This window comes from Pseudomonas sp. LF-5, from assembly GCF_037626295.1.
Lineage (GTDB): Bacteria > Pseudomonadota > Gammaproteobacteria > Pseudomonadales > Pseudomonadaceae > Aquipseudomonas > Aquipseudomonas monsensis.
The window spans coordinates 735,266-792,715 of the sequence record NZ_JARKMT010000001.1; the positions used below are offsets into that span (position 1 = coordinate 735,266).

Genomic DNA, 57,450 nt, shown 5'->3' on the forward strand with positions numbered 1-57,450 from the left:
GAATGGCCGAACCGCGTGTAATACGCCGCGTTCCCGGGCCTCGAGGACCGGCGGCACCATCACGATGTCACCCAAGCCACCGACCGGTTGCTCCACGACGGTGCCAGCGAGCTGGGCTTTCCAGCGTTCGGTGGCGCGTTCGAACAGTACCCGGCCATCTACGTCATCGGCGAGAAATTGCGGCGGTTGCGGAGTGACCCAAGTGACGTCGGCCACCTTTGAGACTTCCGCGAGGATCTGTGCACCGGAGTTGCCACCGCCCACCACCAGGACTTTTTTCCCGGCAAACGGCTTGGCGTCGACGTAGTGGGCCGAATGCAACTGTTGGCCATTAAAGGTTTCGCTGCCGGGGTAATGCGGCAGGTAGGGATGGCGCCAGGTGCCGGTCGCGCTGACCACTGCGCGGGCTAGCCAGCTGCGGTCTTGGGCCTTTACATGAAGGCGATTACCCCGGTGCTCGATGGCATTCACCCAATAGGGACGTTCGATCGGGAATTGGTAGCGTTGCTCATACTGACGCAGATAATCCAGCACGTTGTCGCGGCTGGGGTAGCCGTCTGTGACCGGTGGCATCATCCAGCCGGCGATGGAACTCCACGTCGCGGGTGAAAACAGTCGTAGAGAATTCCAGCCATGTCGCCAGGCACCACCCGGTGCGTCTTCAGCGTCGATGATTACGAAGGAGCGCCCGGTTCGGCGCAGGAAGTAAGCCACCGCGAGTGCGGACTGGCCACCGCCAATAATCGCAACATCCACGTCAGTGCAGTTGGCAGGCATCGGGAATCCTCAGGTCAGCGAGCGTCAGGCTACATTACCCCATCCAAACCGAGTGTTTTCTGACGTTCCTCAAGCAGCTGCGATTTAAACCACTGCCCCGAACAACGCCCCCACCAGCGCCGTGATACCCATGGCCAACACACTGTTGCGCAACCTGATTGGTGTCACCGGCGCCAGGTTCGTTCGCTGACGCACGTTGAAGGGACAGGAATCAGGTCGGTTTATTCACGGAGGAGGGGGCTGACGTAGCACGTTGTTTTTTTCGCTCCAGCCATTCGAACAGCCCCATGCCGACCAGCATGGCGATGACAAAAACGGCGCCTTTGCCGATGCCCGAACCTAGCAGGACCAAGGCCGGGCCCGGACAGACGCCTGCAAGGCCCCAGCCGATCCCGAACAGAAGGCTGCCAACGACCAGTCGCCGGTCGATGTGTCGAGCGGTGGGCAGGTTCATCGGCAGGCCGAGCAGTGACCGGGTTCGGGTTCTGGCGAATTTGAAGCCTACCGCCGCCACCGCAATGGCACCGGCCATGACGAAGGCCAGCGACGGATCCCAGTGCCCGGCCAAATCGAGGAAGCCGATGACTTTGGCGGGATTGGTCATGCCGGAAATCAGCAGACCGATACCGAAAATCAGCCCGGCAAGCCACGCGTAGAAGAGCGCCATGGTCAAAGACCTCCCAGAAGGTGCTTAACGACAAAAACGGTAACGAAACCCGCCCCCATGAACACCAGTGTCGCTATCACAGAGCGCGTCGATAAGCGCGACAGTCCACACACTCCGTGGCCGCTGGTGCAGCCAGCGCCATAACGGGTGCCGACGCCGACCAGCAGGCCCGCGACAATCAATAGCGGATATCCGGCATCAATCTGTATCACGGGTAAAGAGGCGACCAGGCGAAAAGCCAATGGCGCCATTAGAAGGCCCAAAATGAAAGCCGCGCGCCACGCTACATCCCCGGTTATCGGGCGCAGCAGACCGCCGACAATGCCGCTAATGCCTGCGATGCGCCCGTTGAACAGTATCAACAGCACTGCCCCCGTGCCGATCAGCAAGCCTCCGATCAAAGCGCTAAACGGCGTGAAGTGGTTCATGTCGATCATGACGTTCTCCTTACTGGGGCGTGTGTAGTGAAGCTTGATCGCGATGCAACCTTGATCATCTGATGGCCGTCGCATTGACCGCAAGAGCGGTCAGCGCGAGGAACTCAACTGGCACTGTCGTTTCTGGCTGCTATTTAACCGCGTACACCTTGCGGACATAGCGTGTGCTTTTCCAGGCGCATTGCGCACCTCGCGCAACAAACACGCTGTCACCGGTGTTGACGGTCACGCTCGAGCCCTCAGGCGTCTGCAACGTTACGCTACCTTCGATCAGATACATCAACTCATTGAGCTTGTGCGGGCGCCCGTGACGCTCGTAGGGCGTCGAGTCCCACACGCCGACACGCAGATCGGTTGTGGCATCTTCGAAGGCATTGCGCGACCGGCATTGCGGTGTTGGACCGATCAGAATCTGTTGTTCCGGCGCTGCGGATGGAGACAGGTGCGCCAGCGGGTCGAGCGAGGTAAGGCCAGGCGTCGCGCCTTTGCTGGCCATGGCGCAAAACGCCCACCGGGTGCCGGTCTGTGCTTCGATTCGCAGGGCCGTGCCCCGGCCGATGACCGCGCTGGCGCCGACTGCCAGTTCCAGTGTCTGCTCCCGGGTTTTCAACGTCACGTGCCCCGCGTGGACCACGATCACCTCGATGTGTGGGAAGTCCTCGATATCTAGGATTTCGCCTGCTTCGACGAGGCCTGCAGACACGCCGTCAGCCCCTGACCAGGCGACCTGACGTCCAGTCGTGAAAGGGTCCGCAGCGTTCAAGGGTTGCTGTTTGAAAGATGTGTCGACGCGACTGCCATCGGCGCGAGCCAACAGCATGATGCAAGGTTCGAACATACGGGTGACGCTCCAGGTATTGAGGGGATTTGGGGGAGGCGACAAGCGCAAACCCGATGATCAGCCGATGGCTTGAGTGACCACGGCAAACTGCCGAACGCCATTGTTCGCTTGCGGAGCAGCACCGCGCGACATTTGTGCCACGGTGTCGACCTTTTTCAGGCCGGCTGCTTCCAGGCAATCGGCCAGACCACAATCGGCGGGAATATCAATGCGCACAAAGGCGTCCGGTATCTTGGCCAGCAATGTGGCGATCAGGTGTTGGGCCTGCTCAAGGTTTTCGGCGATCAGCGGGCCGATGCAACGACCGCGACCGAACGGACGCAGCAGGGCGAAGGCGCACAGTTGACCTTCGCGCACAATGCCCACCGAATGCTCGACGACGGTGAACAGCTCAGTGAGCACCGCTTGCCGATCCAGTCCGCTTCCGGCATTGGCCAGTTCCAGCACCCGCGCATGATCCGCTTCGCGCAGTGGGCGGCATTCTTCACCGTCTGCCAATGGCCCTGGCAGGGGGGCTTGCGCCTGGCCCTGGTGTTGCTGAATTCGGCCAAACTCGACAAAACCCTGGCTGGCGTACAGCGGTGCGCCAGCCAGGGTTGCATTCAATATCGCCGTGCTTGACTGGCAAGCCTCCAGCGCGTTCTCCATGAGTTTTCGCCCAATGCCCTGGCCCTGGTAATCGTTACTGACAATGACCAGGCCAATGGTCGTGAAATCACCTTGCGGGCAGGCGAACGCGGTGCCGATCAAACGCTCGCCATCGAATACTGCAAAGCCCTTGCTGACCCGTTGCAGCATGGCCCAGTCGTCGAGTCGATGGGGCCAATTCAATTGCACGGACAGTGCATGGGCCTTGGGCAGGTCGTCTGCAGTCATCGGCCGGTAGACGTAGGAAGGGAGCGGGGCGGACATGACGATTCTCCGATAAAGAGTGTGCGTTTACGCCGGGTTTTCCGGCGAAGTGACGCCTGTATCCCATCTGGATGAAAGCCTGACAAGGGGGCTGGGAATATTCGGCAGATTCCGTGAAGCACAGTCCCGAAGACCACACTTACTACTTAATTTTGGCCTTGTGCCGGCAGCAAATGCTTGGGCCTTTTTACCCTATAAAGGCTGATGCCGGGCCTCGTCGCTCAAGGCGCAGGATGAGCCTTCAATCGCTTCAATTCAGAACCGCACTGACGTGTGCCGCAGCAACTGACACCACTCCTGCGATGGGGCGCAGTTTCTGCGGGCAAAGTCGATATCCGAAATCCACATCGGTGGATAAAGGTCCATAAGAGCGCATAAACAGGGGCTTTGCCCAAGGCTGGAGCGTACCGCAAAGTCTGCTGAGCGACGTGACCAAAACGGTGATTTGTATCGAACGGAGGTCGCTTTTAACGCCATCTGCTGATTTCACGGTGTTGTAATGACGGTGTGCTGCAGCGTTGCATCGCTACTGCGCAAACCAGGCAAATGCTTGTCGTGCCATTGACCTCAACGAACTCCAGGAACGCACTCAATGAGCTTTCTTCGCCCCAAATTCATTACATTCGACTGCTACGGAACGCTGACCAATTTCCACATGGGCACGATGACCCGCGAACTCTTCGCCGATCGCGTACCCGCGGAGCAGATGGATCAGTTCGTCAAGGATTTCTCGGCCTATCGCCTGGATCAGGTCATGGGCGACTGGATGCCGTATGACGAGATTCTCAAGACCGCTCTGGCGCGTACCTGCAAGCGCTGGGGAGTCGAATACCGCGAAGAAGGCCAGCTGTATTACGACGCCGTTCCGACTTGGGGCCCGCACGCGGACGTACCGGCCGGCCTCTCGAAAATCGCCGACAAGATTCCCCTGGTGATTTTCTCCAACGCCAGCAATAGCCAGATCATGTCCAACGTCGAAAAACTCGGTGCACCTTTTCACAAAGTCTTCACTGCCGAACAGGCACAAGCCTACAAACCACGTCTGGCGGCGTTTGAGTACATGCTCGATAACCTCAACTGCGGCCCGGAAGACATCTTGCATGTGTCCTCCAGCTTCCGTTACGACCTGATGCCGGCCCACGACATGAAGATCAAGAACAAGGCCTTCGTCGCTCGTGGCCACGAAGTACCGGGCAATGCCTTCTACAGCTACCACCAGATCCCGGACATCGGCGGTCTGGCCGGGCTGGTCGGTCTGTAACGACATCTTCATTGGCAAAGGCGGGATTGAACATGGGCAGCGAATCCTACTGGCTCGATAGCGCACCGGCTTTCACCGGCGCACAGCTCGGCGGTTTGCCCGGGCAAGTCGATGTGGCCATCGTCGGTGGTGGTTTCACCGGGTTGGCGGCGGCCCGGGCCCTGGCGCTCAAGGGCGCCAGTGTAGTGGTGCTGGAAGCCGGGCGCGTGATCGGCGAGGCCTCGGGACGCAATGGTGGGCAATGCAACACGGGGGTGGCGCAGGATTACGCCAGCCTCAGCGCCAGTCTCGGTGCCGACCGGGCGAAAGCCTATTACCAGGCTTACGAAAGTGCCGTGCAAAGCGTTGTGTCGCTGGTTGAGCAGGAGCAGATCGCCTGTGACCTGTTGCGCAACGGCAAGCTGAAACTGGCGGCAAAACCGCTGCACTACGAAGGGCTGGCCCGTACCTGCGAGCTGATTCGCAAGGAAGTCGATGCCGATGTTCAATTGCTATCTGCCGAACAGACCCGCACCGAAGTCAACTCAGCGCAGTTCCATGGCGGCCTGCTGCAGCGCAATGGCGTGCAGATGCATGTCGGGCGTTTCGGCGTTGGTCTGGCGGAAGCGGCGGTGCGTCATGGCGCGCTGATCCATCAGGGCACCTCGGTGCTCGACTGGAAAGCCCGGGCCGGGGGTTATCAGGTCAACACCCGCAAGGGTTCGCTGCACGCCGGGCAAGTTCTGCTGGCGACCGGCGCCTGCCAGCACGGTGGTCTGGGCTGGTATCGGCGGCGGATCGTGCCGGTGGGCAGTTTCGTGATTGCCACCGAGGTCCTGCCGCAGGCGCTGATCGATCAGTTGCTGCCGGGACGCCGTGCGTATGTCACCAGCCGAATGATCGGTAACTACTTCCGCCTGACCCCGGACAACCGCTTGTTGTTTGGCGGGCGTGCGCGGTTTGCCATGTCTGACAGTGTCAACGATGCCAAAAGCGGCAAGGTACTGCAGGCGGCGATGATCCAGATGTTCCCGCAACTGGCCGGCGTCAAGATCGCTTACTGCTGGGGCGGCCTGGTAGACATGACCTCCGACCGCTTGCCGCGAGCCGGCCAGCATGGCGGGGTGTTCCACTCGATGGGCTACAGCGGCCACGGCGTGCAGATGTCGGTACACATGGGGCAGGTCATGGCTGACGTGATGGCCGGCAATGCCGACGCCAACCCCTGGCGTGAACTCGACTGGCCGGCGATCCCCGGGCATTTCGGTAAGCCGTGGTTCTTGCCTTTCGTGGGCGCCTACTACCGCTTTCAAGACTATTTGCATTGAGTTGATGTTGTGGCTTCACCGTCGTTTGCGTTTCCAGGACGTTCCGGCCAACCGGAACACTTGAGCCTTCTTAATTTCGACAGGTAGCACTGAAATGACTGATCACAAGAACGACTCACCGCTGATCTCAGGCGAAGAAAGCCTGCGGGTGTTCGAAGGCCTCAATCGCGGCATGTCACGCCGTCACGCGTTACAAATGCTCGGCGTGGCCGGCGTAGCGGCGGCCGGTGCCGGCAGCCTGTTCGGTGCCGCCGGCAAACTGTTGGCCGACGATACGGCGACGCCGGGCAAAGGTAAGCCGGGCGGGCGGATACGCGTCGCCGGCATGTCCAGCTCCACCGCCGACACCCTCGATCCGGCCAAAGGCGCGCTGTCCACCGACTATGTCCGGCACTACATGTTCTACAACGGCCTGACTCGTTTCGACGCGCACCTGGTGCCGCAACTGGAACTGGCCGAGCGCATCGACAACACCGACGCGACCCTGTGGACGATCACCCTGCGCAAGGACGTGACGTTCCACAACGGCAAAACCCTCAGCGCGGCCGACGTGGTGTTCTCGCTGTCACGACACAAGGATCCGCTGACCGGCTCCAAGGTCATGCCGCTGATGGAGCAGTTCGCCGAAATCAAGGCCACCGGCGCCAACGAAGTACAGATTCGCTTGACTGCACCGAACGCCGAATTGCCGTCGATTCTGGCCGTCTCGCATCTGCTGATCGTTCCCGAAGGCACCACCGACTTCAACCAGGGCATTGGCACCGGACCGTTCAAGGTCAAGGAGTTCAAACCGGGTGTACGTTCGGTTGCCGCACGCAACACTGGCTACTGGAAGCCTGGCCTGCCATACCTCGACGAAATCGAATTCATCGCCATTGGCGACGAGCCATCGCGGGTCAACGCGCTGCTGTCCGGCGACGTGCACATGATCAACGAGGTCAACCCGCGCTCCACCGACCGGATCAAGGCCAGCGCCAGGCACCGGGTCGTTGATGCGCCGTCGGGCAACTACACTGATTTGATCATCCGTCAGGATCAGATGCCCGGTCAGAACGCCGATTTCACCAACGCGATGAAGTACCTGCTGGATCGCGAACAGATCAAGTCGGCGGTGTTCCGCGGCTTTGCCGTGGTCGGCAACGACCATCCGATCGCGCCCGGCTCGCGTTACTACAACAGCGACCTGCCGCAAACGGTCTACGACCCGGAAAAAGCCAGATTCCTGCTGAAAAAAGCGGGCATGGAAAATATCGGTATGGAGCTGTTTGCGTCTCCTGCCGCAACGGGTTCCGTGGATATCGCGGTGCTGTTGCAGCAGTCGGCCAAGCAGGCCGGGCTCAAGCTCGACGTCAAGCGCCTGCCGAGCGACGGCTACTGGTCCAACCACTGGATGAAGCACCCGATCAGCTTCGGCAACATCAACCCACGGCCGAACGCCGACGTGATGTTCTCGCAGTTCTTCCAGTCGAAGGCGCCGTGGAACGAGTCCGGCTGGAAGAACGAGCAGTTCGATCAGTTGCTGATGCTCGCCCGCGGCGAAACCGACGATGCCAAGCGCGGCAAGATGTACGCGGACATGCAGACCCTGGTGCACGACCACTGTGGCATCGGCATACCGGTGTTCATCAGCAACATCGACGGCGTCGATCAACGGATCAAGGGCTACGGCAGCAACCCGCTCGGCGGTTTCATGGGTTACATGTTCGCCGAGCAGGTCTGGCTGGACGCTTGAACAGAGCCGTCGACATGAACGGCAAGCCAGGTGCAGGAGGGTAGACGATGAATAGCAACACACTGTGGTTGATCGGACGGCGGCTGAGCGCCGCGATCGTGACTTTGTTGATCGTATCGATGGTCGTGTTTGCGATAACGGCGGTACTACCGGGAGACGCGGCACAACAATCCCTTGGCCAGTTTGCCACCCCGGAACAGGTGGCGGCACTGCGTCTGAAACTGGGGCTCGATCAACCTGGTGTGGTGCGTTACCTGCACTGGTTGATGAGCCTGCTCAGTGGCGATATGGGCGTGTCGGTATCCAACGCGATGCCGGTCGGTGAGTTGATGGCCGGGCGCGTGCCCAACACCTTGATGCTGGCGGCCGCCACGGCGCTGGTGTCGGTGCCGGTGGCGCTGGTTCTCGGTATCGGCTCGGCGATGGGCCGGGGCGGGCGGATCGACAGTGTCCTCAGTTTCACCACCCTGGCCATGGTCGCGGTGCCGGAGTTTCTGGTGGCGACCCTTGCGGTGCTGATCTTTGCGGTGAACCTGGGCTGGTTGTCGGCGCTGTCCTATGCCAGCGACATCACTTCACCGTGGCAATTCATGCGTACCTACGCCTTGCCGGTGATGACACTGTGCTGCGTGATCGTTGCGCAAATGGCGCGGATGACGCGTGCGGCAGTGATCGACCAACTCGACAGCCCCTACGTGGAAATGGCCCGGCTCAAAGGTGTCAGTCCGATGCGCGTCGTGCTGTGCCACGCTTTGCCCAATGCCATCGGGCCGATTGCCAATGCGATTGCGCTGAGCCTGTCGTATCTGCTCGGCGGAGTGGTGATTGTCGAAACCATCTTCAACTATCCCGGCATCGCCAGCCTGATGGTCGATGCCGTGACCAACCGTGACATGGCCCTGGTGCAGGCCTGCACCATGTTGTTCTGTACGGCTTATCTGGGTCTGGTGCTGATTGCCGACCTGTGCGCGATTCTGTCCAATCCGAGGCTGAGAAACCAATGAACAATCTCATTGTGAAATCGACGCCTGCAACCCCCGATCTGTCAGCAGGCAAGGTGTCGCACGGCCCCGCGTGGCTGGGACTCATCGGCGCCGCCATGTGCGTTATGTGGTTGCTGGTTGCGTTATTCGGCCCGTGGTTGGCGCCGCATCCGGTCGGCGAGGTGGTCTCGGCCAACGTGTTCGACAACATCAGTGCAGTGTACCCGTTCGGCACTGATTATCTGGGCCGCGACATGCTCAGCCGGGTGCTCGTCGGCGCGCGCTTCACCGTGGGTCTGGCGTTGATTGCGGCGGTGCTGGCCAGTGCGCTGGGCACCGGCTGCGCGTTGCTGTCGGTGGTGTCGCCAAAGTGGCTGGACGAAGTGATCAGTCGCTTGATGGACGCTTTTATCTCGATCCCGAGCAAAATGCTCGCGTTGATCATGGTCTCGGCGTTCGGCTCTTCAGTGACCCTGTTGATCAGTACGGCGGTGTTGAGCTTTGCCCCGGGCGCGTTCCGTATCGCCCGCAGCATGGCGGTGAATATCGAAGCGCTGGAGTATGTGCAGGTCGCCCGAACCCGTGGCGAGCGGCGCTTGTATATCGCTTGCGTGGAAATCCTGCCGAACATGCTCAACCCGGTGCTCACTGACCTGGGTTTGCGGTTTGGTTTCATCGTACTGCTGCTCAGCGGTATGAGTTTTCTCGGACTGGGCGTGCAACCGCCGGATGCCGACCTCGGTTCGCTGGTGCGGGAAAACATCGGCGGCCTCAATCAGGGCGCCCCGGCCGTCGTCATCCCTGCGCTGGCCATCGGCACCCTGACCATCGGCGTGAATCTGTTTATCGACAGATTGTCGTCGCGACGTAGTCGCCGCACGGGAGGCCATTGAAATGACCCAATTGATTCGAGTTGAAGACCTGCGCGTGGTCGCTTGCGGCGAGCACGGTGAAACCGAGATCGTCAAAGGCGTGAGCTTTGCCCTGGAACAAGGCGAAGTGCTGGCGTTGATCGGCGAATCAGGCTCAGGCAAGACCACCATTGCCCTCGCTCTGCTGGGTTATGCCCGACGGGGCTGTCGGTTGTCCGGTGGCGTGGTACAGGTCGGTGAGCACAACATGCTTGCGCTCAGCGAGCAGCAATTGCAGGGCCTGCGCGGTAATCGGGTTTCGTATATCGCGCAGAGTGCTGCGGCGGCTTTCAACCCGGCGAAGAAACTGATCGACCAAGTGGTGGAGGGCGCCTTGATTCACGGCCTCGGCACCCGCGCCGCACTTGAGGCCAAGGCCGTTGAACTGTTTCGCGATCTGGCCCTGCCGGACCCTGATCGCCTCGGCCAGCGTTACCCGCACCAGGTGTCCGGTGGGCAACTGCAGCGGGTGATGGCGGCAATGGCGCTGATCAGTGATCCGTTGCTGGTGATCCTCGACGAACCGACCACGGCACTTGATGTGACGACGCAGATCGACGTCTTGCGGGCGTTCAAACGCGTGGTGCGTGACCGTGGCGCAACAGCGGTGTATGTGTCGCATGACTTGGCCGTGGTGGCGCAAATGGCCGATCAGATCGTCGTGCTCAATGGCGGCCAGATATTCGAACAAAGCGCCACGGCGGCGCTGCTCAAAGGCCCGGGTCATGAATACACCCGCAGTTTGCTGGCTGCCGCGCGGCCGGACACGACGATCCGCCCACCTGCCGGTATTGCCGAAGAAACCCCGCTGCTGACCATTCGAGGCCTGACCGCCGGTTACGGCAACAAGAACACGCAGGGCATGCCGGCCATTCGTGTACTGGAAGACATTGACCTGACCGTGCGCCGCGGCCAGGCGATTGGCGTGATCGGCGAATCGGGTTCGGGCAAGTCAACGCTGGCCCGTGTGGTGGCCGGATTGCTCACGCCAGCATTGGGCGGACTGACCTTTGACGGGCAACCGCTGGGTGGTTGCCTGTCCGAACGCAGCGACGAACGATTTCGGCGGATCCAGATGGTGTTCCAGAACGCCGACACGGCGCTCAACCCGATGCATAGCATCAGCACAATTCTGAGTCGGCCGCTGAAGATGTATTTCAACCTGAAAGGCGCGGCGTTGCGCGAACGTATCGGCGAGTTGCTGGATCTGGTGCGCCTGCCGCGAGCCCTGGCCGAGCGTCGTCCGAGCGAGTTGTCCGGCGGGCAGAAGCAGCGGGTGAACCTGGCGCGGGCACTGGCGGCCAAACCCGATCTGATCCTCTGCGATGAAGTCACCTCGGCGCTGGACACCGTGGTCGGTGCCGCGATCCTTGAATTGCTCCGCGATCTGCGTCAGCAGCTGGGAGTGTCCTACCTGTTCATCAGTCATGACATCTCCACCGTGCGCGCTCTGTGTGATGACGTTGTGGTGATGTACAGCGGCCACAAGGTTCAGGCCGGCAGCCGCCAGTCGTTTGCGCAGGCACCGTTCCATCCCTACACCGATCTATTGATTCACTCGGTGCCGGAGCTGCGCCAAGGCTGGCTGGAAACCTGCGGGACCACTTGCGGCGAACTGCCGCCCATCGGACCAAAAGCCAACGTCGCCGAGCTGTGCACCTTCCTCAATCGCTGCCCGGTGCGCGTCGATGGCCTGTGTAACCGTACGGCACCAAACCGTCGAATCATCGACGGTGGCAGTGAAATTCTCTGCCACCACGACAGCGTCGAACTGCTGAAAACCCAGCGGGATGTGACCACCTTGAATCAGGGAGCCTATGCATGAGCGCTCGTTTTGTGAGACTTGCCGAACAGGGCCGGGCGACCGTCGGGTTGACCGTGGATGGCGTGCCCATCAAGGCGTTGCAGGGCGACACATTGATGGTCGCATTGCTCACTCAGGGCAATGCGTTGCGCCAGTCGGAATTCGATTCAGGTCGACGTGCCGGGTTCTGTCTGATGGGCGCCTGCCAGGATTGCTGGGTGTGGACGCGCAGCGGCGAACGTCTGCGTGCGTGCTCCAGTGAAGTCCGTGAAGGACTGGATCTCGTCACCACACAACCGGAGGCGACATGGCCACTGCACGGGTAGTTATCGTCGGCGCCGGCCCTGCGGGGATTCGCTGCGCCGAAACGCTGGTGAAGGCCGGCCTCAAACCGATCCTGATCGATGAAAATCGCCGCGACGGCGGACAAATCTATCGGCGCCAACCCGAAGGTTTCACCCGTGACTACCGCGCGCTGTACGGCACTGAAGCGGCCAAGGCGCGCGACCTGCACGAGAGTTTCGAGCGCCTGCGCCAACACATCGATTACCGCCCCGATACGCTGGTGTGGAATCTGGTGCCCAGGCAATTGTGCTGTGTCAGTCAGGGGCAACATACGACGGTTGACTACGACGCGCTGATTCTCTGCACCGGCGCCACGGACCGTTTGATGCCCATTGAAGGCTGGCAGCTGGCGGGCACCTACAGCCTCGGCGGGGCGCAGATCGCACTCAAGTCGCAGGCGGTTTCCATCGGACATCGGGTGGTGTTCATGGGCAGCGGTCCGCTGCTGTATCTGGTGGCCAGCCAGTACGTGAAGGCCGGCGCCAACGTCGCTGCGGTGCTTGATACATCGCCACTGAGCAAACGCATCGTCGCGCTGCCGAAGATGCTTGCGCGGCCTGGGGTGTTGCTCACCGGAATGAAACTGTTGGCGCAGTTGTATCAGGCGAAAATTCCGCTGCATCTGGGGATCAAACCAGAGCAGGTATTGGGCGATGCCGCCAGCGGAGTCAGTGGCGTGCGCGTGCGCTCAGCCAAAGGCGAAACCCTGGAAATCAATTGCGATGCCGTGGCCCTGGGGTATCACTTGCGTCCGGAAACCCAATTGGCTGATCTGGCCGGGTGTCGCATGCGTTTTGATGAAGCGTCCGGCCAATGGTGGCTGGCGCTTGATGAGGAGGGCCGCACTTCAGTCAGCGGTGTGTATGCGGCCGGCGACGGCGCAAAGATTCGTGGTGCCGATGCGGCTGAACATGCCGGACGTCTGGTGGCGATGGCGCTTCTGGAGGATCAGCAAAAACCGGTGGATGCCGGGTTGCGCGCGGAGCAAAGGCGCGCATTGGCGGTAATGGATCAGTTCCGCCTCGGTCTGGCGCAGGCATTTCCCTGGCCCGCCGAACAGGCCGGGGCCTTGCCGGATTCAGCGATCGTCTGCCGCTGCGAGATGATCAGTGCGGGCGAATTGCGCCGTACGGTCAGTGAAAAGGGCGCGTGTGAAGTCAACCGGGCCAAGGCCTTTAGCCGGGTCGGCATGGGCCGTTGCCAAGGCCGCTACTGCTCGCAGGCTGGCGCCGAAGTGATTGCCGCTGCGGCAGGCGTCAGTGTGCAACAGGTCGGCCGCCAACGCGGTCAGGCCCCCGTCAAACCGTTGCCGATGGTTATCGTTGAGGAGCCGTCATGAACCCGCAGAAAAGTGATGTATTGATTATCGGCGGCGGCATCATGGGCGCGGCGGCAGCGTTTTTTCTACGCCAGCGCGGACACTCCGTGACCCTGCTTGAGCGCGACCAGATTGGCCAATACGCGAGCGGCGTCAACTTCGGCAACGTGCGGCGTCAAGGCCGTTATCTGGGCCAACTGGAGTTGGCCAACCGTTCCTTCGCATTGTGGAAACGCTTGCCGGAGCTGATTGACGATGATCTGGAGTTCATCGCCAGCGGCCATATGCGCGTGTGTTACCGCGAAGACGAAATTGCCGAGCTCGAGGCGTATGCCGCTGCGCCGGAAGCGGCGCAACTGGATCTGCAGATCTATCGCGGCGCTGAACTGCATCGGCGCTTTCCGTTTCTGGGGCCAGACGTGAAGGGCGGCTCCTACGCACCGCATGACGGTCACGCCAACCCGCGTCTGGCAGCGCCGGCATTTGCCCGGGCGGCGCGGCGGATCGGTGCGCGCATCGAAGAACAGACCGAAGTGGCTGAAGTACAGAAAACTGGCAGTGAGTTCAGCGTCACCACCACCGATGGCCGGCAATATCGCGCCGCACAACTGCTGATCACCGCCGGTGCCTGGGGAGAGAAACTGTCCGCGCAGTTTGGCGAACCGGTGCCGCTGGACACCCATGGCCCGCAGATGGCGGTGACGGAACCGGTGCCGTACGCCTTGCCGACGGTGATTGGCGTGTTCACCAAAATCCCTGAAGACGTGATCTATTTTCGGCAAATTCCGCGCGGCAACATCATCATTGGCGGCGGCTATCGCAGCAAACCGGACATGGTCAATCGCCGCGCTTATGTCGAGCCACGCAGCATCCTCAACCAGATCCGGCAAATGCGCCGACTGCTGCCGGGTGTCGGCAATCTGAACATCATTCGGGTCTGGAGCGGCATCGAAAGTTATCTTCCGGACTCGTTGCCGATCATGGGGCCAAGCGGTACGGTCGATGGTCTGTATTACGCGTTCGGCTTCTGTGGCCATGGGTTCCAGTTGGGGCCAGGCGTCGGTGACGTCATGGCTGAGTTGATCAGCACCGGCAGCACCTCCACGTTGATCGAACCCTTTTCGATACGCCGGTTCGCCCCCTTGGTCGAGCAACGGAGCAAAGCCTCATGAAACCCCGTGTACTGGAGATTCTCAAACGATTGCTTGCGTTCGATACCGTGTCGTCGGAATCGAACATGGCGTTGATTGAGTACGTTCGCGAGCTGCTGCTGAGCAAGGGCATCGAGTCGCTGATCGTCAAGGACGAAAGCGGCAAGAAGGCCAATCTGTTTGCCAGCACCGGCCCGAAAGGCCAACCGGGCATTCTGTTGTCCGGGCACACCGACGTAGTGCCGGCAGCGGGCCAGGCGTGGTCCGTTCCGCCGTTTCAACTGACGGAGCAGAACGGGCGGATTTACGGGCGCGGCAGTTGCGATATGAAAGGCTTTATCGCACTGGCCATCGACGCGATGCTTGATGCTGCCGAACACTCCCTAAGCCGGCCGCTGCAACTGGCGCTGTCTCACGACGAGGAAATCGGCTGCGTTGGCGTACGGCGTTTGCTCGATGTGCTGCATCTGGCGCCGGTACGGCCGTTCCTGTGCATGATCGGCGAACCGACCAACATGCAGTTTGTGCTGGGGCACAAGGGCAAGGGTTCGTACCGCACGTATTGTCGGGGGCTGGAGGCGCACTCTTCGCTGGCGCCGCGCTCGGTCAATGCGATCCATGTGGCATGCGATTTCATTGCAGCGTTGCGTGAATCTCAGCGACAACTGCAGGAGCAGGGCGCCCAGGATGCCGATTACGACGTGCCTTACACCACCGTGCACGTCGGCCAGATCAGCGGTGGCCGGGCGCTGAATATCGTGCCGAATCTGTGCACGGTGGATTTTGAAGTGCGCAATTTGCCGGCGGATGATCTGGAGCAGATTCTCGCGCAGATGCAGGAACGTGCCGAGTTGATCGTGCGCGAGGCGAAGAAGCTCTCGAGCGTGGCGGCCATCGAGATTGAAACGGTCAACGTCTATCCTGGCCTGGACACCCACCCGAGTGTCGAAGCGGTACGCTTTCTGAAAAATTTCGCGGCGCCAGATACCGCTACGTCAAAGGTTTCGTTCGGCACCGAAGGCGGGTTGTTCAGGCAGCGTCTGGACGTGCCGGTGGTTGTCTGTGGGCCTGGATCAATCGAACAGGCGCATAAGCCGGACGAGTTTATCGAGATCAGCCAGATGGAGGCGGGGGAGCGCTTTCTTGATGGTTTGCTCGGCTCCCTGAAACTGTAGAAAACAGCAGTGTGGAAGTGAGCTCGCTCGCGATTGGGGCAGTACATTCAGCAACGATTACGCCTGACACTGTGCCTTCGCGAGCAAAGCTGGTCCAACAGGAAATTGCGTTTAGCAGGCGAATACAAATCTGCTGTTCCACCGCCAATTTCAGCAGCCGACACTGTCCGCTGCGCGCTTTCAGCATCCTTGTTCGTTGAGTCTCCCTAGACTGGTATCTGTCTCGGATCAGGACTCGACCATGCTCAAAAAACGTTTGAAAGACCCCGGTCTTCTCGCAGAACTCGCTTATGTGAACGGCCAGTGGATCGGCGCTGATGACCGCGCAACACTGGATGTCGTCGACCCGGCCAGTGGCGAATTAATCGGTCGCGTGCCCGCCATGCAAGGCGTGGAAACCCGCCGCGCCATCGACGCCGCAGAACAGGCCTGGCCCGCCTGGCGGGCACGACCGGCCGCCGAACGTGGAGCCCTGTTGGAGCGTTGGTATCAGGCGATGATCGACAACCTCGACGATCTAGCGCTGATCATGACCTGCGAACAAGGCAAGCCGCTGAATGAAGCCAAAGGTGAAATCCGCTACGGCGCGGGTTTCGTCAAATGGTTCGCCGAAGAGGCTCGGCGGATTTACGGCGAAACCATGCCGACGCCCAGCGGCGACCGCCGACTGTTGACCCTCAAGCAACCGGTGGGTGTCTGCGCGGCGATCACGCCATGGAATTTCCCCAACGCAATGATCACCCGCAAGTGTGCACCGGCCCTGGCGGCGGGGTGCCCGATCATCGTCAAACCGTCGGATCTGACGCCGCTGTCAGCGCTCGCATTGGCGGTGTTGGCTGAACGCGTCGGCATTCCGGCCGGGGTGTTCAATGTGCTGACCGGCATGCCCGCCGGGATTGGTGAAGAGCTGACTGGCAACCCGACGGTGCGCAAAATTTCCTTCACCGGTTCCACTGCGGTGGGCCGCTTGCTGATGCGCCAGAGTGCCGAACACATCAAGCGATTGAGCCTGGAGCTCGGCGGCAACGCACCGTTCATTGTGTTTGACGACGCTGATCTTGAGCAGGCGGTTACCGGGATTATGCTGAGCAAGTTTCGCAACGCCGGGCAAACTTGCGTCTGTGCCAACCGGATTCTGGTGCAGGAGGGCATTTACCAGCGCTTTGCCCAGCGTCTGGTCGAGGAGGTCGGCAAACTCAAGGTCGGCAATGGCCTGCAAGATAATGTGGCCATCGGACCGCTGATCAACAAGGCTGCCGTGAGCAAGGTCGCTCGACACATTGATGACGCCCTGAGCCAGGGCGCGCAGTTGCTCTGCGGCGGCGTTCCGCAGGGCGACAGTCAATTTGTGCAACCGACGGTGCTCGGAGATGCCCATGCCGGCATGCTCCTGGCCAACGAAGAAACCTTCGGCCCGGTCGCGCCGCTGATGCGTTTTACCGACGAAGCCGAAGCCTTGGCGCTGGCCAACGCCACACCGTTTGGTCTCGGCGCCTATTACTTCACTCAAGACTTGCGTCGCTCATGGCGTTTCGGCGAGGCGCTGGAGTTCGGCATGGTCGGGCTCAACACCGGAATCATCTCCATGGAAGTCGCTCCATTCGGCGGCATCAAGCAATCGGGCCTGGGCCGGGAAGGCAGCAAATACGGTCTTGACGAATACCTTGAAGTCAAAGCCTTCCACATTGGCGGCTTGTAACTTCACAAAACGGGGAGCCACAACTGATGAGCAAGGTCTTCAGGATCGCCGCGATTGCCGGCGACGGGATTGGTAAGGAAGTGCTGCCCGAGGGGCTGCGAGTACTGGAGCAGGCGGCGAAGAAATGGCAGCTGGCCTTGAGCATCGAAGTGCTCGATTGGGCGCATTGCGATTATTACCTGGAGCACGGGCAGATGATGCCCGAGGACTGGTTCGAACAGATCAAGGGCTTTGACGCGATTTACTTCGGCGCGGTGGGCTGGCCGGAGAAAGTGCCGGACCATATTTCTCTGTGGGGGTCGCTGCTGAAATTTCGCCGCGACTTCGACCAGTACGTGAATATCCGCCCGGTGCGCTTGTTCCCCGGGGTGCCATGCCCGTTAGCTGGGCGCGAACCGGGGAGTATCGATTTCGTGGTGATTCGCGAGAACACCGAAGGCGAGTATTCATCGGTCGGCGGCAAAATGTTCGAAGGCACCGAGCATGAATTTGTGCTGCAAGAATCGGTCTTCACCCGCCGGGGTGTCGACCGGATTCTCAAGTTTGCCTTCGACTTGGCCCAGACCCGGCCACGCAAGCGCTTGACCGCAGCAACCAAGTCGAACGGCATTTCGATCAGCATGCCGTACTGGGACGAGCGCACCGCGCTGATGGCCGCGCAGTACCCGGAGGTGACGTGGGACAAGCAGCACATTGATATCTTGTGTGCCCGGTTTGTTCTGCAACCGGATCGGTTCGATGTGGTGGTGGCGTCGAACCTGTTCGGCGACATCCTCTCCGACCTGGGGCCGGCGTGTGCCGGAACCATCGGTATTGCGCCGTCGGCAAACCTTGATCCGGAGCGACGTTTTCCGTCGTTGTTCGAGCCGGTGCATGGTTCGGCGCCGGACATCTATGGGCAGAACATCGCCAACCCGATTGCGATGATCTGGTCCGGGGCGCTGATGCTCGATTTCCTGGGCAACGGTGACGAGCGTTATCGCGCAGCACACGACGGGATCTTGCAGGCGATCGAGCGGGTGATCGCCGAGGGACCGATCACTCCGGACCTGGGCGGGAAGGGCTCGACCCAGGATGTCGGCAGGGCCATCGCCGAGATCCTCTGACGCATCGTCATCCTCTCTAGGCTTGAGCCTGCTCGCGATAGCGGTGAGTCAGTCGACATCAATGCCGACTGACAGATTGCAATCGCGAGTAGGCTGGCTCGTGCAGAAGGTCTGAGTCAGTAGCCTTTGTTGCGGTCGATCTGACCGGTCATGGGCTCGCCGCGTTCGAAGCAGCGGATGTTTTCCAACAGGACTCCAAATGCACTTTCCGGCTGGGTCATCGCCGCGATATGCGGCGTCAGCAGAATCTGCGGATGGTCCCAGAAAGGATGATCCGCCGACGCCGGCTCTTTCTGCACAACATCAAGCACCGCGCCGCTGAGTTGCCCGCTGTCCAGCGCTTCGAGCAAGTCTTCTTCCACCAGATGCCCACCGCGCCCCATGTTGATCAGTGCCGCGCCACGCGGCAATTGGCGAAAAAGTTCACGGTCGAGAATGCCCCGGGTCTGCTCAGTCAGCGGCAATACGCACATCACAATATCGCACTGGCTTAGAAACGCCGGCAGTTGCTCGCGACCGGCAAAGCACTCGACGCCGGCAATCCGGTGCGCACTACGCGCCCACCCCTTGAGGGCAAAGCCCAGGGGCTGCAAGGTGGCAAGAATCTGCTGCGCCTGAGTACCGAGGCCCATCACCCCCACCCGACGCTTATGCGCCGGCTGCAACAAGTGCGCCTGCCAACACCGCGCTATCTGCTGCTGGCGATAGCGCAACATATCCCGGTGCAAACCGAGCACGGCAAAACTGGCGTACTCGCACATGCCTTGGGTGATCCCGGGATCAAGCAGGCGCACCACTGGAAGACTCGGCGGGATACGGCTCAGATCCAATTGATCGACTCCGGCCGACAATGCAAACAACACCTGCAGATTCGGCAGCAACGTCTGCAAATCTTCCGGCGCTTGCCACGCCGCCAAGTACTTGATGTCTGTGGGATCGCCGATGTCCGGCCAGGCGCGCCATTCGATATCCGGGGCATGTTCGGCGAACAGTGCTTTCCACTGTTCGCCGCGCACGGGGTCAGCTTTGTAGAGCAGGGCCATAGTCAATTCCTGCGTGGGTTGAAAGTGCTCCCATCATCGCCCAACGCCAGAGCAGGATCTGTTGAAAGCCGCGCTGCGAACACTTCGCGTCACGTCATATAGACACGCGGCCAGCAGATTCGGCGGCCTGAAGGAATCTGCCGTTTGGCAGGGTGAAAACAGTCGATCCGGATTTCTCAGGGGCCAAGTTCGGCGTAGTTCGTTTTGCGCAAGCCTTAATCTTAAGACCCTCTGCAACCACCTCCTGCATTCACTCCGGGCTGCCGGACTCACGAAGGGAAATGCCATGAACAGCCAAGTCGACCAAACGCCTCATTTACTCCGTCAGCGTGATCAGTTTGTGCCACGCGGACTGGTAACTGCTCACCCGCTGGTGATTGATCGCGCCCAGGGGGCTGAGTTGTGGGACGTGGACGGCCAGCGTTATCTGGATTTCGTCGGCGGCATCGGCGTGCTGAACATCGGCCATAACCATCCCAAAGTAGTTGCCGCGGTGCAGGCCCAGTTGCACAAAGTCTCGCACGCCTGCTTTCAGGTGGTGGCGTACAAGCCGTATCTGGATCTGGCCCAGCGTTTGTGCGAAATGATTGGTGGCAAAGAACACTATAAAGCGGCGTTCTTCACCTCCGGCGCCGAAGCCGTGGAGAACGCGGTGAAAATCGCTCGCGCTCACACGAACCGACCTGCGGTGATCTCCTTCCGCGGCGGATTTCACGGGCGCACCTTGCTCGGCACCACGCTGACCGGCATGAGCCAGCCATACAAACAGAACTTCGGGCCATTCGCACCGGAGGTATTTCACACGCCATATCCAAATGCCTATCGCGGCGTCACCAGCGAGATGGCGCTCAAGGCGCTGGACGAGTTGTTCGCCACTCAGGTTGCGCCGGAGCGGGTTGCGGCGATCATCATTGAACCCGTGCAGGGCGACGGCGGCTTCCTTGCGGCACCGGTACAATTCCTCCGGGCATTGCGCGAGTTGACCCACAAGCACGGCATCGTGCTGATCCTCGATGAAATCCAGACCGGGTTCGGCCGCACCGGCAAGTGGTTTGGTTTCCAACACGCCGGCATCCAGCCTGACCTGATCACCGTCGCTAAGAGTCTGGCCGGAGGGCTGCCGCTATCGGGCGTGGTCGGCAAAGCCGAAATCATGGATTCGCCATTGCCCGGGGGCCTCGGCGGCACCTACGGCGGCAATGCACTTTCCTGCGCCGCGGCCCTGGCGGTGATCGACGCATATGAAGAAGAGAAACTGCTCGAGCGTGGCGATGCGTTGGGCAAGCGCCTGCGTGAAGGCTTGCTGCAGTTGCAGCGCCGTCATCCGCAGATCGGTGACGTACGCGGTACCGGTTTCATGCTGGCCATCGAGCTGATCAAGAACGATGAGGCGCGCACCCCGGACGCTGATCTGAACCAACGTGTGATTGATGAAGCGCGCAAGGGTGGCTTGCTGGTGATCAAGTGCGGCATCTATCGCAACGTCCTGCGCTTCCTCGCGCCCCTGGTGACGACCGAAGCGCAGATCGATGAAGCGCTGCAGATTCTGCAGGCATCGTTGGCACGGGTATTGAACTGATGTCCGCCGTGTTCAGCGGAGCGGTCGCAGGCCAGCGTCGCTGAACCTTTTTGGCGCATGGATTGTTGAAACGCATCATCGGAGGCTGTGTACACCATGGGGCTTACTGATTATCGAGCACTACTCATCGATTGCGACGAAGTCCTGGTTGACCGTGATTCGGGTGTCTGGACAGCGCTGCAGCCGTTGCTCGACAGCCGGGGAGGGCGCCCGGACAAGGAACAGGTGCTGGGCGAATTTCGCGAGGTGGTGCGGGAGCTCTATCCCCGCTTTGCCGAGCTGGGCTTCAGTGGATTGCTGTGTTTTGCCCATCGCCAACTGGCCGAGCGCTGGAGCTTGAAAGCCAGTTGGGAGGAGGGCATGAGTTTCGCGCGTTCTGCTGCCAACTGGTCATTGTTCGAAGATGCGCCGGGAGCGATGCTGTACTTACGCAAGTTTTATCGCCTGTTGGTCGTGGGCGACCGGGATGCCGAGGACCGCGCAGTGTTGTGCGAGCATCTGGGGATTGTGGCGGATGACTTTATTTCGCTGGCCAGCGATCCGTTGCGAGACGAGGACTGGTTGAGTGCCAACGAGCTTAAGCCGGCACACATTCTGCGGGTGACTCGACCCGCCGCCTGCGGCCAGGCGCTTACCGATGTGTGTCTGATCGGTCGCGAACGGGTGAAACAACCTGCCCCATGCGCTGCGGATTATTGCATCAACAGCATGGCTGACCTGGTCGCACAGCATCAGGTGTATTTACGGCGCTGATTTTGCTAGTAGATTGTCCTACAAATGGCAGTCAAGAGGTTCGCAATGGAAGGTTTAGTCAAACTGGACCGCATCGACATCAGTATCCTGGTTGAGTTGCAGAAGGACGGGCGCATGACCAATGTGAGTCTGGCCGATGCCGTGGGATTGTCGGCCAGCCCCTGTCTGCAACGGGTCAAACGGCTGGAATCGGCCGGGTACATTTCCAGCTACAAGGCACACCTGAACCTGGCGAAGATCACCGAATCGGTAACGGTCTTCACCGAAATCACCCTGAGTGACCACAAGCGCGAAGACTTCGCCAAGTTCGAGTCGAATATTCGGCTGGTGGATGAAGTGCTCGAGTGCCATTTGATCAGTGGTGGCTACGATTATCTGGTGCGCTTCATGACGCGCAGTATTCAGCACTATCAGGAAGTGATTGAAAGCCTGCTGGATAAAAACATCGGCATTTCCAAGTACTTCAGCTACATCGTCATCAAATCCCCGGTGCTCAAGGATGGTGTGCCGTTGCGCAAGTTGTTGCGGCACTGAAATTCCATACATCCATCAGGCACGAATAGGGGGGACAGCTAACTGTCCCCCCATTGGTGCTAGCCACCAAAGCCAACGATGGCTTTGGTTTCCAGATACTCCTCAAAGCCGTAGACACCAAATTCACGACCATTGCCGGATCGTTTGTAGCCACCGAACGGTGCCATTGGATTCCAGGCAGGGTGGTTCAGCAGCACTTGTCCCGCGCGGATACGTGAGGCAACGGCACGCGCACGATCAAGGTTGCTGGATTGAACGTGGGCGCTCAGTCCGTACACCGTGTCGTTTGCGATCGCCACAGCCTCATCGAGCGTTTCATAGGCAATGATGCACAGCACTGGCCCGAAGATTTCCTCCTGGGCAATGCGCATGCTCGAATCGACCTCGGAAAAGACAGTCGGTCGGGCATAGAAGCCTGTTTCATGACCAGGCACGCGTCCTGGCCCGCCGCATACGAGTTTGGCCCCTTCGCTCAGACCCGATTCGATCATGGCTTGCACACGCTTGAACTGTGCCTCATTGGCTATCGGACCGAGTACCGTCTCTTCCGATTGTGGATCCCCCACGACGATCGCGTTGGCGGTCGCGGCGGCCAGTGCCTCGACTTCCGCAAGCCGGTCCCTTGGTACGATCATTCTGGTCGGGGCGCTGCATGATTGCCCGACGTTGCGAAACGCCGTCATCACGCCCAATGGCACGACTTTGGCGAAGTCGGCATCGGGCAGCAGCACGTTGGGCGACTTTCCGCCCAGTTCTTGAGTGACGCGTTTCACCGTAGGGGCGGCCGCTTGTGCGACCAGTGCGCCTGCACGGTTTGAACCGGTGATCGAAATCATATCGATATCCGGGTGCGCAGCCATCGCGCCGCCGACCGCGGAGCCCGTGCCATTTACCAGATTGAAGACACCCGGTGGCAGCCCGGCGTCATGCACCAATTGGGCAAAAAGAAGGGCGCTCAGCGGTGACAGTTCGCTGGGTTTCAGCACCACTGTGCAACCGGCTGCAATAGCCGGGGCGACTTTGGCGGTGATTTGATAAAGCGGCCAATTCCAAGGGGTGATGAGACCGCAGACGCCGATGGGTTCGCGTTCAATCGCGGTGCCGCCTTCAACCTCCTGGTAGCGATAGGTTGACAGCAAGTCACGGGCAATCCGGACGTGTTCGGCCGCCAAGGGCACTTGCATCGCTCGGGCGAAACCGATGGCAGCGCCCATTTCCAGAGAAAGCGCCTGCGCAAGTGGCTCTTGTCGCTCAAGGATCAGGTCGTAAATCTTGCCAAGGAAACCCGCACGCGCTTCGGCGGAGGTCGCAGACCAACAAGGAAACGCCGCACGCGCTGCCGCGACTGCCCGATCAACGTCTTCAGCCGATCCACTGGCGACCTCTGCAACTACGCTTTCAGTCGCCGGATTGACCACGGGCAAACTGGCAGGCGTTGCCGGCGAAGACCAGCCACCATTGATATAAAACTGTTGAGACGTTTGCGAATCCACGGGGTAGATATTCGAAGATTGTGTTGTCATCCAACTAGCTCCTTAGAGTACTAATGGGGGGCGGTTAACAGCCGGGTCGGAGGGAGGTCAGAGCAACGCCGTGGCACCGGTACATGCGGTGCCCTGTGGTTTGAATAAACTAGCAAAAGCACCCAGTCGAAATATGCCGTTCTTAAAGCCGGCAAGGGATAATCTGCTGTATCTCAGGGGCTGACTTTGTATCTGTGTAATCAAGCGCATCAAAGCCGTTAGCTAATGCCCGGACCCGCTGAAGAAGGCGCGTGGTTGAATGCGCCAGCTGTTGGTCGTAAGCCTGAAGGGTGACCATCGAGGCGTTCAGCAAAGCGTTGATATATAACTAAACTAAACAAGCATTTAGTTTAGTTATATTTATTTGTTATTAATGGAGCAGGGTAGCTCATCAGATGAACGAGGGGTGGTTCATCCTTGTCGGCAATACAGACTTCTTTTGGCCAGCTGCAATGCATGCTGGATTAGCCTCAGAGCTGTACCTCAAGTCATTTCTGGTCGATTACGATCTTGCCCATCCAGGAGAGATTGATGACCCGGAATGGTTTTTGACTAGTGCTTCCAAAGGACACAATCTCGTTGCTCTTTATAAAGCGATTCCTCCTGAATACGCTGATGCAATACGCCAGATATCAGAACGTATTTCACCTGGTTTTGAGTTGGAGCGCCGCCTTGATGATTGCTCAAAGCTTTTTGTTGGGACTCGCTACACCTATGAACATGGTTCCATTCATAGCTTAGATACGGACGTCTTTGAACTGGCTCCGCACCTGGAGCGGATCATCGCGGAAATGACGCAGACATCAAACGGCGGCAGTGTTGCTACTAGCAACACCTGATCACTTGGTGAAAAGCATCGAGCAGAGCCCAACGAGGAGAATCCTTTATGTCGCATAATGTATATTATGTTAAACCAGATGCTATGTTAGAAATGTTCATGAGGCTCATAAGGTACTGATTCGACAAACCCGTTTCTGGCATCCATTCTCTCAACGGGCCATGTTCTCCAGTTCATGGCGAGTCCTTGACTGAGGTGTCTGCCGATGAAGCTGATCCAGTGCCGGTTCTCTTCAGGTCAGCGTATACCGCTGCTCGTTCAAGCAGGTAACGCGGCGCCGTTGCCCATTCTCATTCCGTTCATCTACGTTCAGCTTAAACTCAGACACCGAGCGTACAGCACTGCTGCGGCACATCTTCGCGCGATCCAGGCTTTCTATACCTATGCCCAAAGTCGAGACGTTCATATGGATGACGTCATCTTGACCTGCCACTTCGAGTCGATTCTGGCGTTACTGGACGGCTACGCCATCTGGCTCCAAAGCGGCCGTCAGGCTGACAACCTGGTCGGCCGAATTGGCACAGCTTACACGGCATCTTTCCCGCAAATCGATCCGCGTACCCGTGATCAGTACCTGCGCTTGCTAAAGCAGTATCTGTCCTGGTGTGTCACCCGTTACATCCCGCGCGCCCGTCAGAACTCGACCACCTTGGCTAACATTGAGGTGGTATTCGCCGACGTCGCCGACGTCATTGATTCGCCCAGGTGCCGCGGAGAATCCGTTTCCGGAACGACTGCAGTTGCACAATTGGCTGATGATTGAATTGCTACTGGAGACTGGTATTCGTCGCGGAGAGCTTTTGAAGCTCTACACCACGGATATTAATCAGGTATCTCAGCACGCCTAGCGGGCCGAACGCTGGAAGGTCTGGGTGCCTGTGGTGGCTGCGCTTGTCGGTGCAGGTGCCGCTGTTTCGGCAGCTTTCCTGAGAAATGAAATACCGCCTACTCCGCCTCCCCTTGCATCCTACTCGTCTCAGCCACAAACGGCCTCTCCGGCTCCGACAACTACACTATATACCTGCTGCTCCGTTGCGACTGGTGAAGAGCAGTCAGGATCAAACCTAACACCGACCGAGCCACCAAATGAGCCTCCCCCTGATGCTTTTTAAGCTCGTCCCGGCAAGGGGGCGCGGCAATGAGGCCAGCTGATAGCGGGTTGATCTGAGCGAAGGAATTTAACGGCACTCACATCGTAATACGCTTACTTTGCAGGATTGAGACACCGCGATCCATTGCCTACGTGGTACCTCGCGAAGCTCGCCGGGGTACAGCAGTCACCTTGACAGGACCTGCCCCTCGTCATGGACGACGAAGGCTTGGACACTACCCGACGAGCCCGGAGATAGACAATGCCAAGGAAATTGGTACATTCAGGCAGGTGCTCAATGCGGCGCCCGAGTAACCCCACGTCACCTCCAAGGAATGTTTCTGATGTCGGTCGATAACGTTGTTCGCAACTACAAGCAGAGCCAGGCCCAACAGCTTCTTGCTCGCCTCAAAGCAGATGAGTGCATGCCGCATACGCTCGCTCCGCCACGTGACTCGAAAGAGTTCATCATTCGCATCCAGCTCAGCCACGAACTTCACTACCACAAAGTCCATGAGCTGTTAGAAGAGGCCGGGGTTACCCGGACGATCACGACTCGCGATGGAATCCAACGTGATCTCCCCCATGCGATGTTTTACCTGCGCAGTGCGCGGAAGATCACTAACAAAGTGGTCTTCACAGCCCTAGCACTTACGCTTGAAGAGCATGCAGAGCTCCATAACCTGCGCGACCTCAATCCACAAATCATGGTCATGAATGCGAACGAGGTTTACTTGGAGCTCGACGCGAGCAAGGAACCATGATTGGCCATACCCACGGCTTTCCGGACTCCGATTGGGCGCAGGCGAAAGCCGCTGCGCGGGAAATCCTGATCAGGCGAGCTCGGCTGAGGAGCCGTGAGCTAGTGACATACGGAGACTTCGTCGCCCAAATCCCATTGGCCATCGCGCACGATGATCACCGGCTCAGCTTCCTTCTCGATGAGATATCGACGGAAGAGTACACCGAGGGTCGAGGCTTCCTGACTGCACTCGTTGTGCATCAAGACGACTGGATGCCAGGTGCCGGATTCTTCACCATGGCTCGCAGATGCGGCGCTGAGGTGGACAATGAGGAAGCGTTCTACATGGACGCCTTCAACTATGTGGTGACGTACTGGCGAGCGCACCGGGACTGAATCAAACAGGGGTGAGGTCATCATCCCGCGCTCGTTCGGAAAATGTTGAAGGCTATCAGCCTACCTGAACGGGCAGCATGATTGCAGTTACCCCAACTTTTTAACAATGGCTGACGTCTTTAAACTAGATTCTGCCCAAGCGCTCAACCGGGATTATCGATTATGCAAGTATATTTATCATGCCCAGATTGCGTTGATGAACAGGCGCGCCATGAAGCCTCATCAGAACCGTCAGACTTCACTAATACCCAAAAGCGACTTACGGCGTATCCAGTGCAGTTGACTAATGAAATATCCTATGAAGTGAAATGCGTATTTGGTCACTCGTCCGCCGTCTTGATTAACATGACGAATCACGAAATATTGTTCGAGTTCGGCGTTCACTCCATTCTCGATGGATATTACAGAGAGGCAGTCACCTCATTTGCAGCAAGCCTTGAGCGATTCTATGAGTTCGTCAGTCGCTCGATTGCCCTAGCTTACCTTTGCCCCGATAAAGAAGAAATGCAATGCTGGAAAAAAATTGCGGCTCAATCTGAGCGGCAGCTAGGAGCATATATTTATTTGTATGTTATTCATTTCAAGGAGCAGCCTAAACTTCTTTCAGATTCAAATATAAAACTGAGAAACTCATCAGTTCATAAAGGAAAAATTCCGACCCATGACGAAGCTGTAGCATTCGGAGAAGAGGTGTTATCTATTATATCCGGCATTTCTCTCAGGCTCTGGCAAACCATACCCGAAGCTGCGCATAAGGTGCTGAGTGATAACACACAGCTTTCAATCAATAAGATAGTTTCTGCAGGAGGCACTCAGCCTAAACATGTTCAGAGTCTCGATTTAGCAACCCATGGCAGGAGATCTCTTAAAGAACACCTTAAAAGGAAGATGTTGCGGCACTCGAAAAATACGCTGGATAAGCACAACAAGATAATTGACGCGCTAGAAAACAAGTAGCGCATGAAGCTGGCAACTATCCGTCTCAATGATCTAGAGGGCAAAATGGACGATACAATCAACCCAATCAAGGAATTGATCAGCAAAGCTGCGAACGAGTTCGCCAAGGAGTTTGAGGAGTGCAGGATACTTTTCAAAGATGAAGACGCCAGGAACAAACTGATTCACGGTGGCGAATTCGGAGGCTACCGAGAAAGAATAGTATCCAATCTAATAAGAAAATTCCTACCTAAGCACCTTGCCATGGGTGAAGGCTTCGTTGTAAACACAGAAGCCACGAAGACTAAGCAGGTCGATATCATTGTATACGATTTCGAGAACACCCCAGAGCTTGAGTCCGCAGGCGCTCGATTTTATCCTTACGAAACTGTAGTCGCACTTGGCGAGGTCAAGTCCACCCTAAATGCAACCACGCTTGAAACAGCATTAGAAGTGATGAGGGCGAATAAAAAAATCAGAGAGTGCGTCCCCCACAACCCCTTCCCAATAAGGCCAGCAGGCCTGTCTGAAGCAATTTTGCATCACCTCAGTACGGTGACTCCAGAGGTGTTTAATGAATGGGGTGATTTCAAGCACATAATGGACGCTCTTTTTGATTTTAAAAAAGAAGGTGCGAGCACCACTCCTGGGGCCTTGAACAAGCACAAAGAGTTGATTTATAATCCAAGGTATTTTGAAGAGCTTAACGTAGTAACTTTTTTGGTTTGCGATGAAATAGAAAACTTTAGCCAAAAAACTGACCACCAACTAAAAGACATGCTTTTTACTCGAAACGTTGACATTGAGCATCTAGGATTTAATCTAATACTTAGCGTTAAAGATGGACTCATCCTACATTGTGGATTTTCAGGCGGGCATCAGATCGCAACACCCTATCCAAAATTACGCAACACAAAATCGACAATATTTGTCAAAACACCGATAAATAGTGATAACTCTCACATCGTGACCTTTGTTTCAATGCTGCTTCACGCAATTTCGTCTACTGCAGTCTTTGAGTTTTCTCCAGTCCCGTATATCGAGCAGCTCATGCATGACCTTGAAAAAGATCCTAGCATGCGAAGAATTATTGAATAGCATGTCTTGCATGTTAGAGATTGTACAAATTGTTTACAGGCTCGATGAAACCTAATTTTTTTGTAGTTGGATCACTGCGGTGGAGGTCCTGAAGGGATGGGGCTCGTTACCCTGTGAACCGTGGCTTTCTTAGTCGACACGAAGGATGCTAGGGCAGCGCGAGCGGTAGTTTCAGTTCTCGCCCCCCTGCTGCGGTGAATTAATGTGATCGCTGCCAGTTGTGCTTGTAGCACCCAGTAATGTGCCCCGGCACGCGAGCCCTGCCCCATACCGTGATTTTTCGGAATGTAACTCCGCCACTTCTGCCGCTTGAGGTGATGATGTCGTCGTCAGTTTTGAGGTTCGTATGGTCCAAAATTCGCGGCCATCAGGTTAGTAAGTACGCCCTGCTCCTGATCGCTCCAGTCTTTGTAAAACCGTTAGATTTCACCCCTACTAGGAGGCCGATCCATCTGCGGCTTAAGGAGCTCTGGGGATTGCCTTTGGTTGTTGCCGGAGTGTGGGCTTCCTTGGCAAGCTTCAGTCTCGAGTGGGCGTATGGAAATTCTGTTGGGCCTGAAGTACCAGTTGCCGAGGCATTGGAGATCGTCGGCCGCCTCAAGAATATGACCTGGGTGTTGGTGGCTGCTTCCACTGCAATCTTGCTATACAGCATCAGCGTTCTCCGTTGGGGATACCACTGCGTTGCGATCCAACTGTTGAGCAAGCGGTTTTCCAATCTCAGCAAGCCCGACTGCCTTTTCTTTGTCGTTAATACGTCAGGATGGGGGATGTGGCTTGCCATCTACGGGTATGGCCTATTTCAAGCGATCAAATGGTGGGTCAACGCTGGGCAACCTTCCTACCTTCCAGATGCCAATAACTTGACCGAACCGTTGATGCACGTAGCAATTGTGTGCGCCTTGGGCGGGTTGCTACAGCTCACGAACCGTAACAATGCTGAAGGGATGCGAGCGCTTTACGGAGGGCATCGAGGGTTGAGCTTTTTAGTCAAGCTCGTAGGCATTCTGCTGATGTTTTTCCTCGGCAGCATTTCATTAATACTCGGCTAGCATCAGCAAAAAAACGGCGTGCCCTCCCCGAAATATGCCGTGGGTGCGGGCACCCATACTTCCATTCCATAGGTTTTCATAGCGCTGAAGCACATGTTGGAGGTAGACAGGTATAGGACGCAGTAGGTGACCCTCGCAGCTGCGGCACGCGCTTAACGTTGGCGGTCAGGCTTTCCAGGGCGTCCATCGAAATGGATGGCTCAACCACCTGTACCAGCCGACCGTGTCGAACTGGCATTGTTGGATCGTCGTAAGTATGTCGCGGCGCAAACCTGCTTCGCCGTGAAAGCAGGTCGGGTCGGCGAAGCTAAGACGGCCGGGGAAAACGAAGCCTATGAACGACAAGTTATGAACAGCCGAATTCATTTCGGGAGCATTTAGCCTGCGGTGTTCGACCCGCGAGCGACTCATGAACATATGACATCGCCCACTTGTTAAATGGTGTATTGCGCTAAGCACCCTCACGCTAAACGTGTCTCCACTTCGACAATCAACCCAGCACCTTGTAGATCTGAGTAACCACCTGCCTCGTAGCATCTTCAAGCGCAATCAAACCGATGTTCTGGGTGAAGACGTTGTAGGGAAAGCTGTTGAGCAAGCCGCCGAGCATGGTCGAGAAACCGTCAGCGCGAAACGCGTTATCGAGAGTCCGGTGCGTGGTCGGTTTGCCGATCGTCAGGCAGTTGTCGGTGGTCCCGGCCATGATCACTAATGTCACACTGACCGTGGCCAAACCCGGCAACAGATTGGCGGGTTACCCAAGGAACTTGCGTTCCAGCAACTGGGCAAATTGATCATGCTGCATGTCTGCCAACCCGGCCATCCATTGGCGCAACTCGATACCGTCACGTTCGGCGACCAGCGCGCCCATCGCCGCCTGGCCTTCAGCGCCCACGCGAGTAAATTGCCGAGCAGCGAATACCTGCGTTCGCCCCAGTTGTGGCAAGCGGAAAGCTATCTGGCGTTATTCGAAATGGTTCGTGCCGTGCTCGACTGGACCACCCTGCCCCGGCAACTGATCAAGCGTGAATTGGCCAAGGGTGAACTGGTGGAGTTTATGAAAGAAGTGCTCTTAACTGAGCTGGAATGGGTATAACTTCCTTGCTTTCTGGTGAGACGCATACGTGGGTGATATTCGCCGTAAAAGCCAATAAGTCCTTACCTAAAAACCCCTCAACCAAAAAGGTAAAAGAGTGCGCCCCCAGCTTGGCCACACCAACTTTTATAATCACTTCATCATCCCACGTTACCGGGCTCAGCAACTCTATCGACATCGCGCGCACCGGCGGCAGAATATTAAAACCCATTAAAGTTCTAAGCCCTGGAGCGCCCAGCCACCGGTCAAGCGCTACATAAATAGCTTCTACAGCAAAATATGAGAACCGCGGAGTGTAAACCACTCCTGCCGGGTCACAATCTCCGAACAAAATGGTTCGATTTACAAAAACTGCATCCGGCATTAAATCATCCCTGTCGTTATTGGTTAGCCACGCCGCCGGCATCTTGCCTATTAACGCAACGGCCGCCCTACCACTCTATCAGGTCATTCAAACGAATGGCCGAAGCGACTCTGGGGGCGAAGCGACTCTGGGGGCCACGTTCAGCGCCGTGGGCGCAGGCTTGCAAAGTATCTATGTCGACCGTAAGGCGCTTAACAAGGGTTTGGTTGTGCGGACAGACAACGATGCCCCGGCAAGTAGTGCATATGATAACGATCAGGAAAATACCACCGCCATGCTTGAAAATGGCTGGTTCTTGACCGGAGATATAGGCTTCTTGCATGTAGCAATGCTGGCTCGGTGCAGTGCGACCAAGCCGCACTGCACTTGTCTCTCGGCCTTTAAAACCAGGTCTCCATCTGAATGCCGTACTGCCAGACACCTCCCGCATGGAAGTCGGTCATGCCAAAGGCATCTGTGGTGCTGAATCTGTCCAGATCCGAAGACCAGTTCATGAAGCTTGCGAACACTCGCAGTTCAGGACGCGTAAGAAGATCTGCAACGTCAAGTTTGAATGTCGGGGCGACCGTGAATTTCCAGAAGTTACCGTCGACCGCATTACGTTGCAGATAGCCCTTGGGGTCGAGGTTCATGGTTTGCCAGCTCAGTTCGTAGGCCATCTCGAAGTTACTGTTGATTTTGTTAGCCAGTCGCACGTTCAGAGTCAGCCAGCGGTAGTCGTCACCCTTGACGTATCGGTCCTTGCTTTGCTCGGCCAGCAAGCTGGGCCCGATACGCCAGTCAGGCGCAAGCGGGGTCTCCCCGTAAAGTGCCAGACGCAGCGCGCGGGCCTCGTCGATCAACTCCCCGTCCGAGCCAACGTTCTTGACTTCTGCACCCAGGCCTTGCCCATAGAGCAGCGCCGTTTTGAAGAAGCCTTCTCTGCCGAAAAAAGTTTTCTGGTGGTTGGCCAGCATGCTGTGCAAGCCGGAATCCGCAGGCGTCAAACCGGCTTTATTGGTGCGGGTCGAAAAATCGTTTTTCTTCGCACCGATGGCGTTGTACATCCATTGCCACTGGCCATCCGCGAAAAACTGGTTGGAGGTCAGAATGTAGCTTTCCACATCGGCATTGATACCGCCTTGACTGAAATCCCCGTAGCTACGCCCAATCAAGGAGTAATTCGAGCGCCAGTTCTTGTTCATCTGCACATCGTAAATGCCACCGCCGGTGCCAGCCAGGTAGACGACGTCCGAGTCCAGCCAGTGGATATCGAAGTTGTCTCTGTCGAAGCGCTTGCCTGCCCACAGCGTGGCGTTCTCGAACACTGAATTGCCTTTGAACGCGGCGACATGGTCGAGCGTGGCGAATACCTGGCGTACGTTGAGTTTGCTTTCGTCGGCCGTCCAGTCGTTGGAGCTTTCCACCCCGTCGGCGATGGAAACCGTGAACTTGGAGCGGGTGCCGTTTTGCGCATGGATCTCTTTCGACAGGTCGATACGCATGTAGGTGTCGTCTTCGTTGCCGAGTCGCCCCACTGCACCGCCCACCGAGCCGGCCGGCGTTTTATAAGGGCCGCCACGGCCACCACCGAGTCCCTCGTCGACCAACAATCCGGAGCGCGCATAGCCGTTGAAGCTGAACCCATCAGTGAGGTGTCCGGTACTGCCCTCTTTCTCCGGGCTTTGCTGACGGGCTTCGAGTTTTGCCAGTCGGGTATCCAGGTCAGGCGCCGAAATGGCTGTTGCGTTAGACGCGGCGGGCTGCAAGGGAGGGGACGCAAGTTTGATTTGCTGCAATTCGCGGGCAAGTATTTGGGTCTGCTGTTCGGCCGTGGCTGCGCGCTTTTCGGCTGCGCTGGCACGGGCTTCAAGTGCGGCCATGCGCTGTTCCAGTGTCGCTGCCTGAGAGGTCGCCGCGGATGTGCCGAGCACACCTGCCAGGAGCCAGCCTGTTGCTTTCTGCATGTGAAATCCCTGTTTGTTTTTATTGTTGGTTGACGCTATTGACGTTTTTTTGCCGGAGTAGCGCGTTGTCGCAATCGACGAAAAAAAGGGTGCCTCATCGCAAATACGCTGCTACATTTGGTGATGTTAACGTTAACTTTTCTAAAAACAAAAATAAAGGACGCTCGATGAAACACCTGAAATCGCTCCTGCCCGCCACATTGATCACCCTGTTTGCCGCACTTCCATCCGTCTCGAGCGCAGCCGATCTGACGATCTCGTGCGGCGCTGTGGGTGCGGAGTTGCAGCTGTGCAAGGAGGCCGTCGAGAGATGGTCGAAACAGACTGGCAACAACGTCGAGGTGGTCTCCACGCCTAACTCGGCGACCGAGAGGCTGTCGTTCTATCAACAGATCCTCAGTGCACAGTCCGCCGACATCGACATCATTCAAATCGACATGGTCTGGCCGGGGATGCTGGCCAAACACCTGATGGATCTGCGTGAGGTGCTTCCAGCCAACGCGACCCAAGGCTACTTCCAGGCACAGGTCGATAACGCCACCGTAAACGGACGTTTGGTGACGATGCCCTGGTTCACCGACTCGGGCCTGCTGTATTACCGCAAAGACTTGCTTGAGAAATACAACCGGCAGGTCCCCCAGACCTGGGAAGAAATGACTGCTACCGCGAGGGATGTTCAACAGGCCGAACGCACCGCCGGGAACGCCAATGTCTGGGGTTACATCTTTCAGGGCCGCGCCTACGAGGGGCTGACGTGTAATGCGCTGGAGTGGATCAGCAGCCAGCCGCAAGGCGGGCTGATCAATCAACGCGGCGACATCGTGGTCAACAGTCAGGCTTCAAGAGCGGCTTTGACGTTGGCGAAAAGCTGGGTCGGCGACATCTCCCCGCGTGGCGTGCTCAATTACACCGAGGAAGAAGGCCGTGGCGTTTTCCAGTCGGGCAATGCGCTGTTCATGCGTAACTGGCCCTATGTCTGGGCCCTGGTGCAAAGCCAGGACAGTGCCGTAAAAGACAAAGTCGGGGTCGCTCCCCTGCCCCGCGGCGGCGAGACCGGCGACCATGCCTCCACCCTCGGTGGCTGGGGCCTGGCGATATCGCGCTACAGCGCCCATCCCGAACTTGCCGCCGAGCTGGTGAGCTACCTGACCAGCGCCCAGGAGCAAAAACGTCGAGCCCTGGCAGGCGCCTATAACCCGGTGATCGAGTCGCTGTATCAAGATCCCGAGTTACTCGCGGCCATGCCTTATTACGCTCAGTTGCACAGCATTCTCAACGATGGGGTCATGCGCCCCGCGTCAATCACCGCCGATCGCTATCCGCGGGTCTCCAATGCGTTCTTCGATCGCGTGCATGGCGTGCTCGCGGGCGAGTTGCCCGTCGATCAGGCGCTGGCCGAACTGGAAAGCGAACTCACGCGCATCAAACGCCAGAGCTGGTAAGCCACAAGGAAGGAAATCACCATGTCTGTCTCTACTGCCCATGCCCCCTTCGACGAGCTGCTGCTCACGAGGGAAACGCCCGTACAACGCCTTCGGGTACGCGCCGCCTGGCTGTTCCTGACACCGATGCTGTTGTGTCTGGCCCTGGTCGCAGCCTGGCCGCTGCTGCGCACATTCTGGTTCAGCCTGACCGACGCCAGCCTGGCGGACAGCGGTGGCGCAACCTTCATCGGCTTGAGCAATTATCTGGTCCGCAACGGTTCCGCCTGGTCGGGCATCCTCGTCGATCCACAATGGTGGAATGCGGTGCGCAACACGTTGTATTTCACTGTGGTGTCAGTGGGTCTGGAAGTCGTACTGGGGCTGTTGGTGGCGTTGCTGTTGAACATCAAGTTCACCGGCCGCTCTCTGGTGCGTGCGTTGATTCTGATTCCATGGGCGATTCCGACCATTGTCTCGGCAAAGATCTGGGCATGGATGCTGAACGACCAGTTCGGCATCATCAATCACTTGATGCTGAGCCTTGGCCTGATTGACGCGCCCCTGGCCTGGACGGCAGATGCAGACCTGTCGATGTGGGCGGTGATCATCGTCGACGTCTGGAAGACCGTGCCTTTTGTCACGCTGCTGATGCTGGCGGCCTTGCAGATGTTGCCAAGCGATTGCTATGAAGCGGCCCGGGTCGATGGCATCCACCCGCTGAAAGTGTTCTGGCGTGTCACCCTTCCCCTGTTGATGCCTGCACTGCTGGTGGCAGCGATCTTTCGCATTCTCGACTCGCTGCGGGTATTCGACGTGATCTATGTGCTGACCTCGAACTCGTCGAGCACGATGAGCATGTCGGTGTATGCCCGTCAGCACCTGGTGGAATTCCAGGACGTCGGTTACGGCAGCGCGGCTTCAACCCTGTTGTTTCTGGTGGTGGCGGTCATCGCCATGCTTTATCTCTACCTCGGCCGCCGTCAACTGGAGGTCCGTTCATGAGCCCGCGCCTGCTGAAAAAAGCGTTGTTGCGCCTCGGCTTCTGGTGCCTGATCGGGGTGTTGCTGCTGTATGCGGTTTTCCCCTTCTACTACGCCATCCTCACGTCGCTGAAGCCGTCCAGCGCCTTGTTCGAGGTCAGCTACTGGATCGCAAACCCGGACTTCTCCAATTACGCGGCGATCCTCCATCAAGCCTCATTCCTGCGGGCGATCGGTAATTCGCTGGTGGTTGCGCTGTGCGTGGTGACACTGGCGCTGTTCCTCAGCCTGACCGCCGCCTATGCCTTGGGCCGGGTGAAATTCCGCGGGCGTGGCACGGTGTTGATGATGGTGCTTGGCGTTTCGATGTTTCCCCAGGTTGCGGTGCTGTCGGGGCTGTTCGAAGTGATCCGTGCCTTGGGGCTGTACAACACGTCCTGGGCGTTGATCCTGAGCTACACGATTTTCACCCTGCCCTTCACCGTCTGGGTGCTGACCACATTCATGGGGCAATTGCCCCATGAATTGGAGGAAGCGGCAATCATGGATGGCGCCTCGCCCTGGGTCACGCTGACCCGAGTGCTGTTGCCGTTGCTATGGCCCGCGCTGGTGACCACTGGTTTATTGGCCTTCATCGCCGCGTGGAACGAGTTCCTGTTTGCCCTGACCTTCACCCTCACTGACACCCAACGCACGGTGCCGGTCGCCATCGCGTTGATTTCCGGCGGCAGCCCCCATGAGTTGCCTTGGGGCTTGTTGATGGCGGCCTCGGTGCTGGTCACCGTCCCACTGGTGATTCTGGTGCTGATCTTCCAGCGCCGAATCGTTTCCGGTCTTACTGCCGGCGCGTTAAAGGGTTGATGCCCAACAAAGACAAGGAACAGCATCGTGATCAAATTAAAACTGGACAACGTGAACAAACAATTGGGCGGCGTGCGGATTCTTCGCGACATCAACCTGGAGATCGCGGCGGGTGAATTCGTGGTGTTCGTCGGCCCTTCGGGCTGCGGAAAGTCGACCCTGCTGCGGCTGATCGCCGGACTGGATTCGATCTGCGCCGGCGACCTGCTGATCGACGGGCGACGGGTCAACGACCTGGAGCCGCGCGAGCGTGGCGTCGGCATGGTGTTTCAGTCTTATGCGCTATACCCGCACATGAGCGTCTACGACAACATCAGTTTTGGTCTCAAGCTTGCGAAGACGGAAAAGAGCAGCCTGCGCGAGCGGGTGCTGAAAACTGCGCAAATCCTGCAATTGGACAAGCTGCTGCAACGCAAGCCAAAAGAGCTGTCCGGTGGGCAGCGTCAGCGTGTGGCCATGGGCAGAGCCATGGCGCGAGAACCGGACATTTTGTTGTTCGATGAGCCGCTTTCCAACCTGGACGCGTCCTTGCGGGTGCAGATGCGCAACGAAATCGCCCGGCTGCATGCCCGACTGCGCTCGACCATGATCTACGTTACCCACGATCAGGTAGAAGCGATGACCCTGGCCGACAAAATTGTCGTGCTCAATGGCGGCCATGTAGAGCAGGTCGGCGCACCGCGCGAACTCTATGAGCGCCCGGCCAGCCGCTTTGTCGCCGGTTTTCTCGGCTCGCCCAGAATGAATTTTCTGCCGGTGCGCCTGCAGACGCCAGGTGAAACCAGCCTGGTCGATACCCTTGTATGGGGAATCATGCCCCTGCCCTTCGACAGCTCGAACCTGGCGACGGGCACGCAGCTGAGCCTGGGGATTCGTCCGGAGCATGTGTCGCTGAAGGCGGCGGATAAAGCCGCTGGCGTCATCGTTACCGCGGTCGAATACCTGGGCAGCGAAACCTACGTGCACCTCGAGACAGGTCAAGACGATCCACTGATCTGTCGTTGCGAAGTCAGCGCCGGATGGCAAGCCGGCGATCGGGTTGAGCTGCAACTGGACATCGACAATCTGCACCTGTTCGACGTCGACGGCGCGGCCTTGAAGCGCTACCCGCAAGCCATTGAAACCCTTCCGGATGGCGTCTTTCTGCGCTCGGCACGAGCAAGCGCCCTATGACTGAGTATTTGAATTCTATGAACGACCCAATGTCTTGCGCCCTTGACCTTGCGCAGCATGCGCTGAGTGATGGTCTGGCTCGCGTCATCCAGGATTATCGTCCCGGTTATCATCTTGCCCCGCCGGCAGGCTGGATGAACGACCCTAACGGCGTCGTGTACTTTCGTGGCGAGTATCACGTTTTCTATCAGCATCACCCCTTCGATGCGCAGTGGGGACGGATCTATTGGGGCCACGCCAAGAGTGCCGATCTGGTTCATTGGCAGCACCTGCCCATTGCGCTGGCTCCCGGCGATGACGTCGACCGTGACGGTTGTTTTTCCGGTAGCGCCGTGGTGTGTGGCGATACCTTGGCCCTGATCTACACCGGGCACACTTGGCTGGGTGATGTGGGCGACGAGCGTTTCATCCGTCAAGTGCAGTGCCTGGCAACCAGTACCGATGGCATCCACTTCGTCAAACATGGCGCCGTGATCGACCGCGCGCCGCAAGACACCATCATGCACTTCCGTGACCCCAAGGTCTGGCAGGAGGATGACTGTTGGTACCTGATTGCCGGCGCGCGTCTGGGCGACAGGCCGCTGCTGCCGTTGTACCGCTCCACGGATCTGCACACCTGGGAGTTCCTCGACTATGTGTCCGCCGGCAGCGAGGGCGATGGCTATATGTGGGAGTGCCCGGACCTGTTTCGCCTGAATGGACGCGACGTGCTGCTGTACTCGCCCCAAGGCATGCAAGCCGACGGTTACGACCGGCTCAACAAATACCAGACGGGTTATCGAGTGGGCCGACTCGATAGCGCATGGCATTTCACCGGTGGGCCTTTTATCGAGCTGGATAACGGCCACGATTTCTATGCAGCGCAAACGCTACTGGCCGCCGATGGTCGGCGCCTGGTGTGGGCGTGGCTCGACATGTGGGAAAGCCCGATGCCGAGCCAGGCCCATCACTGGTGCGGCATGCTCGGCTTGCCGCGTGAACTGGAACTGCGCGGTGATCGCCTTTGCGTGTATCCGGCACGGGAGCTCAGCGCGCTGCGCCTGGCGCCATTGCCGGATACGCCCGGCTGGGAAGATACGGGATCGCGGTGGGTGCCGGAAGTACGCGGCGATATGCTCGAAATCCATGTGCAACTGGATCTGCTCGACTGCACCGACGGCCACTTGGGGATCGCCTTGCGTTGCAGCGACGATGGCCGTGAAGAAACCCTGCTCTACTACGATGCAGCACTGCAGCGCCTGGTGCTCGACCGCAGTCGCTCGGGTGCGCAAGTCACAGGCCAGCGCAGCGTATGGATAGACCCGACACAACAGCGACTCGAACTGCGCGTGTTCCTCGATCGTTCGTCCGTAGAGGTGTTCGACGAAAACGGGCACTTCAGCCTCAGCAGTCGCGTCTATCCGCGGCCCGACAGCCTGGGCGTGAAGCTTCTGGCAAGCGGGACTGGCGGACGTGTGTCGATTTGCAGGGCATGGCCTCTTGGTTCTGGATGGCTATGAACGGCGTCATTCGGGTCGCGAGAAGCGCGGGCCCTGTGTCATGATCCGGCGTCAACCTGACCGATTTTGCCTCACATGACTTCAGTGAAAGACGTTGCACAGCTGGCCGGCGTGTCCCTGATGACGGTTTCTCGTGCGCTCAACAGTCCGGAAAAACTGAGCGCCGAAACCCTTCAGCGGGTGCGTCGGGCCATTGATGAATTGCAGTTCGTACCGAGCCTGTCAGCGCGCAAGATGCGTGGCGATAACCTGCAGTCGCGGACCATCGGTGTGTTCGCGCTGGACACGGCAACCACGCCGTTCGCGGTCGAGTTGCTGCTGTCCATTGAGCAGACCGCACAGCAGGCAGGCTGGAATGTCCTTATCCTCAACCTGCTCAGCAACCCGCCCACCGACCAGAACATCGACCTGATGCTGTCGCACCGTCCGGACGGCTTGATTTTCAGCGCCATGGGATTTCGCCAGGTTTCCATTCCCGAACGATTGAAGAGCAAACCGTTGGTCCTCGCCAATTGCCTGGCCGATGACCGCCGTCTCGTCAGCTATGTACCCGACGATGAAGCAGGCCAATACCGGGCCGTGCACCATGCGTTGAACCTCGGCTACAAGCGCCCGCTGTGTATCAATCTGCCCAAACAGAGTCTGGCTTGGGGGCTGCGCCAAAAAGGCCTGCAACGTGCCTGTCAGGCATTCGGACTGGCGCCGGAGGCACTCCTGCAATACGACCTTTCCGACCATGATGCCTATAGCGAAACGGCCGCTATCCTCGATCGGCACATCAACGATGGTCGCCCCCAATTCGATATCCTGATCTGTGGCAACGACCGCATTGCCTTTTGTGCCTATCAGCTGCTATTGGGCCGAGGCCTGAAAATTCCCGAAGATGTCGCGGTGCTTGGCTATGACAACATGGTCGGTATTGCAGAGCTGTTCATCCCCCCGCTGACCACGGTGCAACTGCCGTACTACGAGATCGGTCGCAAGGCTGTCCGGCACCTGATCGAGACCCTCGACGTATCGGGCGCCCAGCCGGTTGATTGTCCATTGGTGGTCAGAACATCGCTATGAGCCTGGAAGGGCCCGCGCAGGGCCCTTTTCGTACTTTAAGCAAAATGGTCCGGCCATTGAGCCAATCCTTCACCGTCTGATCGAAACCTGTCCCGACAACCTCACACACTGCGATGTGAGGTTTTCGCATCTGCACAAAAAAGATTGCCGATTCATTGTCAGGTGATTTTTTTCAGCCTATCTTGAATAAAACCTATACAGAACGCTTTGTCGCGTACAACTCTTTCGCTATGGATCGGCCTTAACGTACAGCACCGCCGCGAGAACCTTGAATGAACCCACTACTAGCCAGCCATTACCGTGAAATCCTCGTCGGCGTCGGTGAAAACCCCGAACGCGAGGGATTGTTGGACACGCCCAAGCGTGCCGCCAAAGCAATGCAGTATCTGTGCAATGGCTACACGATGAGCCTGGAAGACGTCACCAACGGCGCGCTGTTCGAATCGCAGAGCGATGAAATGGTGATCGTCAGCGACATCGAGCTTTATTCCTTGTGCGAGCACCACATGCTGCCCTTTATCGGCAAGGCGCACGTGGCCTATATCCCCACCGGCAGAGTCCTCGGGCTGTCGAAGGTCGCGCGCGTGGTGGACATGTTCGCGCGTCGCCTGCAGATCCAGGAAAACCTCACCCGGCAGATTGCTGAAGCCATCCAGCAGATCACCGACGCTGCCGGTGTGGCAGTGGTCATTGAAGCCCGGCACATGTGCATGATGATGCGCGGTGTGGAGAAGCAGAATTCGGTCATGACTTCCTCCGTGATGCTCGGCGCGTTCCGTGACAGTTCAACGACGCGGCAGGAATTCCTGCAACTGATCGGACGGCGATAAACCTATACAGGGCCAAGGTACTGTACAAGCCGATCGTTCGACACTTCACCCTCTTCGCTCGAGTACTTCAGGGAGTAAGGCAATGACCCGATTTCTGCTGTTACTGACATTGGTCCTCAGCGTCGCGAGTTGCGGCAGTGTGGATGTCACCCGCTATGCGGATCAGCAACCGGCGTTGGATCTGGAGCAGTTTTTCAGTCAGCCCGTCAAAGCCTGGGGGATGTTTCAGAAGCGCAGCGGTGAGGTGGCCAAGCGGTTCGAGGTCAACATCGTCAGCCGTCGTGAGGGCAATAACCTGATTCTCGACGAGCATTTCCTGTACAGCGACGGCACCCGCCAACGCCGCGTCTGGACCCTCACGCCCGAGGGCCAAGGGCGCTGGAGCGGGCGCGCGGATGACGTGGTGGGCGTCGCCAAGGGCCAGATCGCTGGCAATACCTTGCATTGGCGCTATCGCCTGAACCTGCCGGTCGACGACTCGACGTACGAAATGAGCATGGACGACTGGATGTACCTGATGGACGAGGACACGCTGATCAACCGCACTGCCATGTCCAAGTTCGGGGTAGAGGTCGGCCAGGTGACGTTGTTCTTCCGTCGCCAGGGTGCCGGAGCAAGCCAATGAACCGCGCACTGACCATGGCCTCGCTCGGCGACGGTTACCGTGCGCTGGTGATCGGCGCCAGTGGAGCCCTCGGCACAGCTTTTTGCGAACAACTTGAACAGGATCCACGCTGTGCCGGGGTTCGTGCGCTGGGGCGCCGGACCGTTCCCGCACTGGACCTGGAACGCCCCGAAACGATTGCCGGCGCTGCCACGGAGCTGGCAGCCGAAGCACCGTATCAGTTGATCATCCACGCGGCCGGCCTGCTCCATCGCGACGCGATCAAGCCGGAAAAAAGCTTCAGCGCGATCGAGCCGGAGGCGCTGCAAGCCGTGTTTCAAGTGAACACGCTGGGACCGGCATTGGTGCTGCGCCACTTTCTGCCGTTGCTCGATCCTCAGGGAGCGATGGCGATGCTTTCGGCCAAGGTCGGGAGCATTGGCGACAACCGTTTGGGCGGCTGGTACGCCTATCGTGCATCCAAGGCTGCACTGAACATGCTGATCAAGACCGCAGCCATCGAACTGGTGCGCACTCGCCCGCAGAGCCGCTTGCTCAGTCTGCATCCGGGCACTGTCGTATCGGCGCTGTCGCAACCTTTTCGCGGGGCCTCCAGCGCCCGGCCGGCAGACGTCGCCGCTGACCAGCTACTGACCTTGATTGACCAGTTGACGCCGGCCGACAGCGGCCATTTCTTTGCCTACGATGGAGAACGCCTACCCTGGTAGGCAAGGAGTGAAGCATGAACCTGCAAACCCTCACCGAACGTGCGGCCAACAGCGAAATCCGCGAGCTGGAGCTGCTGTCACTCGAAGGCGGTTTTTACCTGGCACGGATCCGCCTCGATCACGGCCAGTTCACCCTGCTTGATGATGCAGCCAAGCCGATGCACCTGCGTTCGATCACTCACCTGCGGGACCTGCTGCAAACCGTGCCGGCCTTTCCCTGCGTGCTGGTGCAGCAATGCGTACATGACGAAATGTGTGGCCGGGATACAGGGCCTGTCGAAGAGCTGCGTATTCCGTTTTCGCTCACCACGCCGTTATGAGGTGGACAATCACTCGTCATCCAGATGATGCGTGTGAGCCAGCAACGAATCGGGTATCCCGTCACGGATCAAACCACCCTCGCCTATCCAGGCCTGGGTGGATTGATATGCGCGTTGCAGCAGTTGATCGGTCTGATTGAAATCGGTGACTGTTTCAAGCTTCTTACAAGTCATGGTGCGAAAACCACCAGGCCCAATACCATTGGGCGGTTGCGCATAAAATCTTCTTGCACGCATGACAACCCCGACTATGCTGCCAAAACCCTCTCTACTGGCCATTGGCCTTGGGTGGACAACCTCCGGTTCCGCTGTCCGGGCATCGCATTGCTGATTGGCGCAACGCTATACACCTGACGACGCCAGTGCGTTCGCCGCGGTGTTCCCAAGGAGGGAGTCATGCCTGCACCAGGACACTACCTGATCGCAATTGCCATCTACGATGGTGTGGACTTGCTCGACATCAGCGCCCCTTACGAACTGTTCAACTGGATGAAGCTGGTTGAACCGCAGACGAACACCAGCGCCCCTCGCCGCTCCGTCCGGCTGATTTCCCTTGATGGGCCATCCATCACCACGCGTGATGGCATGACCATCGGTGGCGATCTACCGGTGTTCGATCAACATTCCGATGACATCGACCTGCTGTGGATTCCCGGCGGTGAACCCTCCGACTTGCAACGTCTGATGAAAGATCCCCGGCGTATGACCTGGCTGTTTCAGCAAGGCGGTGCTGCGCAATATTGCGCCTCGGTCTGCGAAGGTGCCTTGCTCGCGGCCGCAGCAGGTTTGCTGGACGGTTATAACGCCACCACGCATTGGGCCTTTATCGCCTGTCTGAAACTGTTCAATCGGGTCAATGTGGTAGACGGCTATCCCCGTTACATCGTCGACAGGCAACGTATCACCGGCGGTGGCATTTCATCGGGGCTCGACGAAGCCTTGGCAATCATCGCCTTGATTGCCGGTGAGCTGGTCGCCCAAAAGGTGCAGTTGAACATCCAGTACAACCCCCGTCCTCCCTTCACCAGCGGCGACCCTTCCGTCGCCAAACCACCGGTCTACACCCCGGGCGCCGGGCGCACCTGCGATTCGGCTCTCGCTGAAACCATCGCCCTTGTGCTCAAGCGCACCGGTGCTTCCTAGGAGGCGCACAGCCACCGGCGTTCACATTGCCCGGTCGAACTATCTCAACGGACACCCGGCTGTCATGGCTGTGGGACATTTGCGCAATGCGCAGGGAGCAGGAAATGAATTCGCGTTACAGGATCTTCGCAGGGCTGATCGTGTGTGCAACCACCTCCACGGCGCTCGCCGAACTCACGGCTCAACCGTTCCTTTCACCGCCCAGGCTCCTTGAAAAAAACCAGGCAGGCACGCTGAAGGCCATTGAACTGGCCCAACCATCAACAGGGTGCGATCCGGCAGGTGACATCACGCGTGACGGGCAAACAGTCGAACTCAACCTGCAAGTGCAGAAACGCGAAAACTACATCTACAACCCGGGGAGTCCCGACGGTGCCAAAGACAAGGTCATGTTGCGCTCATACGGCGGCTGTCTGACGGGGCCGCTCATTGATGTGCAACCGGGCAACACCCTGCGGGTGCATCTGGACAATCAACTGGAGAAAAACGATCCCAGTTGTCCGGGGGGGCTTGATCCGGCGAATGGCGATCCCGGCTGTTTCAACACGATCAATCTGCACTACCACGGAATGCACGTCTCACCGTCCGGCAACAGCGATAACGTGCTGCTGAACATCGCGCCGCAAACAAAGTTTGAGTACGAGGTCAATATTCCCACCGATCACCCTTCAGGTACGTTCTGGTATCACGCACACCGACATGGCTCCACGGCGCTTCAGGTCGCCAGCGGCGCAGCGGGCGCGCTGATCGTGCGCGGCAATCGGCCCTACACCGGTGACAAGCCGGGAGACATCGACACCATCCTCAAGGACGCGGCGGGCAAGCCCCTCACCGAGCAAGTCTTTCTGTTCCAGCAAATTCCTTATGCGTGTTTCGACGACAAGGGCAACATCATCACGCAGAAGGACGGCACCTGGTCGTGCCCCGGCGATAAAACCGGTGTGGTGGAGAACTTCGACGCGCAACTCTCCTCCCCCACGGTCTGGGACAACAGCGGCCGGTTCACCAGTATCAACGGTGCGGTCCAGCCGACTTTGCGCGGCATAGCCGCAGGAGAAATTCAACGCTGGCGCTTCATTCACGGCGGCATCCATGACACCGTGAATTTGCAAATCGTGCCCATGAACACCAGTGGTGCCAAAGCCAGTCTTGCGCTGCAGGGCATACTCGGCGGCACGCCAAAGGAACAAGCAGCGCTGATCGCCGACCTGTGCCCGGTGACAGTGCCTGACTCCAGCAAACCGGTCGAACTTGTTCCGCAATTCGAGATCGCCGCCGACGGACTGACGCGCACTGCCATCCGCCCGATCGGGGTGAACAAAAAAAGTGTCAGTGGTGGCATCGGCAGTAACTTTCTGCAACCAGGCTATCGCAGTGATGTGTTGCTGATGTTCCCCCGTGATGGCACCTATTGCGTGCTGAACCAGGCGGCAACGCCGGCAGAGCGCGCGAATGCCGGCCCCAATGGCGGCCCCGGCGGACAAGGTCCGAATGAAACCCAATTGCTGGCAACGGTCATCGTCTCCGGCGGTAAAGTGGTGACCGACGATCCGCAAAGCTATATCCAGCAGGCGCTCTATGACGCCAACAAAGGCTCATCGTTGCCGGTGGCAGCCCTCGAAGGATTACGTAGCGGCAACCTGAAGCCGTGGCGCGCAATGCCCGACCTCAAGGATGCAACCGTCAACGACGACATCCAGAAAGCTGACTTTTTCATCGGATATCCACCATTTCCGCCGGCAGCTCCGGCCACGGCGCCGAAAAAACCGGGGGATCCGTGGTCTGGCGCCTTCGGCTTTTTCATCAACTACAAATCCTATGACCCGGACCGTATCGACTTCACCCGTCAGGTCAACACCACCGATGACTGGGTGCTGACGTCGCAGGGCGAACCTCACATCTTTCACATCCACGTCAACCCGTTTCAGGTGATGGACGTGCTCTACGCCAAACCCGGCGAAAAGCCCAAAAGCATCTTCGGCCCCAATGGCGAATGCCTGGTTCCGGCCGACGAGCTGGGATTGCAAAACCAGTACTGCGGCATGTGGCACGAGTTCAAAGACACGATCTTTGTCCAGAACGACTATCAGGTATTGGTGCGCACGCACTACGACCGCTACATCGGTGAATTCGTCATTCACTGCCACATCCTCGATCACGAAGACGGCGGGATGATGACCAATATCCAGATCGTGCCAGACCTCAATGCCGTCGGCGGCGGCATTGGCATGGCAGGGATGAAGCACACGTCGCATCAACATTCGGACGTCAAGAAACAGTGATGAGGAGATGTCAGTCATGAGCAATCCCTTTGCAGGAAAATGGACGTATAGAAGTTTCCTCAATAACCCCGCATTAACTGGAGGCGCGCCGGACAAACTCGCGGCACTGTTATTCGCCGAAGGCGTGTGGACCGTGGAGGACACTGCCGACGGGACATTTGCAGGTGAACTCGGTTTCGGCTCGAACGCGGTCATGGACTTGAAGGGCGTCATCACGCGCGCCCATGACGGACTACCCGACCACGTACACATCGTGGGCAGCGGGCGGCCCGGGACCTCCACTCAAGACTACTTCTACGACTATGACGGGGTGCTGACGGAGCACTGGCCAAACGGCGTGAATCAGGTGCCGGCCATCACTGGATCAGTCATCCGTGTGAAGCCTCACGACGGCGCGTCTGCCGGACTGGTCGCTTCGTTCATCGCCGTCAAGGCCAGTTAGCTATCGCTTGCAGGTCGCTCGCGGGTCGTCTGGGTAGTTCCGCCGGCGAGCCACACTCGATCCACTGAAACTTCGATTGTTACCGACGACAAGGAGTCAGACATGACCGCAACCCCCGTCACCAACCCCACCTGGTATGCGCAGATTCGCGACATGTTCACGTCCGTGGACCGCGCGCACATGGCCAGACAAGGTCTCGACCTGGCCAGCTACGACGCGGTGATGAACCACGCCGGCGACATCTATCAACAAGTCGCAGCAGGCAACATGCCGCCGGGTAATCCCTGGCCTGCCGACTGGGTGGGTACCTTCCTCAACTGGATGAACAATGGCTACCCCAAAGGCGTGCCCGTGACCCAAGCGAGCCAGGCCGACTTCGCAGCGCGCTCATTGTTCAGCACCGCGGCCCCGGCCGGCAGGATGCGCAAGGACATCACCACCTTGTCGAGCAACGAACTCGAGCAGCTCAAAAAAGCTTTTTCCGCCATTAAGGCCCTCGATCCCGCTGACCCGAACAGCTATTTCGTCCAGGCGGGCTATCACTGGTTTCCGGCGCCCAATACCTATTGCATGCACCACGTACCGGGCTACAACCCCTGGCACCGGGCCTATCTGGTCAGCTTCGAAAATGCCCTGAGATCGGTGCCTGGTTGCGAGAACGTGACCCTGCCTTATTGGGATATCACCACGCCCTTCCCCGACGTGCTTAAAAGCCCACCCTTCGACCAATACGTGCTACCGAAAACCATTGGCGCGGATTTCCCCGAAGGGTACGTCACCACACGTTTTGACTACGACACGATTGCCCAGAACCTGATTGATAACGGCGTGACCGATGACGTCAACCGGGCAATGAGCAAAACCGACTGGGAAGACTTTCACGGCTACTGGTCCGGTGCCAGTCACAACACCATCATTGCCGCCCACGACAGTGGCCATGACTCCATTGGTCCGACGATGCAACAACAGGAAGTTGCGGCGTTCGACCCGGTGTTCTGGTTCTTCCACTGCAATTGGGACCGACTGTTCTGGGAATGGCAGAAGAAAATGCTGGCCACCGACCTGCAAGGGCTGTTGACCACTATCAACGAGGCTACCGACCCGATCAGTTTTCAGATATTCAACGATTCAGCGCTCGAGGTTCTGAATCCATTCACCCACAGCGCACTGGAACTGAACACACTGGCAATCATCGACTCGGCAGGTCAGCTTGATATTGATTACGAACCGCCGGCCGAAGCCTCGAACGTCGATTTTCTGCCCAAGACCCAGCGTACGCTCGCCGCGAACAAACAATTCACGGTCGAGACCGATCGAGTCAACGTACGCGTCAGCGGCATCAATCGTCTGAAAATCCCCGGCAGCTTCCGGGTGCACCTGCAAAAGGACGGAAAGACGATCGCCTCCAGAGCGCTGTTCCAGCCGGTTGAGGTGCAAAGCTGTGCCAATTGCGTAAGCAACGCGATGGCGCAGTTCGATTTCGAACTGCCAATGGCGGATATAGCGGGCGGCAAACTGAGTGTCTGGGTAGAACCGGTCGACAAGACCTTCGTAGGGGATCGCTTCCCGCAGAAGCTGATGGGCAACCCGGTCATCGATGTCCATCTATTGCTGCAGACAGAGTAGCGCTGTGGCTGCTTGAAAAGTGCCGGATCTGACGTGATGAAGACCGGCACTGAAGTTGGGGGAGACATCACCTAACCGCAACGGAGCACCTATCATGACCGCTTTTCGCCAGGATGTTGCAACACTGGGTTCAGGATGGAACAAGACATTGCTGAACTACGCCAAGGCAATGCAGGCGCTGGACGCGCAACCGATACAGGACCGCACGAGCTGGAAATTCCTCGGCGCCATGCATGGATTCCATCCTCAGTTGTGGCTCAACGAAAATCTGATCAAGGCTAATACCCCGATTCCAGCAGACTTGACCAACAAGACGTACGGCAATCAGTGTCAGCACGGCAGTTGGTATTTCCTCTCCTGGCACCGGGCGTACCTGTTTTCGTTCGAAGCAATCGTCGCCGCGAAAGTGAAAGAGTTGACGGGGGACGACTGGACCCTTCCCTACTGGAACTACCTCAACAGCAGCGATCCGAAAGCCCTGTATCTGCCTGAGGCCTTTGTAGAAAAAGCCTTACCCGACGGCAGCCCGAACCCGCTGTGCAAATACCCTCGGCGTCCCGGAATCAAGGCGATCAAGCCCGGGGGCGGGTTCAGCCTTGAAGCGATGGAAGAGAATGATTTTATCGTCGGTAACGGAAACCTGGGATTCGGTGGCGGAATCACTGGCGATTTCGTCCAGTTCGCGGACATCACCGGAGAACTGGAGAGCAACCCGCACAACACGGTTCACGGTCTCGTCGGTGGTTACATGGGCAATGCCTATCTGGCAGGTCTTGACCCTATATTCTGGCTGCACCATTGCAACATTGATCGCCTCTGGGAAGCCTGGATGAACACGCCGGGCAAGACCATGGTCCACGACCCACTGTGGCTCAATGGTCCGGCCAACCGCAGCTTTATCATGCCGGTCCCCGGCGACAACGCACCTGGCGTAACGTTTACTAGCAAAGACACGTTGAAGGGCGGCAAATTTTATCGGCCCTATGATGATTTGAGCATCGGTACGGGTGTAAAGCCGGGAGTGAATGCAGTGGCACGGGTCAATATGGGTTCGCCCAGCAAGCAAACGGTACAGCCCATCGGCGCCAATGCCGCTGCCGTCACGATCGGCAGTGCGCCGGTAGACAGTCATATCGACCTCGAACCCACGGCGGCCTCCAGTAGCATCGCGACCATGGGCGCGACATCGCCGGGTAAGACGGTGGCCCGACTCTACCTGGCCCTGGAATCCGTGCGTGGCTCCGCACCTTCACCGCTGCTGGATGTGTACGTCAATCTGCCTGACGGCGCCAACCCGGCGCTCGACCCTGACCGGTACGCCGGCAGCCTGACGCTTTTCGGTCTCAACGTTGCTTCGGAAAAAGACGGCGAACACAACGGGTTGGGTTATACGATTGATATTACCGACCTGGCTCAACGGCTCACGGCCGCCGGGGACTTCGATCCGAATCATCTGCGCGTGACGCTTGTACCTGTCGAGCAGATTTCCGATGAAGCACCGATAACGGTTGAGCGCATCAGCGTTCTCAAGCGCAGTGGCGTCGTGACTTGAGGGCAGACTCATGCGGCCAGGTCTGGTTCTACGCAGTTTTACTTACGCACCGTGGCCAATTCTGCTGGCCACGGCAGGCGTGGGCCTGGCCCTTTCCCTCTACAACGATGTAAGCAGTGAAGGTCCCGCATTTTGCGTAGCGGTGAACGGACTGTCGATCATCACTCGCTGGCCGGCGGCGTTACAGGCGGAGCTCGCACTGAACCCGCTGCACCGCATCCTCGCCGGCTGGTTCCTGATGCTTTTGGCCATGATGCCGCCCCTGTTGGCAATGCCGCTCATGCACGTCTGGCACTCCAGCCTGGCACGTCGGCGAATGCGTGCATCCGCGCTGTTTCTGTTCGGCTATTGTGCGTTGTGGATGGCCGCCGGCCCTGTTCTATGGGTCTTGGCGTTGTTGCTCCAGTTCACGCTGGGCCAAAACGTGTTCATCGTGACATTGCTGATCGCGCTGGTCTGGAGCGCAAGCCCGTGGCATCGCGCAGCACTCAATCGAGGGCATCAACCACAGCGGATCGGCTTGTTTGGCTGGCCAGCCGACAAGGACTGCCTGACCTTCGGCATGCGCCATGGCCTGTTTTGTATTGTTTCGTGCTGGGCGTGGATGCTGGTGCCGCTGGTGAGCGGGACCTGGCATATCCCGGTGATGCTATTGGCAGGTCTCATCGTGCTGGCCGAACGGCTCACGCCTCCTCGTCCTCCAGGCTGGCACTGGCTTGTGTCACCCATGCACTTTTATACGTTCGTCACCAAACGTCTTTCGGAGCGTCCCCATGGTTAGGCGAGTGTGTCTGGCAATCGGCGTAAGCACCGTGACACCTGTTGCTAAAGAGGTCCTGGATTTCGCCTATCTGGATGGCGCCGTTTTAGCCGCGCGCTCCATGGGGGAATGGGCACGGCGCTCTGGTTTCGGCGTCGACAACGTCAAAGTCGTCGACGACGGCTGGGTCAATAACAAGCCAAACCCGGTCACACGGGTGCGCGTACAACAAGCCGTCGACGAACTGTTTCCAGCGGGGGCCGACGTCGTTGACCAATTGATCCTGTCATTCTGCGGACACGGGCTGACGGGGTCGAATTTTGGCGAGATCTTCTGGCTGTTCAGCGACTCGCTGCAGATGAAGTACCGCATTGTGGTCGACAGGTTTTACGAGGAAATGTTTCTGCTCGGCGTCAAGCGCATAACGCTGATCACCGACGCGTGCCGCGAAGCCCCCCAAAGCCTGGAGCTAATGCGCCTCGATGGTTCGCGCGGGATCCTTGTGCAAGGCACCCGGGCCGACGAAACAAATTTCGATAGCCTCGCTTGCTGCCATGACGGCCAACTGGGCTACATGGTTCGAGACCCTGCTGGCGCCGCACCGGGCAAATGCATCTTCTCGGGTGTCATCGCGGATATTCTCTGGGGACTGGAGCCCACTGCCATTGAAAATGGGCTCATAACCACGAATGCGTTGGGTAAATTCGCTCGCTCGCGCACGGCCGAACGCGCTCGCGAGTACCACCTCAAGCTCGACCCTCACTGCCAGGTCGATCCCGACGCCGTGGTGCTTTACGACACTGCGACCCCACTCAAGCCCCCTGACGACATGCAACCGTGGCCATCCGGAAACACGGTAGCGGTGCTGGGCACTGAAAAAAACGACGAGGCTCTGGATTCTGCAGGGTTCACCGCCGAGGAAATAACAACCCAGCGTTCAGTTCAGCAGCGCACCTTGCGCTATCGCCTTTTCAACAAACTCCCATGGTTCAGGCGATCTAAATCAAAAGATCCAGAAAGTCGCGAAGTGGTCGCCGGAATCACACATCTGCAAGAGGACATGGATGAACTGCACAACATCGACATGGATATGCCTCGCCATAGGCAAATGATAAAGGAGTTGTCCGAACAGCTCAGAGCAGAGTCGATGACCTGGGTGGTTCAACGTCGATTCCTGGAGATCGACCGTGCCGGTGACGCAAATCTCATTGTCTGGGGTGAACAGGCGACGCTATTGTCCAACCGTGCGACTCACTCCCTCAGATCCGAGCCCCCCGTCAACGAGTTTTACGTTGAACCCCGCACTAAAGGGGCGCCTGTTCTGGTGCACATGGGCAAGGAGCAAGTTACGCCTGTCGTACCTTACGCAGGTCTGTATACCGCCGTCGTCCCCAGCCCCAACGGAGATGTTTTCCAGGTGTACGGAGCGCACAGTTCGCCGCAAAGGTATCTGGCGGGCATGCGGACCCTTCGTGAATTCTCTGACGGGCACTTGCGAGCCGATAGTGTTGATCGACTGGCTGCGGACCTGCGGCATGAAAAGCATGCCGACCCGATGTTGGGCGTCATCTGCGCCTACCTTTACCGGGCGCTCGCCGACTACGACAACATCCGGCGCATGGCCTATTTTTATGCGACCCGTGATCAGGCTGTGCCCTTCGACATCGCGCTGCTCGGAGGTATGGAGGTAACACGCAACACGCATGGCGCCCTGCAACTGCATGTGCCAGCAGTGAAGGCCCGGGAATCGCGACCAAACGTGCCAGCACTCCCCGACTATGCCACCCAAGAAACCCCTGCCATCTTCGCCAGCGTCGGCGGACGATGCCCATGGCTCGGACTTGGCTGGGACTATGTCGTTGAGCCTCGATTGGAGTCGGCTCTGCTTGTCGAAGGTCTTGGCGAGCATGCGTCACTGATTCGGCGCAGCGGTTCGACCGTGTTGCCTGCGGCCTCAGCAAGGCAACTTGCAGAGGCCTGGGGTCTGCCGCCAGGTTAATTCGTTTTTTCTGCGTTGGCCGAGGTGTTCTCAGGGAGGAAAAGATGCTTGCAGAGTCGTTCTACGAACGCATTCTCGCTGCGGGCCGACGGCGAGAGAGCGCATCATAAGACTGATCAACACACCCCAACCCCACCAGCGTCGCCTCTACAGCTTCATCCAGCGGCGTATGCGGCTCGCGACCCAAGGTCGATTGCAACTGCGCGCCGTTCAGCCTTACCGGTTGTTGCCACAGGTAACGCATTCGCGAAACGTTTCGACAAAGGGCGACAACACGTTGATCAACCACCAGGGAAACGCTTTGATCCTTGGCGTTTTACCGCCATGTCTTGCCACAACGCGGCGTATGGCTTCGGCCATTTGCCTGCCATCCGCATCCCAATGACCGTCCATATGAAACGCGGCGAACGGTGCAAGCGTTTCTCTGCGCTCCAGCAGTTGCGTCATGGTGTTGGCGACATCCGGCAAATAGGCCCATTGATTGCCGATGCCCTTGGCACTGGGTACCAGTACACGGGTGACTGCCCGCCCCGGTTTGACCAGCCCTTGGGAAAACCAGTTGTTGCCCGGCACCGGCCCGAAGAAGTTGCCGGCACGCACGATAATTACCCGGCATCCCTGAGTGCTGGCTTCGCGCAGATGTCGTTCAAGCTCGACCCGCAGCGCGCCTTTGCGGGTCACGGGGTGTTGTGGTGAGTCTTCGTGCAGCAACGGGAATGCGTCTGGCCCGTAGTTATAAACAGTGCCCGGCAGGACGATGGTCGCCCCTTGTGCAATGGCGGCCGCAATGGTGTTGTCGATCATGGGCAAAACCCGCTTGTCCCAGTCGCGATAACCGGGTGGATTGACCGCGTGGACAATGACCGAGCAGCCCTGTGCCGCCGCCATGACCTGTTGGCGATTCATCGCATCCCCGTCAAACCAGGTAAAGCCTTCAGCCCCTTCGTGAGGTGGACGACCACCGCGTCGCAGCGCACACACCTGCCAGCCGGATTCGCGCAGCTTGCGCGCCACTTCACCGCCGATACCTCCCGTTGCACCCAGTACCAAAACGCGTCGACTCAAGATCATGTTGATCGTCCTCTCGATGGAATGAGAAGAGTCTGAATACGCCGTCGACTCAATGAAATTGCTTAAAACCGGCTACCAGCTATACATTTATGCATGGATAACAACATCAGCTGGGAACTGTACCGCTCGTACCTGAGCGTGCTGCAGGAAGGATCATTGTCGGGTGCCGCTCGAGCACTGGGGGTTGCGCAACCTACGGTCGGGCGCCATATCGACACGCTCGAGCAACAATTGGGCGTGAGTTTGTTCACTCGCTCCCAACAAGGGTTGCTGGCGACCGAAGCCGCGCAGGCCCTCAAGCCCTTCGCGCAATCCATGCAGGCCAATGCTGCCGCACTGCTGCGCGCAGCCGAGGCGCAAGGAAGCGGCGTCAGAGGCACGGTGCGCATCAGTGCCAGCGAAGTCGTGGGCGCCGAAGTGCTGCCTCCGGTTATTGCCGGCTTACAAGGACAGTACCCGGAACTGAACGTTGAGCTGGTCCTGACCAATCGCGTTCAGGATCTGTTGCACCGCGAGGCTGATATCGCCGTGCGCATGGTTGCGCCCGAGCAAGGTTCGCTGATTGCCCGGCGCATCGGCGATATCGAACTGGGCCTGCATGCTCACCGCCGCTACCTCGATGCGCGAGGCACACCGCAGACACTGGAACAGCTCACTGAACACGCGCTGATCGGCTTTGACCAGGAGACGCCCTTCCTGCGCAGCGCCAGGCACTGGTTGCCGCAATGGCGTCGCGAACACTTCACCTTGCGTACCGACAGCGATCTGGCGCACCTGGCGATGATTCGTGCCGGCGTGGGCATCGGCGTGTGCCAGGTGCGAGTGGCGCAACGTGACCCTGCGCTGGTGCGCGTACTCGCACACCCCTTCAAACCCAGACTCACCAGTTGGCTGACCATGCATGAAGATTTACGCAACAGTCCGCGCTGCAAAGTGACCTTCGAGGCGCTGCTGTCAGGGCTCGAGCAATACGTGGGCTAAGCTGTTTTTATCGCCGTGCGTCGGCTGAGCACTGTCGGTGGTTGAGTGCGGCAAAACGGCAACACTGTCATAACCCGCATTTTTCCTGACAGAAAAACCACTTTTAGAGTCATTCACAAGCGCTCTTCAACCCTCTGAGAACGGCCGTTTCGGCTCAGGCGCGTTATTCGATAACCGACAACGCTTTATTACTGAATTTATGATTTAACTAGGTAGTTACCTAACTATATAATCCCCTTCTCATTTCAACGGGACATTCAACGTGAAGCAGAGTCAAGGCCTCTCTGGCCTTTCTAAATTCATTCTGGTCGGGCTGGGCGTGATCATCGCCCTGCTCGGCTTGGCGCTGGCTGCTGGCGGCGTGAAGTTGGTCAGCCTGGGAGGGTCGTGGTACTTCCTGATGGGCGGTCTGGTGATGGCGGTTTCCGGATGGCTGATCGCACGCTTCAAACCGGCGGGTGCGTGGTTGTTCGCAGCGTTCCTGCTCGGGACCGCAATCTGGGCCGTGAGCGATGCCGGGCTGGTGTTCTGGCCGGTGTTCTCGCGCCTGTTCATGTTCAGTGCGGTGGGTCTGGCGGTCGCACTGGTTTATCCATTGCTCAAGCGTGCCAGCGGTGGCGTTCCAGGGCGCGGTGCTTATGCGCTGGCCGCTGTACTCGCGGTCGGCCTGGCCGTCGCGGCCGGCAACATGTTTGTCGCGCACCCAACGGTAGCAGCTACCGGCACGGGCCCGGGGCTCACGCCAGTGGAGCCGGACAAGGCGCAGAAAGACTGGGCGCACTACGGCAACACCGAAGGTGGCAGCCGTTTCGCCGCGCTGGATCAGATCAACCGCACCAACGTCGACAAACTGAAAGTCGCGTGGACCTACCACACCGGTGACATCGCCGAGAGCGATGGCAACGGCGCCGAAGATCAGCTCACCCCGCTGCAGATCGGCAACAAGGTGTTCATCTGCACTCCGCACAACAACCTGATCGCGCTGGATGCCGACACCGGCAAGGAACTGTGGAAAAACGCGATCAACGCCAAGTCGAAAGTCTGGCAGCGTTGCCGTGGCATGGCCTATTTCGATGCCACCAAGGCCATCGCTCAGCCGGGCAATTCGAGCATCGTCGAAGCCAAACCTGCGCCGGCCGCCAACTGCCAGCGTCGCCTGCTGACCAACACCATCGACGCACGTCTGATCGCGGTCGATGCCGACACCGGCGAGTTCTGCCAGGGTTTCGGCAACAACGGTCAGGTTGATCTGAAGGCCGGTCTGGGTGATGTGCCGGACAGCTACTATCAGCTCTCCTCCGCGCCATTGATGGCCGGCACCACAGTCGTGGTCGGCGGGCGCGTGGCCGACAACGTGCAAACCGACATGCCGGGCGGCGTGATCCGTGGTTTCGACGTGATCACCGGCGCCATGCGTTGGGCCTTTGACCCGGGCAACCCACAGGATAGAAAGGCACCGGCCGACGGCAGCACCTATGTGCGAAGCACGCCGAACAGCTGGGCGCCGATGTCCTACGACCCGGCGACCAACACCGTGTTCCTGCCGATGGGCAGTTCGTCCACCGACATCTACGGTGTCGAGCGCAGCAAACTCGATCACGCCTACGGCGCCTCGATCCTCGCGCTGGACGCCAGCACTGGCGATGAGCGCTGGGTGTTCCAGACCGTGCACAACGACCTCTGGGACTTCGACCTGCCGATGCAGCCGAGCCTGATCGACTTCGACAAGGACGGCAAAACCGTGCCGGCGCTGGTCATCGGCACCAAAGCCGGGCAGATTTATGTCCTGGATCGTGCCACCGGCAAGCCGCTGACCGATGTCAAGGAAGTCCCGGTCAAAGCCGCGAACATCCCGAACGAACCGTACTCGCCAACCCAGCCGAAATCGGTGGGCATGCCGCAGATCGGCGCGCAGCACCTGACCGAATCCGACATGTGGGGTGCCACGCCGTACGACCAGTTGTTGTGCCGGATCGACTTCAAGTCGATGCGTTATGACGGCCTGTACACCGCGCCGGGTACTGACAAATCCCTGAGCTTCCCGGGTTCGCTGGGTGGCATGAACTGGGGCAGCATCTCCACTGACCCAGTGCACGGTTTCATCTTCGTCAACGACATGCGCCTGGGTCTGTGGATTCAGATGATCCCGTCGCAGAACAAGGCGCAGGCCTCGTCCGGTGGCGAAGCGCTGAACACCGGCATGGGCGCCGTACCGCTCAAGGGCACGCCGTATGCGGTGAACAAGAACCGCTTCCTGTCGGTGGCCGGCATCCCTTGCCAGGCTCCGCCGTTCGGTACGCTGACGGCGATCGACATGAAGACGCAGAAAGTCGCCTGGCAGGTTCCAGTCGGCACCGTTGAAGACACCGGTCCCCTGGGCATCCGCATGCACCTGCCGATCAAGATCGGTCTGCCAACCCTCGGCGGCACCCTGTCGACCCAAGGTGGCTTGATCTTCATCGCCGGCACCCAGGACTTCTACCTGCGCGCCTTCAACAGCGGCAACGGTGAAGAAATCTGGAAAGCGCGTCTGCCCGTCGGCAGTCAGGGCGGCCCGATGACCTACGTTTCGCCGAAGACCGGCAAGCAGTACATCGTCGTCACCGCCGGTGGTGCACGCCAGTCGACCGATCGCGGCGACTACGTGATGGCCTACGCCTTGCCGTAAGCCGAAGTGCCCGTGTTGACCAC

At 58.6% G+C, this 57,450-nt stretch carries 51 protein-coding genes and 3 pseudogenes (1 of these 54 running past the window's edge); 42 read left to right on the forward strand and 12 right to left on the reverse strand.

Annotated features, from left to right (window positions below):
* The 5 genes from PseuLF5_RS03385 to PseuLF5_RS03405 all read right to left on the reverse strand — a co-directional run.
* On the reverse strand, positions 1-777 hold the 5' portion of the coding sequence (locus PseuLF5_RS03385; RefSeq protein ID WP_340132923.1) for an ArsO family NAD(P)H-dependent flavin-containing monooxygenase. It extends 291 nt beyond the left edge of the window; the window shows 777 of its 1,068 coding nt (coding positions 1-777); its start codon is at positions 775-777; the stop codon falls past the left edge of the window.
* 211 nt (positions 778-988) lie between these two features.
* The gene (locus PseuLF5_RS03390; RefSeq protein WP_340132924.1) at positions 989-1,444 is read right to left on the reverse strand and encodes a YeeE/YedE family protein; all 456 of its coding nucleotides are present in this window, start codon (positions 1,442-1,444) and stop codon (positions 989-991) included.
* A gap of 2 nt (positions 1,445-1,446) precedes the next feature.
* Positions 1,447-1,881, reverse strand: coding sequence for a YeeE/YedE family protein (locus PseuLF5_RS03395; protein WP_340132925.1), 435 nt, complete (start codon positions 1,879-1,881; stop codon positions 1,447-1,449).
* Between the two features lie 130 nt (positions 1,882-2,011).
* Positions 2,012-2,719 carry a cupin domain-containing protein gene (locus PseuLF5_RS03400; RefSeq protein ID WP_340132926.1) on the reverse strand — a complete coding sequence of 236 codons (708 nt, stop codon included), beginning with the start codon at positions 2,717-2,719 and terminating at the stop codon, positions 2,012-2,014.
* Between the two features lie 60 nt (positions 2,720-2,779).
* Positions 2,780-3,634, reverse strand: a complete 855-nt coding sequence (locus PseuLF5_RS03405; protein ID WP_123468774.1) for a GNAT family N-acetyltransferase — start codon at positions 3,632-3,634, stop codon at positions 2,780-2,782.
* A 592-nt stretch (positions 3,635-4,226) separates the two neighbouring features.
* Between PseuLF5_RS03405 and PseuLF5_RS03410 the strand changes: the two genes are divergently transcribed.
* The 12 genes from PseuLF5_RS03410 (at position 4,227) to PseuLF5_RS03465 (ending at position 18,426) form a co-directional block, all read left to right on the forward strand.
* The gene (locus PseuLF5_RS03410) at positions 4,227-4,895 is read left to right on the forward strand and encodes a haloacid dehalogenase type II (protein WP_123468772.1); all 669 of its coding nucleotides are present in this window, start codon (positions 4,227-4,229) and stop codon (positions 4,893-4,895) included.
* Between the two features lie 32 nt (positions 4,896-4,927).
* Positions 4,928-6,202, forward strand: coding sequence for an NAD(P)/FAD-dependent oxidoreductase (locus tag PseuLF5_RS03415; protein ID WP_340132927.1), 1,275 nt, complete (start codon positions 4,928-4,930; stop codon positions 6,200-6,202).
* Between the two features lie 94 nt (positions 6,203-6,296).
* Entirely contained in the window at positions 6,297-7,934 is a 1,638-nt protein-coding gene (locus tag PseuLF5_RS03420) for an ABC transporter substrate-binding protein (RefSeq protein WP_340132928.1), read from the forward strand.
* Between the two features lie 47 nt (positions 7,935-7,981).
* The gene (locus PseuLF5_RS03425; RefSeq protein WP_267794699.1) at positions 7,982-8,938 is read left to right on the forward strand and encodes an ABC transporter permease; all 957 of its coding nucleotides are present in this window, start codon (positions 7,982-7,984) and stop codon (positions 8,936-8,938) included.
* Positions 8,935-9,810 carry an ABC transporter permease gene (locus PseuLF5_RS03430; RefSeq protein WP_267794700.1) on the forward strand — a complete coding sequence of 292 codons (876 nt, stop codon included), beginning with the start codon at positions 8,935-8,937 and terminating at the stop codon, positions 9,808-9,810. Before PseuLF5_RS03425 ends, PseuLF5_RS03430 begins: the two co-directional genes overlap by 4 nt.
* Before the next feature lies 1 nt (position 9,811).
* Complete coding sequence (locus tag PseuLF5_RS03435; protein ID WP_340132929.1) at positions 9,812-11,653, forward strand: ABC transporter ATP-binding protein; 1,842 nt, start codon at positions 9,812-9,814, stop codon at positions 11,651-11,653.
* Positions 11,650-11,958 carry a (2Fe-2S)-binding protein gene (locus PseuLF5_RS03440; protein ID WP_123468759.1) on the forward strand — a complete coding sequence of 103 codons (309 nt, stop codon included), beginning with the start codon at positions 11,650-11,652 and terminating at the stop codon, positions 11,956-11,958. The genes PseuLF5_RS03435 and PseuLF5_RS03440 overlap by 4 nt, the downstream gene beginning before the upstream one ends.
* Positions 11,940-13,316, forward strand: coding sequence for an FAD/NAD(P)-dependent oxidoreductase (locus PseuLF5_RS03445; RefSeq protein WP_340132930.1), 1,377 nt, complete (start codon positions 11,940-11,942; stop codon positions 13,314-13,316). The genes PseuLF5_RS03440 and PseuLF5_RS03445 overlap by 19 nt, the downstream gene beginning before the upstream one ends.
* A complete protein-coding gene (locus PseuLF5_RS03450) occupies positions 13,313-14,467 on the forward strand; it encodes an NAD(P)/FAD-dependent oxidoreductase (RefSeq protein ID WP_340132931.1) in 1,155 nt (384 codons plus the stop codon). The genes PseuLF5_RS03445 and PseuLF5_RS03450 overlap by 4 nt, the downstream gene beginning before the upstream one ends.
* Positions 14,464-15,621 (forward strand): acetylornithine deacetylase, encoded by a 1,158-nt coding sequence (gene argE / locus PseuLF5_RS03455; protein WP_267794702.1) that lies wholly within the window; start codon positions 14,464-14,466, stop codon positions 15,619-15,621. The genes PseuLF5_RS03450 and argE overlap by 4 nt, the downstream gene beginning before the upstream one ends.
* A gap of 241 nt (positions 15,622-15,862) precedes the next feature.
* On the forward strand, positions 15,863-17,320 hold the full coding sequence (locus tag PseuLF5_RS03460; RefSeq protein ID WP_340132932.1) for an NAD-dependent succinate-semialdehyde dehydrogenase: 1,458 nt from the start codon (positions 15,863-15,865) through the stop codon (positions 17,318-17,320).
* 26 nt (positions 17,321-17,346) lie between these two features.
* Complete coding sequence (locus PseuLF5_RS03465) at positions 17,347-18,426, forward strand: tartrate dehydrogenase (RefSeq protein WP_267794704.1); 1,080 nt, start codon at positions 17,347-17,349, stop codon at positions 18,424-18,426.
* Between the two features lie 116 nt (positions 18,427-18,542).
* Here the strand turns inward: PseuLF5_RS03465 and PseuLF5_RS03470 are convergent, their stop codons facing one another.
* Positions 18,543-19,469 carry a 2-hydroxyacid dehydrogenase gene (locus PseuLF5_RS03470; protein WP_340132933.1) on the reverse strand — a complete coding sequence of 309 codons (927 nt, stop codon included), beginning with the start codon at positions 19,467-19,469 and terminating at the stop codon, positions 18,543-18,545.
* A gap of 286 nt (positions 19,470-19,755) precedes the next feature.
* Between PseuLF5_RS03470 and gabT the strand changes: the two genes are divergently transcribed.
* The 3 genes from gabT (at position 19,756) to PseuLF5_RS03485 (ending at position 22,335) form a co-directional block, all read left to right on the forward strand.
* The gene (gene gabT / locus PseuLF5_RS03475; RefSeq protein WP_340132934.1) at positions 19,756-21,048 is read left to right on the forward strand and encodes a 4-aminobutyrate--2-oxoglutarate transaminase; all 1,293 of its coding nucleotides are present in this window, start codon (positions 19,756-19,758) and stop codon (positions 21,046-21,048) included.
* Between the two features lie 96 nt (positions 21,049-21,144).
* Positions 21,145-21,801: a 2-haloalkanoic acid dehalogenase gene (locus tag PseuLF5_RS03480; protein ID WP_340132935.1), complete on the forward strand. Its 657-nt coding sequence runs from the start codon at positions 21,145-21,147 to the stop codon at positions 21,799-21,801.
* Between the two features lie 45 nt (positions 21,802-21,846).
* The gene (locus tag PseuLF5_RS03485; protein WP_027616181.1) at positions 21,847-22,335 is read left to right on the forward strand and encodes an Lrp/AsnC family transcriptional regulator; all 489 of its coding nucleotides are present in this window, start codon (positions 21,847-21,849) and stop codon (positions 22,333-22,335) included.
* 59 nt (positions 22,336-22,394) lie between these two features.
* Here PseuLF5_RS03485 and PseuLF5_RS03490 read toward each other — a convergent pair whose 3' ends face one another.
* A complete protein-coding gene (locus PseuLF5_RS03490) occupies positions 22,395-23,858 on the reverse strand; it encodes an aldehyde dehydrogenase family protein (protein ID WP_340132936.1) in 1,464 nt (487 codons plus the stop codon).
* 395 nt (positions 23,859-24,253) lie between these two features.
* Between PseuLF5_RS03490 and PseuLF5_RS03495 the strand changes: the two genes are divergently transcribed.
* From PseuLF5_RS03495 to PseuLF5_RS03525, 7 genes are all read left to right on the forward strand, one after another.
* Positions 24,254-24,697, forward strand: a complete 444-nt coding sequence (locus tag PseuLF5_RS03495) for a hypothetical protein (protein WP_340132937.1) — start codon at positions 24,254-24,256, stop codon at positions 24,695-24,697.
* 204 nt (positions 24,698-24,901) lie between these two features.
* Positions 24,902-25,459 carry a hypothetical protein gene (locus PseuLF5_RS03500; protein WP_340132938.1) on the forward strand — a complete coding sequence of 186 codons (558 nt, stop codon included), beginning with the start codon at positions 24,902-24,904 and terminating at the stop codon, positions 25,457-25,459.
* Between the two features lie 671 nt (positions 25,460-26,130).
* On the forward strand, positions 26,131-26,550 hold the full coding sequence (locus PseuLF5_RS03505; protein ID WP_340132939.1) for a hypothetical protein: 420 nt from the start codon (positions 26,131-26,133) through the stop codon (positions 26,548-26,550).
* Positions 26,547-26,924 carry a hypothetical protein gene (locus tag PseuLF5_RS03510; RefSeq protein WP_340132940.1) on the forward strand — a complete coding sequence of 126 codons (378 nt, stop codon included), beginning with the start codon at positions 26,547-26,549 and terminating at the stop codon, positions 26,922-26,924. Before PseuLF5_RS03505 ends, PseuLF5_RS03510 begins: the two co-directional genes overlap by 4 nt.
* A gap of 162 nt (positions 26,925-27,086) precedes the next feature.
* Positions 27,087-27,881, forward strand: a complete 795-nt coding sequence (locus tag PseuLF5_RS03515; RefSeq protein ID WP_340132941.1) for a hypothetical protein — start codon at positions 27,087-27,089, stop codon at positions 27,879-27,881.
* Positions 27,882-27,884: 3 nt separating this feature from the next.
* Positions 27,885-28,958, forward strand: a complete 1,074-nt coding sequence (locus tag PseuLF5_RS03520; RefSeq protein ID WP_340132942.1) for a DUF6602 domain-containing protein — start codon at positions 27,885-27,887, stop codon at positions 28,956-28,958.
* Between the two features lie 476 nt (positions 28,959-29,434).
* A complete protein-coding gene (locus tag PseuLF5_RS03525) occupies positions 29,435-30,010 on the forward strand; it encodes a hypothetical protein (RefSeq protein WP_340132943.1) in 576 nt (191 codons plus the stop codon).
* 517 nt (positions 30,011-30,527) lie between these two features.
* Here the strand turns inward: PseuLF5_RS03525 and PseuLF5_RS03535 are convergent.
* A pseudogene (locus PseuLF5_RS03535) lies at positions 30,528-30,725 on the reverse strand (solute carrier family 23 protein); the annotation flags it as partial.
* A 36-nt stretch (positions 30,726-30,761) separates the two neighbouring features.
* Here PseuLF5_RS03535 and PseuLF5_RS03540 point away from each other — a divergent pair.
* Positions 30,762-31,064 (forward strand): annotated as a pseudogene (locus PseuLF5_RS03540) (LysR substrate-binding domain-containing protein); the annotation flags it as partial.
* 1 nt (position 31,065) lies between these two features.
* Here the strand turns inward: PseuLF5_RS03540 and PseuLF5_RS03545 are convergent.
* Positions 31,066-31,470 (reverse strand): acyl-CoA thioesterase, encoded by a 405-nt coding sequence (locus tag PseuLF5_RS03545; protein WP_340132944.1) that lies wholly within the window; start codon positions 31,468-31,470, stop codon positions 31,066-31,068.
* Positions 31,471-31,850: 380 nt separating this feature from the next.
* Positions 31,851-33,416 carry a carbohydrate porin gene (locus PseuLF5_RS03550; RefSeq protein WP_340132945.1) on the reverse strand — a complete coding sequence of 522 codons (1,566 nt, stop codon included), beginning with the start codon at positions 33,414-33,416 and terminating at the stop codon, positions 31,851-31,853.
* A gap of 167 nt (positions 33,417-33,583) precedes the next feature.
* On the opposite strand from PseuLF5_RS03550, the gene PseuLF5_RS03555 reads away from it, so the two are divergent.
* The 10 genes from PseuLF5_RS03555 (at position 33,584) to PseuLF5_RS03600 (ending at position 42,903) form a co-directional block, all read left to right on the forward strand.
* Positions 33,584-34,858, forward strand: a complete 1,275-nt coding sequence (locus tag PseuLF5_RS03555) for an ABC transporter substrate-binding protein (RefSeq protein ID WP_340132946.1) — start codon at positions 33,584-33,586, stop codon at positions 34,856-34,858.
* Between the two features lie 21 nt (positions 34,859-34,879).
* Entirely contained in the window at positions 34,880-35,842 is a 963-nt protein-coding gene (locus PseuLF5_RS03560) for a carbohydrate ABC transporter permease (RefSeq protein WP_340132947.1), read from the forward strand.
* Positions 35,839-36,681, forward strand: coding sequence for a carbohydrate ABC transporter permease (locus PseuLF5_RS03565; RefSeq protein WP_186745344.1), 843 nt, complete (start codon positions 35,839-35,841; stop codon positions 36,679-36,681). Before PseuLF5_RS03560 ends, PseuLF5_RS03565 begins: the two co-directional genes overlap by 4 nt.
* A gap of 27 nt (positions 36,682-36,708) precedes the next feature.
* On the forward strand, positions 36,709-37,854 hold the full coding sequence (locus PseuLF5_RS03570; RefSeq protein WP_340132948.1) for an ABC transporter ATP-binding protein: 1,146 nt from the start codon (positions 36,709-36,711) through the stop codon (positions 37,852-37,854).
* Positions 37,851-39,353, forward strand: a complete 1,503-nt coding sequence (locus PseuLF5_RS03575) for a glycoside hydrolase family 32 protein (RefSeq protein WP_340132949.1) — start codon at positions 37,851-37,853, stop codon at positions 39,351-39,353. The genes PseuLF5_RS03570 and PseuLF5_RS03575 overlap by 4 nt, the downstream gene beginning before the upstream one ends.
* Before the next feature lie 75 nt (positions 39,354-39,428).
* Positions 39,429-40,421: a LacI family DNA-binding transcriptional regulator gene (locus tag PseuLF5_RS03580; RefSeq protein WP_340132950.1), complete on the forward strand. Its 993-nt coding sequence runs from the start codon at positions 39,429-39,431 to the stop codon at positions 40,419-40,421.
* Positions 40,422-40,693: 272 nt separating this feature from the next.
* Complete coding sequence (gene folE, locus PseuLF5_RS03585) at positions 40,694-41,251, forward strand: GTP cyclohydrolase I FolE (protein ID WP_123468712.1); 558 nt, start codon at positions 40,694-40,696, stop codon at positions 41,249-41,251.
* Between the two features lie 82 nt (positions 41,252-41,333).
* Positions 41,334-41,876: a DUF3833 domain-containing protein gene (locus PseuLF5_RS03590; protein ID WP_340132951.1), complete on the forward strand. Its 543-nt coding sequence runs from the start codon at positions 41,334-41,336 to the stop codon at positions 41,874-41,876.
* The gene (locus tag PseuLF5_RS03595) at positions 41,873-42,583 is read left to right on the forward strand and encodes an SDR family NAD(P)-dependent oxidoreductase (RefSeq protein ID WP_340132952.1); all 711 of its coding nucleotides are present in this window, start codon (positions 41,873-41,875) and stop codon (positions 42,581-42,583) included. The genes PseuLF5_RS03590 and PseuLF5_RS03595 overlap by 4 nt, the downstream gene beginning before the upstream one ends.
* A 14-nt stretch (positions 42,584-42,597) precedes the next feature.
* Positions 42,598-42,903 carry a DUF6482 family protein gene (locus PseuLF5_RS03600; RefSeq protein WP_064587549.1) on the forward strand — a complete coding sequence of 102 codons (306 nt, stop codon included), beginning with the start codon at positions 42,598-42,600 and terminating at the stop codon, positions 42,901-42,903.
* Positions 42,904-42,912: 9 nt separating this feature from the next.
* On the opposite strand, the gene PseuLF5_RS03605 is transcribed toward PseuLF5_RS03600, so the two are convergent.
* Positions 42,913-43,077 (reverse strand): hypothetical protein, encoded by a 165-nt coding sequence (locus PseuLF5_RS03605; protein ID WP_445262405.1) that lies wholly within the window; start codon positions 43,075-43,077, stop codon positions 42,913-42,915.
* A 222-nt stretch (positions 43,078-43,299) separates the two neighbouring features.
* Here PseuLF5_RS03605 and PseuLF5_RS03610 point away from each other — a divergent pair, with 222 nt between their 5' ends.
* The 7 genes from PseuLF5_RS03610 to PseuLF5_RS03640 all read left to right on the forward strand — a co-directional run bounded on the left by PseuLF5_RS03610 (position 43,300) and on the right by PseuLF5_RS03640 (position 52,707).
* Positions 43,300-44,046 carry a DJ-1/PfpI family protein gene (locus PseuLF5_RS03610; protein WP_340132953.1) on the forward strand — a complete coding sequence of 249 codons (747 nt, stop codon included), beginning with the start codon at positions 43,300-43,302 and terminating at the stop codon, positions 44,044-44,046.
* Positions 44,047-44,150: 104 nt separating this feature from the next.
* Entirely contained in the window at positions 44,151-46,328 is a 2,178-nt protein-coding gene (locus tag PseuLF5_RS03615) for a multicopper oxidase family protein (RefSeq protein WP_340132954.1), read from the forward strand.
* Between the two features lie 16 nt (positions 46,329-46,344).
* Complete coding sequence (locus tag PseuLF5_RS03620) at positions 46,345-46,770, forward strand: hypothetical protein (protein ID WP_123468693.1); 426 nt, start codon at positions 46,345-46,347, stop codon at positions 46,768-46,770.
* 102 nt (positions 46,771-46,872) lie between these two features.
* The gene (locus tag PseuLF5_RS03625; RefSeq protein WP_267794746.1) at positions 46,873-48,396 is read left to right on the forward strand and encodes a tyrosinase family protein; all 1,524 of its coding nucleotides are present in this window, start codon (positions 46,873-46,875) and stop codon (positions 48,394-48,396) included.
* A gap of 94 nt (positions 48,397-48,490) precedes the next feature.
* Positions 48,491-49,948, forward strand: coding sequence for a DUF7868 domain-containing protein (locus PseuLF5_RS03630; protein WP_340132955.1), 1,458 nt, complete (start codon positions 48,491-48,493; stop codon positions 49,946-49,948).
* Positions 49,949-49,958: 10 nt separating this feature from the next.
* Complete coding sequence (locus PseuLF5_RS03635; protein WP_340132956.1) at positions 49,959-50,729, forward strand: copper chaperone; 771 nt, start codon at positions 49,959-49,961, stop codon at positions 50,727-50,729.
* A gap of 4 nt (positions 50,730-50,733) precedes the next feature.
* Positions 50,734-52,707 (forward strand): hypothetical protein, encoded by a 1,974-nt coding sequence (locus PseuLF5_RS03640; protein ID WP_340132957.1) that lies wholly within the window; start codon positions 50,734-50,736, stop codon positions 52,705-52,707.
* Between the two features lie 61 nt (positions 52,708-52,768).
* On the opposite strand, the pseudogene PseuLF5_RS03645 reads toward PseuLF5_RS03640, so the two are convergent.
* Positions 52,769-53,778: pseudogene (locus PseuLF5_RS03645) on the reverse strand (NAD-dependent epimerase/dehydratase family protein).
* Between the two features lie 93 nt (positions 53,779-53,871).
* Here PseuLF5_RS03645 and PseuLF5_RS03650 point away from each other — a divergent pair.
* Together PseuLF5_RS03650 and PseuLF5_RS03655 are read left to right on the forward strand one after the other, a co-directional pair.
* Positions 53,872-54,759 (forward strand): LysR family transcriptional regulator, encoded by an 888-nt coding sequence (locus PseuLF5_RS03650; RefSeq protein WP_340132958.1) that lies wholly within the window; start codon positions 53,872-53,874, stop codon positions 54,757-54,759.
* A gap of 262 nt (positions 54,760-55,021) precedes the next feature.
* The gene (locus tag PseuLF5_RS03655) at positions 55,022-57,427 is read left to right on the forward strand and encodes a glucose/quinate/shikimate family membrane-bound PQQ-dependent dehydrogenase (RefSeq protein WP_340132959.1); all 2,406 of its coding nucleotides are present in this window, start codon (positions 55,022-55,024) and stop codon (positions 57,425-57,427) included.
* Positions 57,428-57,450: the final 23 nt, after the last annotated feature.

Excerpts from the sequence above, each read along its gene's own strand:
- PseuLF5_RS03390 (WP_340132924.1), bottom strand. The coding sequence starts at position 1,444 with ATGGCGCTCTTCTACGCGTGGCTTGCCGGGCTGATTTTCGGTATCGGT.
- PseuLF5_RS03395 (WP_340132925.1), bottom strand. The coding sequence starts at position 1,881 with ATGATCGACATGAACCACTTCACGCCGTTTAGCGCTTTGATCGGAGGC.
- PseuLF5_RS03400 (WP_340132926.1), bottom strand. The coding sequence starts at position 2,719 with ATGTTCGAACCTTGCATCATGCTGTTGGCTCGCGCCGATGGCAGTCGC.
- PseuLF5_RS03405 (WP_123468774.1), bottom strand. The coding sequence starts at position 3,634 with ATGTCCGCCCCGCTCCCTTCCTACGTCTACCGGCCGATGACTGCAGAC.
- PseuLF5_RS03410 (WP_123468772.1), top strand. The coding sequence starts at position 4,227 with ATGAGCTTTCTTCGCCCCAAATTCATTACATTCGACTGCTACGGAACG.
- PseuLF5_RS03415 (WP_340132927.1), top strand. The coding sequence starts at position 4,928 with ATGGGCAGCGAATCCTACTGGCTCGATAGCGCACCGGCTTTCACCGGC.
- PseuLF5_RS03420 (WP_340132928.1), top strand. The coding sequence starts at position 6,297 with ATGACTGATCACAAGAACGACTCACCGCTGATCTCAGGCGAAGAAAGC.
- PseuLF5_RS03425 (WP_267794699.1), top strand. The coding sequence starts at position 7,982 with ATGAATAGCAACACACTGTGGTTGATCGGACGGCGGCTGAGCGCCGCG.
- PseuLF5_RS03430 (WP_267794700.1), top strand. The coding sequence starts at position 8,935 with ATGAACAATCTCATTGTGAAATCGACGCCTGCAACCCCCGATCTGTCA.
- PseuLF5_RS03435 (WP_340132929.1), top strand. The coding sequence starts at position 9,812 with ATGACCCAATTGATTCGAGTTGAAGACCTGCGCGTGGTCGCTTGCGGC.
- PseuLF5_RS03440 (WP_123468759.1), top strand. The coding sequence starts at position 11,650 with ATGAGCGCTCGTTTTGTGAGACTTGCCGAACAGGGCCGGGCGACCGTC.
- PseuLF5_RS03445 (WP_340132930.1), top strand. The coding sequence starts at position 11,940 with ATGGCCACTGCACGGGTAGTTATCGTCGGCGCCGGCCCTGCGGGGATT.
- PseuLF5_RS03450 (WP_340132931.1), top strand. The coding sequence starts at position 13,313 with ATGAACCCGCAGAAAAGTGATGTATTGATTATCGGCGGCGGCATCATG.
- argE (WP_267794702.1), top strand. The coding sequence starts at position 14,464 with ATGAAACCCCGTGTACTGGAGATTCTCAAACGATTGCTTGCGTTCGAT.
- PseuLF5_RS03460 (WP_340132932.1), top strand. The coding sequence starts at position 15,863 with ATGCTCAAAAAACGTTTGAAAGACCCCGGTCTTCTCGCAGAACTCGCT.
- PseuLF5_RS03465 (WP_267794704.1), top strand. The coding sequence starts at position 17,347 with ATGAGCAAGGTCTTCAGGATCGCCGCGATTGCCGGCGACGGGATTGGT.
- PseuLF5_RS03470 (WP_340132933.1), bottom strand. The coding sequence starts at position 19,469 with ATGGCCCTGCTCTACAAAGCTGACCCCGTGCGCGGCGAACAGTGGAAA.
- gabT (WP_340132934.1), top strand. The coding sequence starts at position 19,756 with ATGAACAGCCAAGTCGACCAAACGCCTCATTTACTCCGTCAGCGTGAT.
- PseuLF5_RS03480 (WP_340132935.1), top strand. The coding sequence starts at position 21,145 with ATGGGGCTTACTGATTATCGAGCACTACTCATCGATTGCGACGAAGTC.
- PseuLF5_RS03485 (WP_027616181.1), top strand. The coding sequence starts at position 21,847 with ATGGAAGGTTTAGTCAAACTGGACCGCATCGACATCAGTATCCTGGTT.
- PseuLF5_RS03490 (WP_340132936.1), bottom strand. The coding sequence starts at position 23,858 with ATGACAACACAATCTTCGAATATCTACCCCGTGGATTCGCAAACGTCT.
- PseuLF5_RS03495 (WP_340132937.1), top strand. The coding sequence starts at position 24,254 with ATGAACGAGGGGTGGTTCATCCTTGTCGGCAATACAGACTTCTTTTGG.
- PseuLF5_RS03500 (WP_340132938.1), top strand. The coding sequence starts at position 24,902 with ATGAAGCTGATCCAGTGCCGGTTCTCTTCAGGTCAGCGTATACCGCTG.
- PseuLF5_RS03505 (WP_340132939.1), top strand. The coding sequence starts at position 26,131 with ATGTCGGTCGATAACGTTGTTCGCAACTACAAGCAGAGCCAGGCCCAA.
- PseuLF5_RS03510 (WP_340132940.1), top strand. The coding sequence starts at position 26,547 with ATGATTGGCCATACCCACGGCTTTCCGGACTCCGATTGGGCGCAGGCG.
- PseuLF5_RS03515 (WP_340132941.1), top strand. The coding sequence starts at position 27,087 with ATGCAAGTATATTTATCATGCCCAGATTGCGTTGATGAACAGGCGCGC.
- PseuLF5_RS03520 (WP_340132942.1), top strand. The coding sequence starts at position 27,885 with ATGAAGCTGGCAACTATCCGTCTCAATGATCTAGAGGGCAAAATGGAC.
- PseuLF5_RS03545 (WP_340132944.1), bottom strand. The coding sequence starts at position 31,470 with ATGCCGGATGCAGTTTTTGTAAATCGAACCATTTTGTTCGGAGATTGT.
- PseuLF5_RS03550 (WP_340132945.1), bottom strand. The coding sequence starts at position 33,416 with ATGCAGAAAGCAACAGGCTGGCTCCTGGCAGGTGTGCTCGGCACATCC.
- PseuLF5_RS03555 (WP_340132946.1), top strand. The coding sequence starts at position 33,584 with ATGAAACACCTGAAATCGCTCCTGCCCGCCACATTGATCACCCTGTTT.
- PseuLF5_RS03560 (WP_340132947.1), top strand. The coding sequence starts at position 34,880 with ATGTCTGTCTCTACTGCCCATGCCCCCTTCGACGAGCTGCTGCTCACG.
- PseuLF5_RS03565 (WP_186745344.1), top strand. The coding sequence starts at position 35,839 with ATGAGCCCGCGCCTGCTGAAAAAAGCGTTGTTGCGCCTCGGCTTCTGG.
- PseuLF5_RS03575 (WP_340132949.1), top strand. The coding sequence starts at position 37,851 with ATGACTGAGTATTTGAATTCTATGAACGACCCAATGTCTTGCGCCCTT.
- PseuLF5_RS03580 (WP_340132950.1), top strand. The coding sequence starts at position 39,429 with ATGACTTCAGTGAAAGACGTTGCACAGCTGGCCGGCGTGTCCCTGATG.
- folE (WP_123468712.1), top strand. The coding sequence starts at position 40,694 with ATGAACCCACTACTAGCCAGCCATTACCGTGAAATCCTCGTCGGCGTC.
- PseuLF5_RS03590 (WP_340132951.1), top strand. The coding sequence starts at position 41,334 with ATGACCCGATTTCTGCTGTTACTGACATTGGTCCTCAGCGTCGCGAGT.
- PseuLF5_RS03595 (WP_340132952.1), top strand. The coding sequence starts at position 41,873 with ATGAACCGCGCACTGACCATGGCCTCGCTCGGCGACGGTTACCGTGCG.
- PseuLF5_RS03600 (WP_064587549.1), top strand. The coding sequence starts at position 42,598 with ATGAACCTGCAAACCCTCACCGAACGTGCGGCCAACAGCGAAATCCGC.
- PseuLF5_RS03605 (WP_445262405.1), bottom strand. The coding sequence starts at position 43,077 with ATGACTTGTAAGAAGCTTGAAACAGTCACCGATTTCAATCAGACCGAT.
- PseuLF5_RS03610 (WP_340132953.1), top strand. The coding sequence starts at position 43,300 with ATGCCTGCACCAGGACACTACCTGATCGCAATTGCCATCTACGATGGT.
- PseuLF5_RS03615 (WP_340132954.1), top strand. The coding sequence starts at position 44,151 with ATGAATTCGCGTTACAGGATCTTCGCAGGGCTGATCGTGTGTGCAACC.
- PseuLF5_RS03620 (WP_123468693.1), top strand. The coding sequence starts at position 46,345 with ATGAGCAATCCCTTTGCAGGAAAATGGACGTATAGAAGTTTCCTCAAT.
- PseuLF5_RS03625 (WP_267794746.1), top strand. The coding sequence starts at position 46,873 with ATGACCGCAACCCCCGTCACCAACCCCACCTGGTATGCGCAGATTCGC.
- PseuLF5_RS03630 (WP_340132955.1), top strand. The coding sequence starts at position 48,491 with ATGACCGCTTTTCGCCAGGATGTTGCAACACTGGGTTCAGGATGGAAC.
- PseuLF5_RS03635 (WP_340132956.1), top strand. The coding sequence starts at position 49,959 with ATGCGGCCAGGTCTGGTTCTACGCAGTTTTACTTACGCACCGTGGCCA.
- PseuLF5_RS03650 (WP_340132958.1), top strand. The coding sequence starts at position 53,872 with ATGGATAACAACATCAGCTGGGAACTGTACCGCTCGTACCTGAGCGTG.